The 46,112-nt window shown below is 61.5% G+C and carries 40 protein-coding genes, 2 tRNA genes, 1 other RNA gene and 3 pseudogenes; 17 read left to right on the top strand and 29 right to left on the bottom strand.

The window, feature by feature from the left end; translation table 11 throughout:
• Positions 1-25 precede the first annotated feature (25 nt).
• The 8 genes and pseudogenes from HMPREF2967_RS12725 to nth form a co-directional block, all read right to left on the bottom strand.
• Positions 26-553 (bottom strand): annotated as a pseudogene (locus HMPREF2967_RS12725) (transposase); the annotation flags it as partial.
• Between the two features lie 67 nt (positions 554-620).
• On the bottom strand, positions 621-923 hold the full coding sequence (locus HMPREF2967_RS13530; RefSeq protein WP_158014665.1) for an RHS repeat-associated core domain-containing protein: 303 nt from the start codon (positions 921-923) through the stop codon (positions 621-623).
• Complete coding sequence (locus HMPREF2967_RS13065) at positions 832-1,374, bottom strand: hypothetical protein (protein ID WP_070684816.1); 543 nt, start codon at positions 1,372-1,374, stop codon at positions 832-834. Before HMPREF2967_RS13065 ends, HMPREF2967_RS13530 begins: the two co-directional genes overlap by 92 nt.
• Positions 1,375-1,608: 234 nt before the next feature.
• Positions 1,609-1,941, bottom strand: a pseudogene (locus HMPREF2967_RS13380) (integrase core domain-containing protein); the annotation flags it as partial.
• Positions 1,942-2,235: 294 nt separating this feature from the next.
• A complete protein-coding gene (locus HMPREF2967_RS02265) occupies positions 2,236-3,423 on the bottom strand; it encodes a MarP family serine protease (protein ID WP_070684815.1) in 1,188 nt (395 codons plus the stop codon).
• 37 nt (positions 3,424-3,460) lie between these two features.
• On the bottom strand, positions 3,461-4,138 hold the full coding sequence (locus tag HMPREF2967_RS02260; protein WP_070684813.1) for an NUDIX hydrolase: 678 nt from the start codon (positions 4,136-4,138) through the stop codon (positions 3,461-3,463).
• Entirely contained in the window at positions 4,135-4,704 is a 570-nt protein-coding gene (locus tag HMPREF2967_RS02255; RefSeq protein WP_070684811.1) for a redoxin family protein, read from the bottom strand. The genes HMPREF2967_RS02260 and HMPREF2967_RS02255 overlap by 4 nt, the downstream gene beginning before the upstream one ends.
• A gap of 9 nt (positions 4,705-4,713) precedes the next feature.
• The gene (gene nth / locus HMPREF2967_RS02250) at positions 4,714-5,373 is read right to left on the bottom strand and encodes an endonuclease III (protein WP_230307831.1); all 660 of its coding nucleotides are present in this window, start codon (positions 5,371-5,373) and stop codon (positions 4,714-4,716) included.
• 300 nt (positions 5,374-5,673) lie between these two features.
• Here nth and glxR point away from each other — a divergent pair, with 300 nt between their 5' ends.
• Complete coding sequence (glxR, locus tag HMPREF2967_RS02245; RefSeq protein ID WP_010189962.1) at positions 5,674-6,357, top strand: CRP-like cAMP-activated global transcriptional regulator GlxR; 684 nt, start codon at positions 5,674-5,676, stop codon at positions 6,355-6,357.
• 87 nt (positions 6,358-6,444) lie between these two features.
• Here glxR and HMPREF2967_RS02240 read toward each other — a convergent pair whose 3' ends face one another.
• From HMPREF2967_RS02240 to HMPREF2967_RS02230, 4 genes are read right to left on the bottom strand one after another with little or no spacing between them, the layout of a single operon-like run.
• Complete coding sequence (locus HMPREF2967_RS02240; protein ID WP_070684810.1) at positions 6,445-7,257, bottom strand: MBL fold metallo-hydrolase; 813 nt, start codon at positions 7,255-7,257, stop codon at positions 6,445-6,447.
• Positions 7,258-7,275: 18 nt separating this feature from the next.
• A complete protein-coding gene (locus tag HMPREF2967_RS02235; protein WP_070684808.1) occupies positions 7,276-7,734 on the bottom strand; it encodes a RidA family protein in 459 nt (152 codons plus the stop codon).
• The gene (locus HMPREF2967_RS12980) at positions 7,734-7,895 is read right to left on the bottom strand and encodes a Sp36 family protein (protein ID WP_154737218.1); all 162 of its coding nucleotides are present in this window, start codon (positions 7,893-7,895) and stop codon (positions 7,734-7,736) included. The genes HMPREF2967_RS02235 and HMPREF2967_RS12980 overlap by 1 nt, the downstream gene beginning before the upstream one ends.
• A gap of 13 nt (positions 7,896-7,908) precedes the next feature.
• Positions 7,909-8,244 (bottom strand): WhiB family transcriptional regulator, encoded by a 336-nt coding sequence (locus tag HMPREF2967_RS02230; RefSeq protein ID WP_180952135.1) that lies wholly within the window; start codon positions 8,242-8,244, stop codon positions 7,909-7,911.
• A gap of 178 nt (positions 8,245-8,422) precedes the next feature.
• On the opposite strand from HMPREF2967_RS02230, the gene HMPREF2967_RS02225 reads away from it, so the two are divergent.
• Positions 8,423-10,855 (top strand): transglycosylase domain-containing protein, encoded by a 2,433-nt coding sequence (locus tag HMPREF2967_RS02225; RefSeq protein WP_232770587.1) that lies wholly within the window; start codon positions 8,423-8,425, stop codon positions 10,853-10,855.
• Between the two features lie 4 nt (positions 10,856-10,859).
• Here the strand turns inward: HMPREF2967_RS02225 and HMPREF2967_RS02220 are convergent, their stop codons facing one another.
• Positions 10,860-11,324, bottom strand: a complete 465-nt coding sequence (locus HMPREF2967_RS02220; protein WP_070564310.1) for a GatB/YqeY domain-containing protein — start codon at positions 11,322-11,324, stop codon at positions 10,860-10,862.
• A gap of 41 nt (positions 11,325-11,365) precedes the next feature.
• Between HMPREF2967_RS02220 and HMPREF2967_RS02215 the strand changes: the two genes are divergently transcribed.
• Positions 11,366-12,271, top strand: a complete 906-nt coding sequence (locus HMPREF2967_RS02215; protein ID WP_070684804.1) for a metallophosphoesterase — start codon at positions 11,366-11,368, stop codon at positions 12,269-12,271.
• Between the two features lie 81 nt (positions 12,272-12,352).
• A tRNA-Pro gene (locus HMPREF2967_RS02210) sits at positions 12,353-12,429 on the top strand.
• Between the two features lie 219 nt (positions 12,430-12,648).
• Here the strand turns inward: HMPREF2967_RS02210 and HMPREF2967_RS02205 are convergent.
• A complete protein-coding gene (locus HMPREF2967_RS02205) occupies positions 12,649-14,415 on the bottom strand; it encodes a hypothetical protein (protein WP_070684803.1) in 1,767 nt (588 codons plus the stop codon).
• Entirely contained in the window at positions 14,416-15,300 is an 885-nt protein-coding gene (locus tag HMPREF2967_RS12705) for a hypothetical protein (protein WP_083312568.1), read from the bottom strand.
• Between the two features lie 165 nt (positions 15,301-15,465).
• On the opposite strand from HMPREF2967_RS12705, the gene HMPREF2967_RS12700 reads away from it, so the two are divergent.
• A complete protein-coding gene (locus HMPREF2967_RS12700) occupies positions 15,466-15,777 on the top strand; it encodes a helix-turn-helix domain-containing protein (protein ID WP_083303750.1) in 312 nt (103 codons plus the stop codon).
• Positions 15,778-16,046: 269 nt separating this feature from the next.
• On the opposite strand, the gene HMPREF2967_RS02195 is transcribed toward HMPREF2967_RS12700, so the two are convergent.
• Complete coding sequence (locus tag HMPREF2967_RS02195; RefSeq protein WP_070684799.1) at positions 16,047-17,042, bottom strand: tyrosine-type recombinase/integrase; 996 nt, start codon at positions 17,040-17,042, stop codon at positions 16,047-16,049.
• A 604-nt stretch (positions 17,043-17,646) separates the two neighbouring features.
• On the opposite strand from HMPREF2967_RS02195, the gene HMPREF2967_RS02190 reads away from it, so the two are divergent.
• The 3 genes from HMPREF2967_RS02190 to HMPREF2967_RS02180 all read left to right on the top strand — a co-directional run bounded on the left by HMPREF2967_RS02190 (position 17,647) and on the right by HMPREF2967_RS02180 (position 19,054).
• A complete protein-coding gene (locus HMPREF2967_RS02190; protein ID WP_070684797.1) occupies positions 17,647-18,315 on the top strand; it encodes a hypothetical protein in 669 nt (222 codons plus the stop codon).
• A gap of 209 nt (positions 18,316-18,524) precedes the next feature.
• A complete protein-coding gene (locus HMPREF2967_RS02185) occupies positions 18,525-18,836 on the top strand; it encodes an ArsR/SmtB family transcription factor (protein WP_005323142.1) in 312 nt (103 codons plus the stop codon).
• On the top strand, positions 18,833-19,054 hold the full coding sequence (locus HMPREF2967_RS02180) for a hypothetical protein (RefSeq protein WP_005323143.1): 222 nt from the start codon (positions 18,833-18,835) through the stop codon (positions 19,052-19,054). The genes HMPREF2967_RS02185 and HMPREF2967_RS02180 overlap by 4 nt, the downstream gene beginning before the upstream one ends.
• A 365-nt stretch (positions 19,055-19,419) precedes the next feature.
• On the opposite strand, the gene HMPREF2967_RS02175 is transcribed toward HMPREF2967_RS02180, so the two are convergent.
• From HMPREF2967_RS02175 to HMPREF2967_RS02165, 3 genes are all read right to left on the bottom strand, one after another.
• Positions 19,420-20,922, bottom strand: a complete 1,503-nt coding sequence (locus HMPREF2967_RS02175; protein ID WP_070684795.1) for a hypothetical protein — start codon at positions 20,920-20,922, stop codon at positions 19,420-19,422.
• A gap of 262 nt (positions 20,923-21,184) precedes the next feature.
• Positions 21,185-22,636, bottom strand: a complete 1,452-nt coding sequence (locus HMPREF2967_RS02170) for a hypothetical protein (protein WP_070533787.1) — start codon at positions 22,634-22,636, stop codon at positions 21,185-21,187.
• A gap of 117 nt (positions 22,637-22,753) precedes the next feature.
• Complete coding sequence (locus HMPREF2967_RS02165; protein ID WP_070533789.1) at positions 22,754-24,310, bottom strand: catalase; 1,557 nt, start codon at positions 24,308-24,310, stop codon at positions 22,754-22,756.
• 176 nt (positions 24,311-24,486) lie between these two features.
• On the opposite strand from HMPREF2967_RS02165, the gene HMPREF2967_RS02160 reads away from it, so the two are divergent.
• Positions 24,487-25,035: an RNA polymerase sigma factor gene (locus HMPREF2967_RS02160; RefSeq protein ID WP_070524053.1), complete on the top strand. Its 549-nt coding sequence runs from the start codon at positions 24,487-24,489 to the stop codon at positions 25,033-25,035.
• A gap of 277 nt (positions 25,036-25,312) precedes the next feature.
• A complete protein-coding gene (locus HMPREF2967_RS02155) occupies positions 25,313-26,635 on the top strand; it encodes a YkvI family membrane protein (RefSeq protein WP_070684793.1) in 1,323 nt (440 codons plus the stop codon).
• Positions 26,636-26,771: 136 nt separating this feature from the next.
• Here HMPREF2967_RS02155 and HMPREF2967_RS02150 read toward each other — a convergent pair whose 3' ends face one another.
• Entirely contained in the window at positions 26,772-27,809 is a 1,038-nt protein-coding gene (locus HMPREF2967_RS02150) for an aspartate-semialdehyde dehydrogenase (protein ID WP_070684791.1), read from the bottom strand.
• Positions 27,810-27,828: 19 nt separating this feature from the next.
• A complete protein-coding gene (locus HMPREF2967_RS02145; RefSeq protein ID WP_070684789.1) occupies positions 27,829-29,094 on the bottom strand; it encodes an aspartate kinase in 1,266 nt (421 codons plus the stop codon).
• A 146-nt stretch (positions 29,095-29,240) separates the two neighbouring features.
• Between HMPREF2967_RS02145 and HMPREF2967_RS02140 the strand changes: the two genes are divergently transcribed.
• Positions 29,241-30,113 (top strand): DMT family transporter, encoded by an 873-nt coding sequence (locus tag HMPREF2967_RS02140; RefSeq protein ID WP_070524045.1) that lies wholly within the window; start codon positions 29,241-29,243, stop codon positions 30,111-30,113.
• Positions 30,114-30,127: 14 nt separating this feature from the next.
• Here the strand turns inward: HMPREF2967_RS02140 and HMPREF2967_RS02135 are convergent, their stop codons facing one another.
• Positions 30,128-31,321 carry a mannosyltransferase family protein gene (locus HMPREF2967_RS02135; protein WP_070684788.1) on the bottom strand — a complete coding sequence of 398 codons (1,194 nt, stop codon included), beginning with the start codon at positions 31,319-31,321 and terminating at the stop codon, positions 30,128-30,130.
• Between the two features lie 304 nt (positions 31,322-31,625).
• Here HMPREF2967_RS02135 and leuA point away from each other — a divergent pair, with 304 nt between their 5' ends.
• From leuA to HMPREF2967_RS02110, 5 genes and pseudogenes are all read left to right on the top strand, one after another.
• The gene (gene leuA, locus HMPREF2967_RS02130) at positions 31,626-33,440 is read left to right on the top strand and encodes a 2-isopropylmalate synthase (protein WP_070561338.1); all 1,815 of its coding nucleotides are present in this window, start codon (positions 31,626-31,628) and stop codon (positions 33,438-33,440) included.
• Positions 33,441-33,743: 303 nt separating this feature from the next.
• Positions 33,744-35,663, top strand: coding sequence for a hypothetical protein (locus tag HMPREF2967_RS02125; RefSeq protein ID WP_070684786.1), 1,920 nt, complete (start codon positions 33,744-33,746; stop codon positions 35,661-35,663).
• Positions 35,664-35,761: 98 nt separating this feature from the next.
• Positions 35,762-36,928: pseudogene (locus tag HMPREF2967_RS02120) on the top strand (DNA polymerase III subunit epsilon); the annotation flags it as partial.
• Positions 36,929-37,300: 372 nt separating this feature from the next.
• Entirely contained in the window at positions 37,301-38,590 is a 1,290-nt protein-coding gene (locus HMPREF2967_RS02115; protein WP_070684781.1) for a Mur ligase family protein, read from the top strand.
• Entirely contained in the window at positions 38,583-39,362 is a 780-nt protein-coding gene (locus HMPREF2967_RS02110; protein WP_070684779.1) for a type 1 glutamine amidotransferase, read from the top strand. The genes HMPREF2967_RS02115 and HMPREF2967_RS02110 overlap by 8 nt, the downstream gene beginning before the upstream one ends.
• 23 nt (positions 39,363-39,385) lie before the next feature.
• Here HMPREF2967_RS02110 and recR read toward each other — a convergent pair whose 3' ends face one another.
• The 6 genes from recR to ffs all read right to left on the bottom strand — a co-directional run bounded on the left by recR (position 39,386) and on the right by ffs (position 45,193).
• Positions 39,386-40,042 carry a recombination mediator RecR gene (gene recR, locus HMPREF2967_RS02105; RefSeq protein WP_070564269.1) on the bottom strand — a complete coding sequence of 219 codons (657 nt, stop codon included), beginning with the start codon at positions 40,040-40,042 and terminating at the stop codon, positions 39,386-39,388.
• A gap of 114 nt (positions 40,043-40,156) precedes the next feature.
• Positions 40,157-40,537, bottom strand: a complete 381-nt coding sequence (locus HMPREF2967_RS02100; protein WP_070524027.1) for a YbaB/EbfC family nucleoid-associated protein — start codon at positions 40,535-40,537, stop codon at positions 40,157-40,159.
• Positions 40,538-40,594: 57 nt separating this feature from the next.
• The gene (locus HMPREF2967_RS02095; protein ID WP_070684777.1) at positions 40,595-43,147 is read right to left on the bottom strand and encodes a DNA polymerase III subunit gamma and tau; all 2,553 of its coding nucleotides are present in this window, start codon (positions 43,145-43,147) and stop codon (positions 40,595-40,597) included.
• A gap of 32 nt (positions 43,148-43,179) precedes the next feature.
• Positions 43,180-43,656, bottom strand: a complete 477-nt coding sequence (locus HMPREF2967_RS02090) for a suppressor of fused domain protein (protein WP_083303786.1) — start codon at positions 43,654-43,656, stop codon at positions 43,180-43,182.
• Positions 43,657-43,741: 85 nt separating this feature from the next.
• Positions 43,742-45,013: an aspartate aminotransferase type Ic gene (locus tag HMPREF2967_RS02085; RefSeq protein ID WP_070684775.1), complete on the bottom strand. Its 1,272-nt coding sequence runs from the start codon at positions 45,011-45,013 to the stop codon at positions 43,742-43,744.
• Positions 45,014-45,094: 81 nt separating this feature from the next.
• Positions 45,095-45,193, bottom strand: an RNA gene (gene ffs / locus HMPREF2967_RS02080) — signal recognition particle sRNA small type.
• A gap of 167 nt (positions 45,194-45,360) precedes the next feature.
• Between ffs and HMPREF2967_RS02075 the strand changes: the two genes are divergently transcribed.
• Positions 45,361-45,449: transfer RNA gene (locus tag HMPREF2967_RS02075), tRNA-Ser, on the top strand.
• Between the two features lie 458 nt (positions 45,450-45,907).
• Here the strand turns inward: HMPREF2967_RS02075 and HMPREF2967_RS13375 are convergent.
• Positions 45,908-46,112, bottom strand: a 205-nt coding sequence (locus HMPREF2967_RS13375) for a hypothetical protein (RefSeq protein WP_232770585.1), incomplete at its 5' end; no start/stop codon positions are given.

Below are 46,112 nucleotides of genomic sequence, written 5' to 3'. Positions count from 1 at the left end.
ATATCAGGTGTCTACCAAACAGGGGTCAGGTCCCGCCGCTACGCATCATGGCGAAGAGAACGTTTAGGCGTCGGCGTGCGAGTGCGACAACTGCGGCGTTGTGTCTTTTGCCTTCTTTGCGTTTTCGTTCATAGAATTGTCGGGAACGCTCGTGGAATCTGATCGATGCAAAAGACGATTGCCATAGGGCGTTCTTTAATCTTTTGTTGCCAGCCCGGTTAGGCGAATTCGACATGATAGACGTTCCCGACTGATTCGTCCGCGGTGATAGCCCTGCATAGGATGCTAGGTGCGCTGCATCGGGGAAGTCGGACATATCGCCAACAGTCATGAGGATCTGCGCTGCGCTACGCGGGCCGATACCAGGCATGGATAAAAGAATCTCGGTCTGCGGAATGTCCTGAATCAGCTTGAGTACCTGCGCTTCGATTTCTTTACGATGCTCGAGTTTGGCCAATGCATCTGTGGCGGACATTGCTACGCCAAGTTCGGCGTATTCTGCGCCGGCAATGGACACGGTCTGTTCGTGGATGGCAGCAAGCATGGCATCGAGCTTTTGGAATTCTGGCATTGACTGAAGTTCCTTGACCGTGACCTGGTGGCATTGAAGTCCCAGGTAGTCATGCCAGTTCGCTGCGTGGTCGACGTAGCCTTGTGCGCTGGCTGTGCGTGGGACAACACCTAGGGGGGTCTTGGGCGTTGTAGATGCCAGCATCCGGGTGGTAGTAGCGGAAGCGGTTGTATGCCCACCCGGACTCGTCGTCCAGGTATTGGCCGGCAAACAACAGTGGCGAGGTCTCGTCGCCGGTCCAGGTGCGAGTGCCGTAGAGACTATGGCGGGCTGTACCTACGATGTTCCCGGTGGTGGGGTGGATGAGTTCTTGTGGGCTGCCGGTCAGATCGGTGACAAGAGAACTCGGCATCGACCAGTGCCTGGTCGACCGTATCAATGTCGCTGAGATTGTTTTCTGGGTGGCCACCACCATGCGCAATGGCTTCGCTGGTGTTGTTGGTGGTGGTGTTGATGGCTTCCTTGGCGACGCGGCGTCCATAGGGGTCGTAGATGTAGCGCCACCCGAGGTGTTTGTTGTCGGAGGAGATAAAACCGATGGGTTGTTCATTGGTGGCGTAGAAGAATTCGTGCACCAAGGGTTTGCGGGATAGGCGCTTGGTGACGGTGCGCACCACACGCCCAGCATCGTCATAGGTGTAGGCGGTTCGTCCTACACGCACCGGCTTGGTGCCGACAAAGTCAACAGCCGAGTCCGCTGCAGCACTCGTTGCGTTGTGGTTAGTGTGACCGTTGAGCCCTGGGCGACTGGTAGCCCCGGTGACTGGTGAAGCTGCAGCAGTCGAGCCGGTCGTGGTGGTCACGCTGGTTGTGCTTGGCGTATCAGCGTGGAGTGCAGTGAGTACGCCTGCCAGGCTGAGACCATAGAAAATCCGCACTCACACGCTTGCCGATGCCGCGGAAAATCTGCGTCTGTTTCTACCACGCGTTGTGCGTGTTGGAAGCGTTAGTTGTAGAGGATGGCGGTTGCGTGGTTTTTGGTGGCTGCGGTGGTGTAGAAGTCGATGAGGGTGTCGAGTGAAGTGCCCCGGGTTTTCCTAGGCATTTGCCTTAACTTCCATTGTTTCTCGGGCCGGGTGTCGGTTCCAAAATTCTGATTCAACCTCCGTCGGCGTGCGGTACCCCAAGGACTGGTGGAGTCTGGACTCATTCCACCAATTCACCCACTCAAACGTTGCGATCTCCACCTCAACCACGTCGGACTATTTCCGGCTATGAATGAGCTCATTCTTGTACGAACCGTTGACGTTCTCGGCCAAGGCATTGTCATACGAGTCACCGACGGTGCCGATAGAAGCGGTAATACCATGTTCGGCCAAACGTTCGTTGTAGATGATGCTTACGTACTGCGACCCATGATCCGAATGGTTTGCCGCTAAAGCGGGTGGGGCCGAAGTACACCTGGTTAAGGTGTGAAAGCTCGGTGGCATCGGCGCCGAGCGCGCGGAGCTTATCGGGTGTGCCAGGTATATGTTCCACCAGCGCAATCCCCGAGTTGCGTAGGCGGAGGTAGGTTTCGATATCCCCCATGAGCACAGAGACTAAAACAGCACCAGCCACCCCGCAACCGGAGGAAGAAAATCCCTGCTTAGAAAGGTGAGAGGAGAAAGTATCTCACAGGTGGGGTTAATGCCGACCAAGGGGAAGAAAAGCGCACGCGAGAACTAGCCGACGCAGGAGCCGGTTGGGATGGCGTCGACAAGCTGCGTGACGTCACCCACGTGGCCGCGCACCTCGTCCGCGGTGAGCGCATAGCCCGTGTCGGAATCCTCCACAGAGGCACCAAACACCACGCCGAGCACCTGGCCCTCCGGGTTGATCATCGGGCCGCCGGAATTGCCTTGCCGGATGCTGCCGCGCACCGTGTAGGCATCGCGCTCCACCCGGCCCGTGGAGTAGATATCCGGACCAGCGATGGTAAGGCGGTCGCGCACGCGCGCCGGCTCCGCCGTGAACGGCCCCGACTGTGGGAAGCCTAAGACGATGGCATCGTCCCCCGTCACAGCCGCTTGCTCCGCCCACGGCAGCGGCTCCAGGCCTAAGCCCGGGCTATGCAGCACGGCAATGTCCACGTCCGAGTTGTAGTAGACCACGTCCGCTTCCTTGAGCCCGAGCACGGTATCAAGACGCACCTTATCCGTTCCCGCCACAACATGAGCGTTCGTGATGACGTAGTCTGGTTCCGTAACGAAGCCCGAGCCCATCAGGCGGCGCGAGCACGCCTCGGCATCGCCCAGCACGTGGATAACGGATGGCCGCACGCGTTCCGCGAGCTCAGGATCCCCAATATGTACCGCGGGCGCATCCACCTCAACATCGGCGCCGGAACGCTCCCAGGGCGAGACCAACGGCGGCAGCCCGGATTCGTTGAGGAGCGCAGCCAAGCCATTCGGCAACGCCGCCAGGCGCGAAGGCGCCACGGCATTGAGCGAGCTCAGCACGCGCGATTCACGCAGCGCCTGCCCCGGCTGACCTCCCAAATTGGAGGCCAGGGGCAAAGACACCAACCAAATCACCACGATGGCCACCGCAGCTTGGAACACCGCGCCAATCGACGAATCCACGCGCTGCCCCGACCGCGTACGCATGCGGTCCCGCAGCGCCATGCCAAGCGACGTCCCCACCAGCTGCCCCAGCCCCACCAGCAAAATGAGCACGCCGACGGCCAGCAGGAAGCGCACGGCTGCCTGGTCAGTCAGGCCCATCGCCAGCGGGGCCAGCACGGTTCCCAGCACCAGTCCCGCGATGATTCCCACCGCTGCGAGGACCGCTGCCAAAGCCCCCTGCCGCCAGCCCACGCGCACGGCGAGGAGCACGGCAATCACGATCAGAACGTCAACGACTAAGGACACAGAGGGAATACTTTCTTAAGGGCTAAAAGGAGCAGAACTAGCCTATCTTCTCATTATTCACAGAGCGATCGAGTGAGTCACGCAGATCATGAACCGTTTTCTTATCCCATTTCACGCTCCACCCCGCGTGGTCCATGAGCCCGGATAGCACTCCCGCAGTAAATCCCCACACCAGGTATCCGCGTGTCCGAAACGCCGGCCCCTTCCACCGGCTAAAGCCCACCATCAGGCGGTTGGCAGGATCCGCCAGCTCCCGCAGCGGGACGGTAAAGACGTCGTCGGTTTCTTCCGGACTCGCCGGCCACACGGTGCCCGGTTTATGCCAGTACGCCAGGACGGGGCTCACGGTGTTGCCGGTCGCCGGGATATCTAGCTTGCCCCACTGTTCAAGAGGGGTAACGGTGGAGCGGTCGAGGCCGGTTTCTTCTTCGGCTTCGCGCAGGGCGGCGTCGACAAGCGAAGTGTCCTCTTCATCCTTGCGCCCACCAGGAAATGCAATCTGGCCGGAGTGCGAGCGCATCGAGGGCGAGCGGTGCGTGAGCAGCACCTCGCCGTCCTCAAAACTCGTGCCCTTCAGCAGCACCAACACTGCTGATTCGCGGCGGCGCCGAGCGGCCGGGAGGTGACGGATGAGGCGCTCTTGTACCTTGTCGGCATCAACCCCGAGCGCGGGGCGCAGCCACTCAGGAGCGTGCGCGGGAAACAGTCGGCTCACTTAAGAACCTCCTCGACGGCCTCCTCCAGTTCTTCGGCGGAGGTAAAGGGTTTAATGAATTTCTCTTCCACCTTGCCATCGCGCACCACGAGGGTGATGGGGATGACGCCCGGCAGCCCGAGCCCGCCTGCGAAGGTCCCATCCTCGTCCTGGTAGCTGGGAATATCGACCTGCAGATCGCTCAAAAGCGCCGCACCGTTAGCGGCGTTGGCGTCCGCATGCACGCCGACGACATTCCACGTGGAGTGCGAGCGCGCTATGTCTTCGAAGAAGGGCAGCTCCGTGCGGCACGGCTCGCACCACCATGCCCACACCGTGACGATCTGGACGTCTTTGGCGGCCGCGGTACCGGCCGCACCTAGGCAGGGAAGGTCCACACCAGCAATCGGTCCTTCGGGGCACTTGGGACGCTTGGCTACCTCTTGCTCCTGCGCCTCGGGGACAGGAACTTCCGGCTCATCATCCTCAAGGAGATTCACCACGCCGACGAACGCGAGTGCTGCCAGCGCAACAATGGCAACGATGCTCGCCTTCACGTATCCAGGCCACCGAGAATATTGGCTCATTGCTCCACCTTAACCCCGCGACGGGCACCATGGCGCAAGGACGCAGGCCGCGCACTGTGGCTTTCGCGCGGTGCACACGCGCCGTCCATGGAGGATGAGGCGGTGCGAAAACACCGTTTGCTCCTCTTCGGGCACGCGCTTGGCGACGTCCCTCTCAATCGCCCTCGGGGTCTTCGCCTCGGTCAACCCAAGACGCTGGCTCAGGCGCGTGACGTGGGTATCCACCGTGATCCCCGGCAGGCCGAAGGCATTGCCGCGCACCACCAGCGCGGTCTTGCGCCCGACGCCGGGCAGGGAGGTGAGCTCGTCGATGCCGCGGGGCACCTGCCCATCGAAGTCCGCGACGAGCTTTTCTCCGATGCCTAACAGGTGGCCGGCCTTCGTGCGCTGGAATCCGAGCGGGCGGAGGATGCGCTCGAGGTCAGCACGGTCCGCGGCCGCGTAATCCGGTGCGGAAGGATACCGAGCAAAAAGCTCCGGAGTGACCTGGTTGACGCGGGCATCCGTGCACTGCGCCGAGAGCACCGTAGCAATAAGTAGCTCGAGCGGCGTGGTGAAATCTAGCTCGCAATCGGCGTCGGGATATTCATCCGCCAAGGCGGTACGAATATGAACGATGCGAGCGGCCTCGTCAGCGTCATCGTGGTGCACGGGAAGGTCAGGGGACATAAAAGAGATCTTAGTGACGGCGGCTAGAATGAGAAGCATGATTTCGCTCGTCATCTTTGTGCCGCTGTGCCTCGCGCTGTTTGCCATCCTCATGGAGAAACTTGAGGCGACGGCCTTCGAAAACTAAATAGGCCATTCAAGGCGTGTGATTATTTTTCACGTTGGTGGAAATAGTGACTAATTACACTGTATGATATTGTGCAGTGCCTCGTGGCGCACTGGAGACTAGGTGCGTCAAATCAAACCAAACCAGCTTGTGTCCCAGTGTTTTCCGGGCTGCGCAGGCTTTAAGGAGTAACAGTGGAAGGCGTACAGGACATTCTCTCCCGCGCTGGCATTTTCCAGGGCGTCGATCCGGTAGCAGTACAGAACCTTATTGAGCAGATGGAAACCGTCCGTTTCCCGCGCGGCACCACCATTTTCGAGGAAGGTGAGCCGGGAGACCGCCTCTACATCATCACCTCGGGCAAGATTAAGCTCGCCCGCCACGCCCCGGATGGCCGCGAGAACCTCCTGACCGTGATGGGCCCGTCCGATATGTTCGGCGAGCTCTCCATCTTCGATCCGGGCCCGCGCACCTCTTCCGCTGTCTGCGTCACTGAGGTCACCGCAGCCACGATGAACTCTGAGATGCTCAAGCAGTGGGTGGCCGATCATCCGGCAATTGCTCAGCAGCTTCTGCGCGTGCTTGCCCGCCGTCTGCGCCGCACGAACGCCAACCTGGCGGACCTCATCTTCACCGACGTGCCAGGCCGCGTGGCCAAGACCCTGCTGCAGCTGGCTAACCGCTTCGGTGTGCAGGAGGGCGGCGCGCTGCGCGTGAACCACGACCTCACCCAGGAAGAGATCGCCCAGCTCGTTGGCGCTTCCCGTGAGACCGTGAACAAGGCTCTGGCCACCTTCGCTCACCGCGGCTGGATCCGCTTGGAGGGCAAGTCGGTGCTCATCGTCGATACCGAGCACTTGGCCCGCCGCGCACGCTAGGTCTTAAAGGCCGAGCTCTCCGGCCTTCGACTTGTCCTAACGCAAAATCCCCCGAGAATTTCTCGGGGGATTTTCCTATGTAGTGCTTTAGTTCTGAGCCGCGAGGTACTTCAGCGCGGTGCGCGTCGACTGCTCAGCTGCGTGACGCAGGACCGGATCGACATCGTCATACATCTCATCAACGAGAGTCTTGACGTCGACGTCCTCACCCAAGCGCCCACGGACCTCCTTGATCTGGTCCAGGCGGTGGTGGCGGCGGTCAATGTACTTGCGGGCAACCGCGGAGGTGTCCTCCAAGTCCGGGCCGTGGCCCGGGAAGAGCGCCACGTCCTTGCCGCGTTCTTCCAGAAGATCCAGGGTCTTCAGGTAATCAGCCAAGTCGCCATCCGTCTCAGACAGCAGCACGGTGTGGCGGCCTGCGATGGTGTCACCGGTCAGGATGCCCTCCAGGGTGGAGTTCTTCGCTTCCGCGGACCACACAAAGAAGCAGGTGGAATCTGCGGTGTGACCCGGGGTGTGAACGACCTCAAGCTGCGAGGTGATGCCGTCGACGGTGATCACTTCTCCGTCGACAAGCGCGTCGCCCCCATTGCAGTAATTCGGATCGAAAGAGCGAATGGGAGCGCCGGTGAGCTGACGCAGGCGCTGGGCGCCTGATGCGTGATCATCGTGGCGGTGGGTAAGAAGGATCAACGCAACCTCGCCCGCCTTCGCGGTCACGACGTTGAGATGACCTTCATCCTCCGGGCCCGGATCAACCACAATGGCGCGGGAATCTTCTCCAGCGCGGATGATCCAGGTATTGGTGCCCTCCAAAGCGGTGTAACTGGGATTATCGCACAGCACGACACCGACGGACTGGCTCACGGGACGCAGTTGGCTATATGCAGGATGCTCCATGGTTCTAACCCTATCCGATTACTCAGCGATTTCTACGATGACTTCGATCTCAACGGGGGAATCTTTCGGTAGGACCGCTACCCCCACCGCAGAACGCGCGTGGATTCCGGCATCTCCGAAGACCTCACCCAAGAAGTCGGAAGCACCATTGATGACCGCAGCTTGCTCAGTAAAGGAGGGGTCCGAAGCCACGAATCCAACCACCTTCACCACGCGGGTTACGTGATCAAGACCTACGAGACCATCGATTGCAGCCAAAGCGTTCAGCACGGCCACACGTGCCAATTCTTGCGCCTTTTCTAGGCTCACCTCTGCGCCGACCTTGCCGGAAGCCGACAATTCACCGCCCACGACGGGCAGCTGGCCAGAGGTCCACACCTGGTTTCCCACGCGGGTAGCTGGGATATAGGACGCGAGGGGGACAGCGACAGAAGGCAGCTCGACGCCGAGCTCTTCGAGGCGGGCAAGCGCACCCATTAGGACTCCTCCACAGGACGCTTGAAATAGGCGACAACATTCTCCGGGTTCATACCCGGGGTGATGGTGACGAGCTCCCAGCCGTCCTCACCCCAGGAATCGAGGATTTGTTTCGTCGCGTGCGTAAGAACCGGCGCAGTGGCATATTCCCATTTAGTCATGGGCTCAATGCTACTAAATACCGATGAGTTCGCCACCCTCAGCGAGGTAATGGGCCCAGCTCGTGATGTGCGGGTTCTTGCGCAGAAGGGCGCGGCGCTGACGCTCCGTGAGGCCGCCCCACACGCCGAACTCCACGCGATTATCAAGCGCATCCGCGCGGCACTCATTGAGCACCGGGCAATGGCGGCAGATTACTGCAGCTTTACGCTGCTCAGCTCCTCGTACAAAGAGTGCATCGGGATCACCGTTGCGGCACTTAGCTTGGGTAACCCACTCACCACGCTCTGTGGTTAACGAGGCATTCTTTACCATTGCGGACCGTCCTGCACCTTTGACACTGACTGCCATGGCTAGGTAACTCCTTCCAAGCTCACCCTCGTCGAGCTCAAAGATCATGAATAACCCTCTACCCGACGGAATATTATGTACCCTTGGTAAGTCTATTCACAGACCGGTATACCTGTCTAACAGGTCACACTTTAGGGGGGTCTCCCGGATATCCTCCTAAACCACTAGTGTGTGGAGGGTGACTGTGATCAAATCCCTGGGAAAGCTCGTCCTGTCCACAGCACTGGTCGGCATCCTCATCGCGCTGGCCATCGCCCCCGTCGCTGGCGTCAGCGGTGTCGCCGTGGCCAGGACCAATGAGACGATGCAATCAGACGTCCAGGATCTCACCAACGGTGATACCCCCGGCGTGAGCACCATCTTGGATGCCAAGGGCAACCCCCTTGCGTATATCTATGAGCAGCGCCGCCATCCAGTGAAACCGGATGAGATCTCGGACGCCATGAAGAAGGCAGTGGTGGCTATCGAGGACCGCCGTTTCTATGAGCACGAGGGCGTCGACTTGCAGGGCAATGTCCGTGCGTTGTGGACCAACCTGGTTGCGGGCGGTGTCTCCCAGGGCGCATCCACGCTTGACCAACAGTACGTAAAGAACTACCTCCTTTTGGTCAACGCGACTACCGACGAAGAACGTCAAGCCGCGACCGAACAATCCGTGGCCCGTAAGCTGCGCGAAATGCGCATGGCTACGGACATCGATGCCCGGCTCTCCAAGGATGAGATCCTCACCAACTATCTCAACCTCGTCCCCTTTGGAAACCACTCCTTCGGCGTTGAGGCCGCTAGCCGCACCTACTTCGGAACCGATGCCGCGCACCTCACCGTGCCGCAGGCTGCGATGCTCGCCGGCATGGTGCAATCCTCGGAATACCTCAACCCCTATACCAACGAAGAAGGCGTAACTGAGCGCCGCAACGTGGTACTCCAAGCCATGGTTGATAACGGCTCCCTTTCCCAGGAGGACGCCGACGCCTTTTCCCAGCAGCCACTCGGCGTGTTGGACAGCCCTGCAACCCTGGCTAACGGCTGCATCGGCGCGGGCGATCGCGGCTTCTTCTGCGACTATGTGCTGGTATACCTCAACGAAAAAGGCATCGACCGCGAGCACCTTGCGCGTGGCGGTCTGACCGTTAAGACCACGCTTGACCCCGACGTCCAAGACCAAGCGCTCAACGCAGTGCGAAGCAACACCGCCCCGGATGCGGCGGGCGTGGCGGAGGTCATGAACGTTATCAAGCCGGGCACCGATTCCCGCAAGGTCCTAGCCATGGTGTCGTCGCGCACCTATGGGCTCGACCTGAACAACAATGAAACCCTTCTGCCCCAGCCCAATTCTTTGGTGGGCAACGGCGCAGGCTCCGTGTTCAAACTCTTTACCGCCGCGGCCGCCCTGGAGGCGGGCTACGGCATCAAGGACAAGCTGGCCGTGCCCAATCGCTACGAAGCGGAAGGCCTGGGATACGGCGGCGCAGCTAACTGCCCGCCCAACAAGTACTGCGTGGAAAACTCCGGCAGCTACGCCTCCACGATGACCATGCAGGACACGCTGGCCTACTCCCCCAACACCCCCTTCATCCAACTCACCGAGCAACTTGGCGTCGAGCGCCTGGTCGACATCGCCGTCAAGCTCGGCCTGCGTTCTTATGAAGAACCCGGCAGCTACGACGGCGAGTCCTCCATCGCCGACCACATTAAAGACTCCAACCTCGGCTCCTTCACGCTCGGCCCGACAGCAGTGAATGCACTGGAGCTGTCTAACGTGGGCGCGACGGTGGCGTCGCAAGGCATGTGGTGCGAGCCCAACCCCATCGAGGAAGTCACGGACTCCCACGGCAACGAGGTCTACCTCAAACACACGCCGTGCGAACGCGCAGTGGACAAGGAAGTGGCAAAGGCGCTGGAAAACAACATGACCGCCGATACCGAAAAGGGAACCGCCTCCGACTCGGCACGCGCTGCCGGCTTCAGCGGCCAGGCCGCCGCCAAGACCGGTACCACCGAGTCCAACCAGTCCTCGGCTTTCCTTGGATTCAACTCGGCAGTCGCTGCCGCACCGTACATCTACAACGACGGGACCACCACGAGCCCGCTGTGCACCGGCCCGGTACGCCAGTGCCCCAGCGGCAACCTCTTCGGCGGCAAGGAGCCGGCGGCAACCTTCTACACCATGGCCGCGCGCGTCCCCGAAGCACAGAAAGGCACGGTGCCCGATTATGACCGGGCCTACGACTCCGGCAAGGTTTCGCCGCTTATCGACGGCGTGAAGGGCAAGTCCGAAAGCCAAGCCCGTTCCGCGCTGGAGAAAGCCGGATACAAGGTCAGGACCACCGAGGTCCCCGCGCCCGGCGTGGGCTACGGCAAGGTAGTTCGCGTCATCACCGGTCCATCCGGCGCGAAGAAGGGCGCGGAGGTCACGCTCCAGCTTTCCGACGGCTCCGCGAGCGACTCCTCCGATTCTGCGAGCACGAGCCCAGTAGCCTGGGACTCCAACTCGGGCTCCCCGTCCGCACCGAGCGGCGGCGAGCCGGGAGGCGGCCAGTCCGACCCACTATTCACTCAAGAAGACGTTGACCGCTTCACGAATGATGTGCGGAGCTTCTTCGGGCTCTAGCGCATTAGTTCAGGGCGGCCTTCACGGCCGTGGACAGGCGCTTGCCGTCCGCGCGTCCGGCAGCCTTGGCGGTGGCCACCTTCATGACGTTACCCATCTGCTTGATGGTCGCCGGCTCACCGGAGTCCTTCTCAACCTCGGCGATGGATTCTTTAACAAGGGCGTTCAGGGAGTCGTCGTCAAGCTGCTCCGGCTGGTAGGCCTCGAAGAAGGGGACGTCGACAAGCTCCGCCTCCGCCAACTCCGGGCGGCCATTCTCCGCGTAAACCTCTGCGGACTCGCGGCGCTTTTTAATCTCACGGGCGATGACCTTGAGGATGTCCTCATCGGTGATCTCGTGGCGAGAACCGGAAGTTTCCTCCGCCTGGATGGCAGACAGTAGAGAACGGATGGCGCTCGTACGGGCCTTGTCCTTGGCCTTCATCGAGGTCTTAAGGTCAGCGCGGATAGTTTCTTTCAACTCACTCATGCCCTTCAATCTACGCCAGCCGGCCAGGTAGTGTGGTGAGGGTGAAGATTTTCCCTGTCCTTGGCGGACTCGCCGCCGCCGGCCTGGGCACCGCCGCATGGGCGCACTCAGAGCTCACCAAGTTCGAGCTCAAGGAGTACACCCTGCCGCTGCTGGAGCCCGGCACGCTGCGCGAGGAGTCCGAGTTCCGTATCCTGCACGTGTCCGACCTCCACATGATTCCGGGCCAACGCGCCAAAATCGAGTGGGTCTCAGGCCTCGACACCCTCGACCCGCACCTGGTGATCAACACCGGTGACAATCTTTCCGACGAGCGCGGCGTCCCCGAGGTCCTCCGCGCGCTTGGCCCGCTGCTGAGCCGCCCGGGAATGTTCTGCTTTGGCACCAATGATTACTGGGCGCCGCGCATCCCGAATCCCTTCAACTACCTGATTGGGAAGAAGAACGAACCCTCTTATGTGAACCTGCCGTGGAAGGGCATGCGCGCGGCCTTCCTTGAGCACGGCTGGCACGATGCCAACCAGGATCGCGTGGAATTTAAGGTGGGCGATGTTCGCCTGGCTGCCGCCGGTGTGGACGACCCACACCATGATTTGGATGACTACTCGGAAATCGCCGGCGCCCCGAACGAGGATGCCGACCTGTCCTTGGCGCTGCTGCATTCCCCGGAACCCCGCGTCTTGGAGAAATTCGCAGCCGACGGCTACCAGCTGTCCCTGTCCGGGCACACGCACGGCGGCCAGCTCTGCCTGCCTTTCAAGGTGGCGGGTTCGCGCTCCATTGTGACCAACTGCGGCATCGACCGCGTCCGCGCCCAGGGCCTACACCGGTTCGGAGAGATGTACATGCATGTCTCCAACGGATTGGGCACCTCGAAGTTCGTTCCCTTCCGGGTGTTCTGCCGCCCGTCGGCCACGCTGCTGCGTATCACTGAGAAGGCCGCCTAGGGATACCCCCTACACGCTGCCGTTTTGTCCTTTCAGACCGGGGTGAGTTACAGTATTCCGGTACCGCTTAGAGCGAGACACCGGGATATGGCGCAGCTTGGTAGCGCGCTTCGTTCGGGACGAAGAGGTCGCAGGTTCAAATCCTGTTATCCCGACCATTAAACCCGACGGTTTTGCGAATCTAGCTTAAATCATTTGCGAAACTGCTCCGCATAGACAAACCCACCGCATAGAAGCGGTGGGTTTGGTCGTTTTCGCCCTGATCCGGATGTTGACCAATAACAAACACAGCATGGTTCGTCCCCTCTAAAACGACTTCTAGCCCGGAACCCCTTATCGGTTTTCCGAGCTAGATGGATAAAAGTATCTAGTTGGTCTTAAGCTGCCTCGCGCGCAGGAGGCGCGTTCGGGCTTGCCTTCTCGCGCGCCGGATCGCGCGGCGGATGTGGCTCACGGCATTCAGGGGGTGGGGTCTTTTCGTCTCGCTCCACCCGGCCGAGGAAACGCCGGATCATAGATACATTGGCCGCAACCACACCAAGGGCCGTATAGAAGAAGGCCGCGGCAAATCCACGTACAGGCCTCCTGGTGTGATCACCAATTGCTGCACCACCGCGGTTGTTCTTTACATAGTCGTTGCGAGTTTCAATCACATTGCGCCAGGTGCCATAAATCTTCTTCCATTCCGGTGTCTTGAAAGCAGGGCCAGTTTGCCGGTAGCGCATACCTTGACTATTTGGAATGGTTACCGAGGCCTTGTTAGTGCAGCACTTGCCTCTTCCCATACGCGCAGTAGTTAGATGTGGCCCGGAGATAGAGGGTAGTCCTTTGGCTCTCGCGTCCTGGCGCTGACTCTTTTCCACCAAGGGACATGCCAGTGTCTTTCCTTTACCTCGACCCGGACACATAAACATCTGGCTGTCACCGGAGAGATCCTTGCCTTTTCTTCGCATGGCAAACATGCGGCGTTCGTTGATCCGCTGGTTGTAGGTGGCTTCATCAATACGACCGGCGTAGAAATCCTCTGTGGCTTCCACCAGCGGTTTCGGCATGGCCGGACAATACCAGTGTCCTTCGACCAGCCCCATGGTTTCATACGATCCGCGCTTTCCCAGCTGGTTCGTCTTGTAGTCTCCCACCAGCGTGTAGCCGAGTTTTCGCAACGGCTCATGGAAGTGCTTGGTCTTGGCCACGGCAAAGTACGCGCGGTCGCCCACCACTGTGCCCTTAGGTGTCTCAGGGTCGTCGGTGAGGTGGCGCATTGCTTCCAGCCCACGGATCGCCGGGTTGTGGCTTGGCCGGTCGAAAGCCATGCCCATAATCAGGTGTGGCTGACGATATGGGCCTTGGTCGCGGATTACTCCGGCAACCAGTGTGGCCTCCCAGCCCCAGATGTGCTTGGCGTTCCTCCTGCGCTTGTTTTCGCCGTGGGTTTCCTGTCGCTCGTCACGGGAGTACCAGCCTGCCTCCGGCTCGGAGGACATGAGATCGTCCGGCCGGTTCGTCCATCGGTTGTTCCCTCGGCGCACGCCTGGAATCAGCGTGCCATCCAGAGTGAGGTCTCCCTGCCAGTTGGCTCGGTACTCTTCGGGCATGTCCTGGGTACTGGACATAACCAGTTCATTGAAGACGTAGGTGGCGCGCTGCCACTTTTCTTCGCGCCGCTCAGTGGATTGTTCGTCCATCAGCCGATTGAACTCGCTGCGGGTAAGCCGGGCGTGGTGAGTGATGTTGTCGAAAGGGTCTACGACGTGCAGGAAGCTGTGCAGCGCGCGCCACAGACGGTGGTACCAGATGGTGTGCTGGGTTGCGTAAGAGTCACCTACCCGTCGTACCCTATCGCGGCTGGGCAGGTTAAGGAGTTCTAAGGCCTTGTCTGTCGTGTCAGGCGAGGCCAGCAGCGTGGTCATGGTGGTCAAGTGCATGGGTTGACCAGAGCGGGCCAGAATCAGGTAGAGCGCGAGGATGGTGCGGTCGGTGACGGTTGTCGGTCTGCCTCCTTTGGAAGGGTCGTAGCCGTCTACGCGCCGCCACATTGCCAGGTGATGACAGATGTCGGTGCGGTCGATAATGCTCAGCGCCCAGGACACGCTAGCTCCGTCCAGGCGAAGCAGCGGGGTGGGCGTGGTGTTGAAGTTCGCCACCTACCCTTCGCCCCCTGTATTCGGTTCGACGAGTCGCAGCGGCGGGTAGTCCGGTTCGTCCCTACTACCACCGATCCACTCGCGGTATTCGGTCTCGGTGAGCGCGCCAGACTCGACAATCATGTGGTGAAACGTGTCGCGGAAGGGCTGGATGTTTCCGGTGGCATAGACCAGCTGGTCAAAGTCCACGCGCTCGGCGGCGTGGTCGGCAATCCAGGTATAGCGCAGCCTGGGCAGTGTCGGGGCAAGGCCGGTACTCGATGGGTTCTGGCTGGTCTTGTGAATGAAATCAGCAATCAGGTGCGGGCCGGTGGCATCGTTGCGGCGGCGCGCCGAGTTGGGTTTCACCAGTGGTTCGTCCCTGCGATCCGCGCCCACGTCATGCAGCACCGGGCGCATGAGGTCGTCGAACGGGGCAGTCAGCGGAACTACACGCGGCTTTATCCCACGACCACCGCGGGCATGAACCGCCAGCACTGTGCCAAAGTCGGTGAAGTCACCGTATCGGCAGTGATAGATTTCCTCGGTGGACATGCCAGCGCCCAGGGCCAGTGACACGATAATGCAGGCCACGCGCCGCGATTCGCGGCGGGGGCGGGAGTGAACCCAGTCGTCGATTCGGATAAGTTCGCTGGCGTTGTAGGCGAGACGCTGAGCCTTAGCTGCTGGATAAAAGACCTCCGGCAATTCTTCTGCCCACTCCAGTGCACCTTTAAGCCCAATGACATGGCTCGCGCAGCGGTTGAGGATGCGGCGGGTGGCATTAAGGCTGGGCTTGGATAAATCTGCTGTTCTAGCTTGCAGGTAGGTGCGGATCTTTCCGCCATCACGCAGCAGGTAGATGCAGCCGTCCACGTCAATGTCGTCGTACCAGCGGTCGCGCATGTAGCAAAAGTACGCTGCGAGTACGCGCTTGCGGTTGCGCTGAACGGTGGGAGTTGTAGGTGGCAGTAATCCGCGTGTTGTCAGTGTGTCGATCACAGCGTAGACCTCACTGTATTTAGACTTAGGTGGTTCGTCTTTTTCTTCTTGTTCAAAGGAAGTGGTCTCGTGGCTTCCGACCTTCCCGCCGAGGCTCCGGTTCGGCGCTACGACAGCTGGCCCCACGCCAACATCGGGGTGCAAGATCCGGTCATGCGGAAATTGCAGGACTTTTCCCGCAACGTCCAGCAGCTCACCCTGGACGGGAGCTACCCCAGCGCCAAGGACTTGGCCGAGGCCTGCGGTATCCCCACCTCCACCATCACCCGGATCATCCGCGGCGAGATGATCCCGACGGGACGTGTCATCGCCAATATTGAGATCACCACAGGCCAATCCCTGTGGCCGCGCCATAGCAGCTACCGATACGGCAGTCAGTGACCCGAGGGTTGGAAACTGCATGTTTCCGACACTGGTGAGATGGGCGTGAGTTACAGACGTGTCGTTCATGGCTCACGAGGTGAGCACACTCGCGCCATGAAATAGGTGGCGGTGCCTTCTTATCGCAGTCCGTTAAGAAACCCGCAGGTCACAGGGTGGTTCGTCCCTGGTGTGCACTGCGCGCCATGAGACCAGTTTTGCGTATCCGCAAACGATTTTTGCACATCCGCAATCGCTAGGGATAGCCCAGGGAGTCTCCGCGAGCTGCGCTACAGCACGTACAGCCCGCCACCCGTGGTGCCGTGGGTAGAGCCACCGGCGAGAAGAAGCCGGTAGGCGTGGCGGCGGTTAGCTCCGGCTTCAACCACATAATCCTCGAATTGATGCAAGGACTTTAGTCCTGCCGCAGCACACAGCACATCAGCGGGAACTCCGGCTGCAATGCGGTCGATGATCCAGGTGTTGCGCAGCCTGCGGGTATCCGGCACCATCTCTGGCGACGTGCTCGGTGTTACCCGGCGAAGATAGGCCGAGAGCTGGCTGACATTCTCGTTGTCGCGGCCTGGCCTAAACAGGTAGTCCTCCGGGCTGGTCGCCATAATGACCGGCTGAAGTACCTCGGTATGAGTTTTCAGCAGTGGTACCTCGCGCGGGCCAGCACCGCGGTATCCGTGCGGAAATAGCAGCACTCCGTCGCCGTCAACGCGTACGTCTTTGCCGCGCAGCGTACAAATTTCTCCCGCGCGTAGCCCCGCGCCCAGGGTGAGCGCTAGCACCGTGGTGAAGTTGCGGCGGCGGGCGGCGGTAGGTTGCGACTCAGCCCAGTCCCACAGCCGGTCGGTGGCGTAGCTGTCGTAGGGCTGGAGTGCTGGTTCGTAGGTGATCGGGTGCTGGTAGTCGGGATTCCAGTCGTCGTTGAGCACTTCTGCCGCCCGGCACAGTAGCGAGCGCTGGGTTCCTGCGGTAGATGGGCTGAGGTTCTTGCCGTCACCGGCAAGGAAGTAGTTTCCGATGATGTCGGGATGGAATACGGTCTCGACGGTGACCACGCCGTAGCTCACCCAGACCCAGGCGGCGAGCTTGGACACGCAGTTGAGCGTGTTGCGCAGTGCGTCGCGGCTGGTGTTGTCCGGGGTGAGGTCAAGTGCGCGCACGCACTCGCGGGTGAAGTCGGCAACGTGGCTCCACGGTTCTGAGCGAACCGCGTGTGGTGTGTAGTTGGCGATGATCGCCTCGTAGTCGGCGGCGGTGTAGTTGCTGGGCATTCGGTCTTTCCTCCCTGACCTTTGAGAGTGGAGTGCAGCGGGTGTAGCTGATGCTACGTCTTGAGAGTCAAGTAGTGCATCCCGCTACGCATAGTCTTGTTTGCCGATCTGCAATCTGGCAAGGCGGTGGGTTTATCTCGCCAACGTCACACAAACTCCTTATATGACCTGCATGTTTGCGGTTCCACAATCGGTGCCGAGACGAACCACTACACCATGTTGGGGCAATCGACAAAGGGACATGCCATATTTAGTACCCCCGAGGCGGCGACATTCGCGGCCTTAACCCTACCCACCACGCCCACCACAGTCCCGTCTTGTGGCCTGAAGGACAGGCCACCCCAACATGTAGATTCACTGCCCCCGGTTGTGGTTAGCCGCCCAGCCCGCGACCTGCGTGGAGCTTGACGCACGACCCGAGTCGTCTAGCGTGACCACCGTTGGGACAGTTTGCGGATACGCAATTACGACCGATACACGACCGACTCCAGTACCTGCGCGATGTAGCCCGATCCACCGCGCGGACAGTTTGCGGATACGCAATTTAATCGCCTGCACGCTGCGCCCAGCACCTGTCCACACCACACAAGAAAGGGGACGAACCATGTCCACACTTGACCTCACAGCACCGCTGTACCGCCAGTACTTCACCGCCGAAACCACCGTGGATGAACTCGAACTCATCACCGCCACGCTGCGAGAGCGAAAGCAGGTGGAAGGCACCATGGTGTCAATGGCCACCGCCGCGCTCTACAACCACACTCTGACGTTTACCGGAGAGGCTGGTCAGTTCACCGACCAGGACGACCGAGTGCTCACCGGCTTCTCGGCGCTCGCGGTAGCCACAGCCCCCGTGCGCGTCACGTTTGTCACCCTGGCCGACACTTACGGAAACCGTGCGGGACTCACCCGCATCCAAGGCGGTGAGTCCGCCCGTGGCCTAATCCCGCTTACCCGGTCTGTAAACGAGGCCACGGTTGCAGACATGTCTGCCACCACACCAGGACTCACCATCAATCTGCCCAATAGTGTCCACGACGACCTGATCATTCGCTGCACGACTTTTAACCCGGACGGGTGCGTTCCCGAAGCAAAGGACGAGTTTCCCGGCGTGGACTACTGCCCTAGCCTGTACCACCTTTTGCGGGACGAACCATCTCCAGGCATCGACATCACCCACGACATTATCCGCGCACTACTTCCCTACCGCGGGATCCACATGGAGGTAGAGCCGAGGATTCTCGATGGCGATGTAGACATCGAGCGGCTGTAGCTGCTGGCTACGCTGTAAGCCATGAAGGAACCCAGCTGTGGTGTGTGCTGCGGCTGGGTTTCTTCTTGGGGAGGGTGAAGAGGGGACGTGATGGGACACCGGCCACGTCTTAAGTCGGGCAGCGTCTCCGCCAGACCCGGCAGAACTTGCACACCGCCGACTGTAAGCATATACTTACACCTGACATCGTTCGATTACAATACGGAGGGATGATGGACGCAGCACGGCTCGCTCAGATGCTCAGTGCTCTCGGAAGTGAGCCTCGGTTGCGAATTATCGCCTCCCTAGAGACGGATTCGACCCATGTCAGTGAGCTGGCCCGCCGACTCGGGATGTCTCGGCCACTGCTCTACCAGCACCTCAACCGCTTGGAAGCTGCTGGACTCATCGAGAGTGGCCTGGAACAGCTCGGAGAGAGCCGAGTGAGGAAGCACTACTGGGTCGCTCCGTTTCAGCTTGAAGTAACTCCAGACCACATTAGGCACCTGATTAATCAAGAACAGAAAAGGGAATCTTCGTGACACTTACCGCTACCGTATTTCTTGTCATCCTCGCCGCCGCACTACCACTCGCGATCTTCGTTGCTCTTACCGTCTGGGTGGTACGCACCGTCACCAGCGCACGACGCGAAACGGCGACGGCGATCGATGGTTCCAACCAACTCATCGTGGAGCACCTACGCAACATCACCGAGCGGTTGGATCGGATTGAGGCCCAACTCAGCGAGATCCCCGAGTAATCAGGCTCTTCCTTAAACAAGGGGCGCGGTGGTTTTGGCTCCGCGCTATGGGCTGTCACAGCGTATGCGCTAAGCGCGTCGCGTAGACCTCCAGCAACATAAACTTGCTTGTGACTTTGGCGGCGGGGTGTGTCTCCGGTCGGGGTGCTGGCCTGCCTCCCTCGCGGATACAGGCTAGGGCTGGGGACGAACCTCCTGATGTGACACCACCCGCTACCTCTTCAGCCCCACTAGCCGACGGAACCGGGAACGGAAACCGACGGAAACCACCACTGTGGTTAGTGCCGTTGCAGGTGGATGGGTAGTTTCGCAAAAGACTCAACCCGCAGGAAACTGCGGGTTCTCTTTTTCGTTTTCCGCCTGCCCTAGAAGCTGGAGGAACCACCCGAGCCGGAAAAGCCCGAGCTAAACCCGCTGTTGACTCCGCCGCTGCTGGAGGAGCTATCGCGGGCGGTGGTGGCATCGCTGTCCCAGGTGCTCACAACGTAGAAGGGCACGTAGCCGTGGTAGCCGGAACCGGCGAAGAAGTTGGAGGCATAGATGCGCGTGCGCTCTGGGCGCTCGTCGGCCTCGTTGCGCTTCTGCAGCTGCGCCTGCAGGTGCTCAGAGAGTAGCGCGGTGCGGTCCAAGAGCTCCAAGTAGCGTTCCATGAACTGCGGGTGATTGGGCTCGTTGGAGAGTGCAACCGCAGCGTTTTCCAGCTCCTTGGCGTGACGCTCAAGCGCCGAGTCGATATCCGCCGCCAAGTAGCCTGCCTGAGCTAGGTCTTTACCCAACTCGTAGAGCTCGAAGCGGCGGGCATCGGCATCAGCGTCTTCGATGCGGCGCAGCTTTTCAATGTTGACTTCGGCGGTTTCCACGCGCTCACACAGCTCGCGCGCGTGGGCGATGGGCTCGGCATACGAGCGGAACTGTTCATCCGGCGCATCGGCTGGAATCGACATAAGGGATCCCACCTGGGCATCGATGGCAAGGAAATCATCACGCAGGCCCTCCCAGTCCTCACGCAAACGCTCATCCACCAGACCCGATTGCAGCGAGTGCGCCCGGATATCGATCTCCCCCAGACGCTGCGCCACACCGGCATAGGTCTGCGATACGTAGTCCCAGTCCTCGCGCGCCTGCTGCACCTTCTTCTGCCGGCTGCGACGAGTACCGCCGACAATGCCCGCGCCCGCGCCACCGACGCCCAGGCCCGCCGCCCCGAGACCAATGGCCGCCCCAATGCGCCCATCTTTCGCGCTCTCATACTGAGCATCCGCAGCACGGTCCACATCGATCGCTGCTGCCGCGCCAGCAAAAAGCCCAGCAGGAATGTTGCCATCCCGCACGCCCGGCTTAATGGCTTCAATGGACTGCTCCAAATGGCTGTCACCTTTGCGCAGCTTCATCGGCCCGGACACGTCCTCACCCGCAAAGACGAAGGCCTGGCGCGGGTCGAGTCCCACGCCGACGAAGACCTGACCATCGGCGAACTTATCCTTTCCGATGAGCTCTGGGTGATTATCGCGCAGGTACTCCTCCACGGAGTCGTTAACGTTTTCTTTGTTCTTGGCAAAGACCATGTAATGCAGCCCCTGGACCACGTCTGGGGCGGCGATCCGGGAGACATCGCTAAGCATGCGCTCTTCCTCCTCCGGAGTGAGCACATCGTCCGGGTCCATGATGTCAGCCTGCACCTCACGCTGTGCGGGCTGGATGACATAGTCGGAACGCTCGGGCTCATCGAAGGCCGCCAAGCTCGCACCCGCGCCGATTCCCCCGAGCAACAGACCACCCACCATCGCCGCACCGATGATGGCGCCAACGGAGGTTATTTTGGGTCCGCGGCTGGCAGCAAAAGGTTTGATATCGCGGGAGTCGGTCACGGTGATTCTCCAATTCCTGAGCAGTCGGTGCCTGCAACTTTACCCCCACAATTGGAAACGACGCGGTGCCCCTACAGCAGCCGCGTCGCCCCTATTCCCTATCACTCACAACGGATTGGAGAAACCGTTTGCCTACCCCCTAAGTAGGCTTTGTGAGCGACTTTCACTCTAGCACTCTTTCCATTCACAGCGGTAGCAAAATCTGGAAAACCGAGTAACATATCGTGGCACTTCTGCGATGTGTCGGACGCAGGGCCGTGAGCTAGGCTTTTTCCTTTTCGGCCCGCCCTGCAGGTGCCCCCACGAGCACGAAGGCCGCAATGGTGATTACCCCCAAAATGGCCAGAGCAGTCCACAACTGTGGGGACTGCCCGCCATTACCTGCCACGGTGATGGCGGAGGTGGCCCACTGCATGGGGAAGAGATGCACGAGCGCGCTCATCGCGGCGTTGAGATCGGTGCCGGTCGACGCCGCCTTCCACGCCCAGCCCACGATGCCAACCTGCACCACGGCGAGCACGCTGCCCAGGACCCAGCCGCCCGCGCCAAGGCCGCGCGCAAGCGCGAACACAATGCTTGCCGACGCCACCCCGGCCCCCGCCGCCGCGAGCCCCGCCCAGGCCACCGCGGCTGCGGTCACGCCAGTAGCCAGGAGGGCCACGAGCAAGCCCACGACGACACCAATCAGCACCGCCCCGCCGAGGAGCGTGAGGATGCGGCGCTCCACGCGCGTCAACAGCGCGCCGATAACACCGCCGCCAAGAGCAGCGATGGCTGCTAGCAACATAGCGACGATGGGGCTGAGCAGCTGAGCGGGTTCACTTTCGCCCTCGGCGGGCCCGGCGACGGTCGGCATCGCACGCTGCGCACCCTGCACCTTGGTCCGGTTCTGCTTGGCCATGCCATCGACCTTCTCCGCACCGGCAACAAGCTTGTCCACGCCCTTCAAGGCCTCATCGACCTTCGCGTTGAGCTCACCAATACCGGCGTTAAGCTGCTTCGCCCCCTCGGTGGCTTGGTAGACACCATCGTGATAGGCATAACCAGTGACGGCCAGCTGATTGGAAAGGTCGCGCGAACCATCTTTGAGTTGCGTCAATTGATCCTGAACGGATTGGTCGAATTGGAAGTTCTCCACCTGGCCTCGCAGATCACCAAGCTGCGAGCGGATGTTCTTCGCCTCCGCCGAGTTGTTTCCTTCTAGGTCCTTTAAGGTGCCGTCGATTGCCTGCAGGAGCTGTCCGCGAACCACGCCGAGGCCCACGACTTGGTCAACGGCCCCGCCGACGCCGTCGGCCAGCTCGGTGGCACCGTTGCCCAGCTGGGCGGTGCCGGACTGCAGCTGCACGAGCCCGTCATAAAGCTCCTGCGAGCCGCCGGCCAGCTGGTCTACTCCACCGCCGAGCTCATCAGCGCCATCCTGGAGCTCCCCTGTGCCGTCAGCGAGTTGCTTCGTGCCGTTGGCCAAAAAGCCGGCTTGGGCATTGGCTTCCGAGAGGGCACGGGAGACGTCGTAAAGCTCAGCCGGATCGATGGTGCCATCGCTGGGAGCCCCGGCCTGTTCCTGCGACCAGGTTTCGGCCGGCTGCCACTCGGACACGGCGGCGACGACCGCACCGACAATGAGCGGCACGATGAGCACGAGGGTGAGAATAAGAGCGCGGGTGCCAACCTTCCGGTTGGCGTCAGCAGGACTGGCTAGGCGTGAGGTCATGTAAAAGAAACTATCGTTCACGCTGGGAAAAAGCGGTCAGGCGCGCGGAAAAGCCCCGCCAGTACCGTGTTCTTCGGTCACTAGCGGGGCCTGTGTTAGCGCACTCGCGCTAAAGGATTACTTCTTCTCCGCGAAGAGCTCGCGCACGCGCTTGCCCAGCTGCGGGGAGACAGCATCCCAGTAGGCGTAGACGCGCTCCTCGGTCTCCGGGGACACGCCAGCCATAGCGTTGGTGATGTTGTCTGCGAGGCGCTCCTTGGCACCGTCGTCGTAGACGTTCTCGTACAGGTCAGTGGCCTGAACGGTGTCATTATCCTCGGCGTGGCGGACGTAGGGCGCACGAACCAAGTCGATGCCGGCCGGATCCGGGTTCACGTAGAGGTCCGGAGCGGTGGTGGTCTCCTGCTCCTTGAAGCGCAGGTTCTCATCGCCGTCCATGTAGCCGCCGCCCTTGGCGTGGCGGTTCGGCGAGTAGACCGGATCCTCCGGGGCATTGAACAGGTACTGCATCGAGCCCTCGTGCTCGTAGGTGTTGACCTGGTTAAGCGGCTGGTTCACCGGCAGCTGCTTGTAGTTCGGTCCGATGCGGTAGCGCTGCTGGTCGGCGTACGCGAAGACGCGTGCCTGCAGCATCTTATCCGGGGACAGGCCAATGCCCGGGACGATGTTGGACGGATCCAGGGCAACCTGCTCAATCTGCGCGAAGAAGTTACGCGGGTTGCGGTTGAGCACGAAGTATCCGACATCCACCAGCGGGTAGTCCTTCTTGGACCAGGTCTTGGTGAGGTCGAACGGGTTGAAGCGGTATTCCTCGGCCTCTGCCACCGGCATGATCTGAACCTTGACGTCCCAGACCGGGAAGTTGCCTTCCTCGATGGCGTTGTAGAGGTCTTCGCGGTGGTAGTCCGCGTTCTTGCCGGCCATCTCAGTCGCCTCGGCGTCGGTGAAGTTCTCCACGCCCTGGCGGGTCTTGAAGTGGTACTTCACCCAGAAGGCGTCACCGGACTCGTTGACCCACTGGAAGGTGTGGGAGCCGTAGCCGTTCTGGTGGCGGGTGGTCTTCGGGGTACCGCGGTCACCCATGAGGTAGGTGACCTGGTGGGTGGTCTCCGGGTTACGGGTCCAGAAATCCCACTGCATGTCAGCATCGCGCAAACCATTAGCGCCCAGACGCTTCTGGGAGTGAATAAAGTCCGGGAACTTGATACCGTCACGCAGGAAGAACACCGGGGTGTTGTTGCCCACGATGTCGTAGTTGCCGTCCTCGGTGTAGAAACGCAGCGCGAAGCCGTGGACATCACGCCAGGTATCCGGGGAGCCCTGCTCGCCGGCGACGGTGGAGAAGCGGCCCATCATCGGGGTCACGGTGCCCTTCTGGAAGAGCTTGGCCTTGGTGTAAGCGGATACGTCCTCGGTAACGTGCAGCTCGCCGAAGGCACCGTGGCCCTTAGCGTGCGGGGTGCGCTCCGGTACGCGCTCGCGGTTGAAGTGTGCGAGCTTCTCAATAAGGTGGATGTCATTGAGCACGACCGGGCCGTTTTCGCCAGCAGTGATGCTGGTGTTTTCCGTTGCAATCGGCTGACCGGAAGGGCGGGTGGTGTTCTCGCCGCCCGGGGCGCGCTGGCCCTTATCCAGAACCTTGTCTGCAACGAACTCGTTTGAAGCGTTAGTCATGGGGTTAATGCCTCCTACAGTTGTTGATAATTTGTGATTCGTTATCAATCTCGGACCTTTCATAGCCTACCCATTAAAAATGACCTACGCAACAGATTATTTCCCAAATGTAGACGCCCACAGAGGAGCCCCAGCGGTTCCCGAGGCCCACGCCCCCGACTGGTAAATTATGGGAGGTGAAACGACACTCCGAGCGCGACGATGCGCGCGTCACCGATCTCGCCCTCAAGGCGGGCCGCGGCGACCGCGCAGCCCTCACGGAGTTCATCAAGTCCACCCAAGATGATGTCTGGCGCCTGCTCGCCCACCTCGGCGGCCCAGATATCGCGGACGACCTCACCCAAGAAACCTACTTGCGCGTCATCGGCGCGCTCCCCCGCTTTGCCGCCCGTTCTTCAGCACGCACGTGGCTGCTCTCCCTCGCTCGCCGCGTGTGGGTGGACAACATCCGCCACGACATGGCCCGCCCGCGCAAGTCCGCCACCGAGTATGAGGACGCCGCCGCCCTTGCCGCGACCCCGGAAAGCTCGGGCACGTGGAGCGAGTGGATCGACGCCCGCGCGCTGATCGACGCCCTCCCAGAAGACCGCCGCGAAGCCCTCATCCTGACCCAAGTCTTGGGCTACACCTATGAGGAGGCCGCGAAAATCGCCGGGGTTCGTGTGGGCACAATTCGCTCCCGCGTCGCCCGCGCCCGCAAGGACCTCATCGACCAGCGCGGATAATCGTTATCGAGCCGTTATAAATGGGCGTCGGGAGTCACAGCACCTGCGCAGACGTGCGGCAACTGACAGGTCCTGGCGGCCCGTCCGGCGCCAGCTCAGTGAGAAATCGTAGTGTCAGCTGGAAAATACCTATCGACCACACCTAATCTTTTTCGAGGCACACGTGATAAATCGATAGTCGAACCGGGCCCGCGAGGCTTTCCCGATTGCCCGCACCACACCTTGGGTTGTGATGACATTCCCCGGCGCGTGTGAGATTGAGAGACCTCTTTACCTTATGTGGAAACGCGCAGTGGCCATTTCCATGGCCTTCATTGGTGTCGTCGTCGGCGCCGGCTTTGCCTCCGGACAGGAAGCAATCCAGTACTTCGTGGCTTTCGGAAACATGGGACTGTGGGGTGTACTCCTCGCCTCCGCCCTCATGATCATTACTGGTGTAGCCATTTTGCAGCTCGGCTCCTACTTCCAAGCGGACGAGCACACGGCCGTCTACGACAAGATTAGTGGCCCCATCGTCTCCCGAGTGCTGGACTGGGGCACCCTAGCCACGTTGTTCTCCATCGGCTTCGTCATGTTCGCCGGTGGCGGTTCCACCCTCAACCAGCAGTTTGACGGCGTGCCCATCTGGGTGGGTGGGGCCGTGATGCTCGTGCTCGTTCTGCTGGTAGGCCTCCTCGACGTGGATAAGGTCAGCAACGTCATCGGCGCGATTACGCCCTTCATCATCATCTTCGTGGTTCTGGCCACCGGCTACACCATCATCGTGACCGATGTTGACTGGTCCAGCGCCAATGACTTCGCGGTCAACAACGTCGAAAGCCCTCTGAGCAACTGGTGGCTGGCCGCGTTGAACTACACCGGTCTGAATGTCATGTGCGCGGTGTCGATGTCCATCGTCATCGGCGGCAACATCCTGGATAACCGCGCCGTCGGTGTCGGCGGCCTCATCGGTGGCTTCTTCTACCTGCTTCTACTTACCCTCCTCGTGGTTTCCCTCTACATGGTGGCGCCGGATGTGCACAAGCAGGACCTGCCGGTGCTCACGTTGATCAACAACGTGAACCCGATCCTGGGTTACTTCATGACCTTCATTATTTACGGCATGGTCTTCAACACCGCCATCGGCATGTTCTATGCCATGGGCAAGCGCCTAACCCGCAAGAAGCCGAAGCTCTTCTACCCCGTCTACGCGGGCGCCTGTGTCGTGGGCTTCATCCTCTCCTTCATTGGCTTCAAGCAGCTGGTCTCCAGCGTTTACCCGATCCTGGGGTGGATCGGCCTGCTCATGATTGCAGTCATGGTCATCAGCTGGATTACCCAGCGTGACAAGATCACCTCCGAGTCTGACCGCCGCGTGCGCGCCCGCACCTTGGTCAAGCGCCGCCTCGACCCGCGCGAGCACTTCACCAAGAAGAACGAGCGCGAGCTGCGTAAGCTTGCCGCTGCCTCCAACATGGAAACGGAGGAGTTCGTCGAAGTCGTCGCCGAGGAAATCCACGAGGAACTCGAGGCCGACGATGAGATTGAATACGACCGCGAGGATCCAGACCCCTCCGTGACCTTCGTGGAGCACACCAAGCCCGAGGTCCCGAAGGACTAGCGCTTCCCGCATGTGTAGCGGGCCGCGCGTCCCGCTACACATAGCCACAATTAGAAAGAAGTCCGCCCCAGAATTCACTCTGGCGGCGGACTTCTTTTATTGAGGAGAACAGTGCGGCACTGTCGTGCGCCACACGCTAGACCAGCAACTCCGCAATCTGAATAGCGTTGAGCGCTGCGCCCTTGCGCAGATTATCGCCGGACACGACGAAGACGAGGCCCTTATTGTCCTCGACCGTCTGGTCCTGGCGGATGCGCCCGACCAAGGAAAGGTCGATGCCGGCTGCCGCCAGGGGCGTCGGCACATCGACGACCTTGACACCCGGCGCGGCCGAGAGCACCTCGCGGGCCTGCTCCGGGGTAATCGGCTTCTCAAACTCCGCGTGTACGACCATGGTGTGGCCGGTAAACACCGGGATGCGCACGCACGTGCCGGACACCTTCAGCTCTGGGATGCCCAGAATCTTGCGGGACTCGTTGCGCAGCTTTTGTTCCTCGTCGGTCTCTTCGGTTCCGTCATCCACGAGGTTGCCTGCCAACGGCAGCGCGTTATACGCAATCGGAGCGACATAGGGGCCCAGATCCTCCTCGGAGACCTCAAGCGCAGAGCCGTCGTGGACGAGCTCAACGTTGCGGTCACCGATTGAGGCCACCTGCTTGACAAGGGTCTCCACGCCGGCCAATCCGGAACCGGACACGGCCTGGTAGGAGGCGACGCGCATGGTGGTGAGACCGGCGGCGTCGTGAAGCGCCTTCGTCACCGGCATGATTGCCATAGTTGTGCAGTTCGGGTTGGCGATGATGCCCTTGGTGACGTTGTCCTTATCCTGTGGGTTCACCTCTGACACGATGAGCGGCACGTCCGGATCCCGGCGCCACGCAGAAGAGTTATCCACCACGGTGGCGCCGGCCTCGGCGAAGAGCGGTGCGTACTGCTTGGACGTCGAACCACCGGCGGAGAACACGGCGATGTCGATTCCTGCAAGGCTCTCCACAGTCTGCTCTGCCAAATCTTCGACGACGACCTTGTCCTCGCGGAAGGTGAGCTCCTGGCCGGCGGAGCGTGCGGAGGCAAAGAAGCGGACCGTATCGGCCGGGAAGTTGCGCTCCTCCAAGAGGGTGCGCATCACGCGGCCAACCTGCCCGGTAGCGCCTACAACTGCAACAGTGGTCATGACCTTTACTCCTTAATTTTTAGCGTCCGGTACCAGCATAAACTGTGGCCTCTTCCTCGCCACCCAGCTGGAACTTATCGTGCAGGGCCACGGCAGCCTTCTCCAGATCGGCCTCGCGGGTAAGCACGGAAATTCGGATTTCGGAGGTTGAAATGAGCTCCATGTTGACCCCGGCGTCACGCAATGCCTCCGTGAAATCTGCGGTAACGCCCGGGTGGGACTTCATGCCGGCACCGACGAGGGAGACCTTGCCCACCTGGTCGTCGTAAAGCACGTTGGTCCAGTGGCCCTCTTCCTTAAGCTTGGCCAGGATCTCCATGGCCTTGGGGCCGTCCGAGCGCGGGCAGGTGAAGGTGATGTCGGTGGTACCGGAGTCCAGCGAGGAGACGTTTTGCAGGACCATGTCGATGTTGATCTCGGCGTCCGCGATGGCGCGGAACAACTTGGCCGCCTCACCTGGGCGGTCCGGTATGCCCAGGACGGTGACCTTAGCCTCGGAACGGTCGGTTGCGATACCAGTAAGTACTGCTTCTTCCACGGGGATATCCTCCATTGAACCGGCGATGAGCGTGCCGGGGTCGTTTGAATAAGATGAGCGGACTCGAAGGGGAACGTTGAACGCGCGGGCGTACTCGACGCTGCGCAGAACCAGAATCTTGGAGCCCACAGCTGCCATCTCCAGCATCTCCTCGAAGGACAGCTGGTCGAGTTTCTGGGCGTTGTGGACGATGCGCGGGTCGGCGGTATAAACGCCGTCGACATCGGAATAAATCTCACACACATCGGCCTTGAGTGCTGCCGCCAGCGCCACCGCGGTGGTGTCCGAGCCGCCGCGGCCGAGGGTGGTCACATCACGCGATTCCTTGTTCACGCCCTGGAAACCCGCAACGATGCAGATCCGGCCTTCCTCCAAGGCTTCGGTCAGACGGCCCGGGGTGACGTCGACGATGCGGGCGTTTCCGTGGCGCTCGGTGGTGAGCACGCCGGCCTGGGAACCGGTGAAGGACTGAGCCTTGGCTCCAAGGGACTCCACTGCCATGGCAACGAGTGCGTTGGAGATGCGCTCGCCGGCGGTCAACAGCATGTCCATCTCACGCTGCGGCGGGACGGGGTTGACCTGCGCTGCAAGATCAAGCAGGTTATCGGTGGTATCTCCCATGGCGGAGCACACAACAACGACGTCGTTGCCCTGCTTCTTCGTCGCCACAATGCGCTCCGCCACCGCGCGAATGCGCTCTGCGCTTTCGAGGGAGGATCCCCCGTATTTCTGTACGACTAGGGCCACTGACGGTCCCACCTTTCCTGTTTGTGAGGGCCATTACCTGTTCACCGCCCAATACCTATAGACCGGCAGTCAACTCCTTTAGACTACCGCCCTTTGGTTCCCATCGAAACACGTGCTGGATATTAATTCCAGGTAGGGTAGAAACGATGCTTTCAAACCTGGTTGCCATTACTTTTGCACTAGCCTCCGCGCTAGTCGTGGCCTGGGGCACAGTCATACGCCACCGCATCGTGTTGGACGCCAGCTCCAGGAGTGTCATGCGCACCGCTATTCGGACTCCCTTGTGGTGGGTGGGGACCGGCGCCGCCGTTATCGCCTACGCGCTACAGCTCGTCGCGCTCCACTTCGGCACGCTGCTCATCGTGCAGCCAATCCTCATCCTGTCCCTCATGTTCACGCTGCCGCTCGCCGCCTGGTATTCCCGGCGGCCGATGCCGGCGCGGGAGGTATTCTGGTGCCTCACGCTGACCATCGCGGTGAGCATCATGGTGGTCTATGGGCGCCCCACCGCAGGCTTGACGACGCCCACCTGGTCCCAATGGTGGCCCGCCTTCGCTCTCGGCGCGCTTGCCCTCACCGCTCTGTTCGTGGCGGCCTATAACCGGCCGGAGGAATCCGCTCTAGCGCTCGGGAGCGCGTGCGGCATCCTGTACGGCTACGTGGCGCTCGTAGCCAAGGCAGTGGTGGACGTCCTCTCCCACGAGGGCATCGCAGCCTTGCTGGCCAGCTGGGAGCTATACGTGCTCATTGGGCTGGCGGCTGCCGGAACGGTGATCCAGCAATATTCCTTCCACGCTGGCGCGCTTGCGCACTCTTTGCCCGCGATGACCATCATGGAGCCCATCGTGGCCTTTGGCCTGGGCTACTGGGTCTTGGGCGAAAAATTCCAGGTCAATAGCGTTGCGGGTTGGTGCGTGATGGGGGTTTCGCTCATCATCATGATCGTTGCCACAATCGTCCTATCCCGAGTGCCGGTCAACCCGGGAAGCGCTCAGCGCGCGGAGCAAAGCCCGCGCTAGGACTAGCTTCCGCGCTAGATGGCCCACTCAAAGACCACCAGCATATAAGCGGAGAACCACGCCGACCACAGGACCCAGGCGCTACACGCGAGCCAGAGCTCGCGGGGTCGCAGCGCCTCAGACGCGCGCACGGCCCAGGGAAGCGCCAAGATAATCGCGGGCAGGAGGAGGCGGGGACGCGAGTGCATGATGCCGTCGGAAAGCAGCACATTCGCACACAGCGCGGCACTAAACCACCACGCCACCGGATTCAGCCTTCCCCACGCCGCCACCAGCAGCACGGGGACGCCCAGGATCACCAGAACGCTAAGCAGGTAGCCCACATCGTTCTTCTCCGTCAGAACTTCCCACACGAACCGTACGGTGGCAGCACCCCAGTCGAAGGTGGAATGCCAGTGCTCGGTCTGGATGCCAAAGTAGCCGCCGGCCTCTGCGAGGTAGCGCTGCGTCCACAATAAATACGCTGGCAGCGGAAGCGCTGCCACGATGAGGCTGAGCCAGGCCTGCCACGAGCGCCGCCCATAGATGAGCACCCACAAGGCAAAGACAGCAAGGAAGTCCACGGAGGTCAGCCGCACAAACGATAAGGCAAAGCTGAACGCCGCCGCGCGCCACCAGGCGCGATCATCCAGCGCGACGAGTCCCCACACCAGGAGGGCCCCGAAGAGGGCTTCGGTATAAGGCATCGAGAACACGATGGACATCGGAGCGCTGCTCACCACGATGGCAGCGGCGCATTGCCCACGGCGCCCCGCCCCCAAGCGCTGCGCCAAGACCATAATGCCGGCGGCCATGGCCACGGTGAGGAGGGTGTTAACGATGAGCGCGGCTACTTCGAGGCTGATCCCGGTCCATCCCAGGACCCGCAACAGCATGGGAAAGCCCGGGAAGAAGGCCATTGTCGTCTCATAGACAGGGCCATCAGTGTGGATATCCGCGTCAAAATATCCCACCCGAGCAATTTCCAGGTAGTACTTGGAATCCCACGACGTGAGCCGATCCCACAGCTCCTGGTCATTGACGGCGGCGATGACGTTCAGAACGGCAATGCGCACCGCGGTTCCAACAACCGCGACCAACGTGGCAAGCGGCACCAGTGACAGCGCTCCTTGCGTGCCAGCAGGGGAGGCGTCTGCCGCGCGCCCGCTATCCGCCGTGGGCTCTTCCCCCGGATCCTGAGTAGTCTTCGTGGAGTTTTCTTCATGCACGCCACAACATCCTAGCCACCCACATCACGCATCCCAATATGTGAAATTAGTTGCCATAGAATGAGAAGCGTTGTATTGTGGCTCACATGACTTTGCGGCACACTCTCCTCCTTAGTAGCCGCGGCGGGTTTTAGGTTTCTAGCTTCACGGCCAGCGCCCCGCCGCGGAGCGTGGTGATGCCAACACACCGCAGCTGGCCGTCCCCCACGATTCACGCCGAAGCTGCGCATCGAAACAACGCAGCACAGTAAAACGCCTTTGACCCCAGACCCATAGGCCCCAGACAAGGAATAGAACAACCACCATGTCCCCCAACGATTCTTTCATCTCCGCTCCCCGCGAAATCACCACCCCGGCTGGCCCGCGCAACGAAAACCAGCCCGCATGGAACAAGCAGCGCGGCTCTTCGATGCCAGTAAACCGCTACCAGAGCTTCGCCGAAGAGGTAGAACCGGTCTCGCTGTCTGACCGCACGTGGCCGGACAAGAAAATCACCGTGGCGCCACAGTGGTGCGCCGTGGACCTGCGTGACGGCAACCAGGCCCTCATCGACCCGATGAGCCCTGAGCGCAAGCACCGCATGTTCGACCTGCTGGTCAAGATGGGCTACAAGGAGATTGAGGTAGGCTTCCCCTCCGCCTCCCAGACGGATTTCGACTTTGTTCGCGAAATCATCGAGGGCAATAAAATCCCGGACGACGTCACCATCCAAGTCCTGGTCCAGGCGCGCGAGCACCTGATCCGCCGTACTTTTGAGGCTTGCCAGGGCGCGAAGAACGTCATCGTGCACTTCTACAATTCCACCTCGAAGCTGCAGCGCCGCGTAGTCTTCCGCAAGGACCGCCCGGCCATTAAGAAGCTGGCCACGGACGCTGCGGAGCTCATCAAGGGCATTGCCAAGGATTACCCCGATACCAACTGGCGCTGGGAATACTCGCCGGAATCCTTTACGGGCACCGAACTGGACTTCGCCGTCGAGGTCTGCGATGCCGTTGTTGACATCATGGAGGCCACCCCGGAGAACCCCATGATCATCAACCTGCCCTCCACGGTGGAGATGATCAGCCCCAACGTCTACGCCGACCAGATCGAGTGGATGCACCGCAATTTTGCGAAGCGGGATTCCATCATCATGTCGCTGCACCCGCACAATGACCGCGGCGAGGGAATCGCCGCCGCCGAGCTGGGTTACATGGCCGGCGCAGACCGCATCGAAGGCTGCCTGTTTGGCAACGGTGAGCGCACCGGCAACGTGGACATCATTACCCTGGGCCTGAACATGCTGACCCAGGGCGTGGACCCGCAGATCGACTTCTCCGATCTGCCTAAGATCCGCGAGACGGTGGAGTATTGCAACCAGCTGCGCGTGCCGGAGCGCCACCCTTACGGCGGCGAGCTGGTATTTACCGCCTTCTCCGGTTCACACCAGGATGCCATCAACAAGGGCCTGGACGCCCTGGCGCAAGAGGTGCGCCCAGGCGCGAACAACACCGAGGTGTCGTGGGAAGAACTGCAGGAAACCACCTGGGAAGTTCCCTACCTGCCCATCGATCCGAAGGACGTCGGCCGCGATTACCAGGCGGTCATCCGCGTCAACTCGCAGTCCGGCAAGGGCGGCGTGGCCTACATCATGAAGACCGATCATGGCATCAATATGCCGCGCGCCATGCAAGCGGAGTTCTCCTCCGTCGTGCAGGCGGTGACTGACGCCGAAGGTGGCGAAGTCAACTCCAAGAACATGTGGGATATCTTTGCCAACGAGTTCTTAGAGCGCACCTCCCCGCTGGAACTCGTCACCTTCCAGGTTGATAACTCAACCACGGAGGACGAAGACGCCAAGGTAACCGCAACCATCGTCTTTAACGGCGAGAAGCGCATTATCTCCGGCATGGGCAACGGCCCCATCGCCGCATACGCCAACGCGCTGGAAGACGTCGGAATCGACTTCGAGGTCATCGATTACTCCCAGCAGTCCCGTACGGCCGGCGACGATGCCGAAGCCGCCTGTTATATCGCCGCCGAAGTCAATGGCGCACAAGTGTGGGGTGCCGGCATCGCCGGATCCACCACCCGTGCGTCCATCAACGCCATTACTTCAGCGGTCAATCGCGCGGACTAATCCTCCGCCGCGACACAGGGCGACACAAGGAGGAGGCGAGCTGTTTCGCGCGCCTCCTCCTTGCGCAGTCTCTCGCACGCGCACTCCCCTCGCTAAAGCTACTGACCGTAACATCGCGCTGGCTACACATTGTTGTAGGCCAGCACGGAGAGCTATAGAATAAATACGCGACACAATTGCACAAAGGCATTGAACACCTTGTGCACCCAATAAGAATTTCAGTCCGAACTTCGGCATTCCCTACTGCGCTCAGTTTTGCAACTGCGCGCATTTGTTGCAGTTCGGCAGGCGAAGGCGAACACTATGACGGTCACTAACTACGTGGTCCCCCACTCTGGGTTTGGTGAACCTCGCCGCCTCACGGTTGATGCCGTTAACCCGGAGATGTTCCTGCAACTGCTCTCCCTGGCGGATAACAACCACCTCAACGTCACCCTGTGTGGGCACTCAAGCTCCGGCTTCCGCGTCCGGTATGAAGATGACATCGTTGGCGTCATCCCCGCTTCCCAATCCGCCGATTACACGGAATTGGATTGGATCATTAGCGCGGGTTTGACCCCACAGGCCACTGCAGAAATTTCGCTCCGCGAGGACGCGGTGGAAGAAACCGTTCCGGCATTCGAAGTTCTCCTCCCGGAGCCAGGCCTGTGCGTCCCGATCAATGTTCCCCCGGCTCAGCGATGGGGCATGCTCGACGGCGACCGCGCCCTTCGCATCACTGACTTTTCGGCCCACACCCGTTCCCTGCCGAAGCACCCTGCGCATCTACTCGTGCGCTTGACTAACAGCCGGCGCTTCTTCCACCGCGCCATCGAGGTTCATCTCGATGACAAGCTCATCGCCACCGTTCCGCGCGATCAGGCCACGTGGCTGAGCGATACCATCGCGGGTTTCAAGCACGAGGGTCTCATTGCCATTGCGCGCGCCTACTTCACACCGGATGATAAATCCCCAGCCCTGACCGTCTACTCCGAAGAAGGAACACCAGACGCTCACGTCGCCGTGGGGACCGCCGGCGTCATCGCTGCCGCCGCTGGCGCGGTTGCCGCGACGGCCACAAACACCGATAGGGCTCATGCAGCAACCGCTCCGGTAGGCGGGTTCCAGGCAACGGGCACGGCACACACCGCAAGTTCCGCTGCCACACAGGGCGCACAAGTCCTCTCCTTGAAATCCTTCGGGACCGCCGCAACAGTTGGCTCAAAGATCGCCGCTGCTAGTACTGGTGTCAAGCTGGTGTGCGCGGCAAGCGTTGCCGTCATCATCGGCGGAACCGCTAGCTTTGTATCCTCTGTGCACGCACTTCACTCCGCCCCCAATCAGGTTGCTGACTCGGCTTTAGAGGAGCACACCACTTCGCTCCTTGCCCCCAGCCCGGCCAATAATGCAGAAGCTGACGCCGCGCTTTCCAGCGAAGCTGACGCAACCGAGGACACGGCTGCAGGCGCCCACCGCCCCGATAACCAGGGGCACTCGGTAGCACCACGCGCCCTCGACCGAACCACTTCCTCGACTCCGGCGGAGCCAACGGAACTGTCTGAGCCGACGGAGCCGATTAAGCTGGCCGAGCCCACGCAACGTGCAGAGCTCGTCACGCCCGGAGAGGCAATCCCTTCCCCGCGCAACACGCACCACGCTGAAGTCACACCGCCAGCACCGCGGGAAACCGAAGCCACAGAAGAGTCCACGTCGCGCACGTCACGGCCCTGCCAGGAGGATTCCACCTCCACCACCACAACTACGAGCGCACCTAGCTCCACGCGGAGCGTGCCGACGTCCTCGCCTTCGGCGACCCCAACTTCTTCGACGACACCGACCTCATCAACTTCGGCGCCGAAGACGACTGCTACGACGCCAACGTCCCGCACCACCACACCTGTCAGCACTCCGCCCACGACTACGCCAGCGGAGTCGACTACTCCTGCACCGACGACCTCCAAGCCCGCTGCATCCACGACTGCTACGCCAACCACGACAAAGACTCAGCAGCCCAAGCCCAGCACCTCGTCTCAACCAAGCACCACGACTAAGCCCAGCACCTCGTCTAAGCCGAGCACTTCGCCCAAGCCGAGCACCACACCTAAGCCCAGCACCACGCCGAAGCCGGAACAGACTTCTGAGCCCACACCAGACCGCACTCCTGAGCCGAGCCGTGAGCCCGAACCGACCCCCGAGCCCACGCCAGACCACGACGGCTGGGTCATCATCATCGAGGCCGACTAGTCCGCAACACGCCCTGCCTCGCTGCCAATTCGGGGGATACGGCAGCTTCACGTGTGCCCTTTCCAGCTTCCTCGCGGTTGGGTACTAAACTGTGAACAATGACTACGACACCCGGCCCCACCGAACCTGCAGCGCAGCTCAGCGCAGCAGAGACGCCGGCCGCGGCGTCGCCACAATCCAGCGCCCCGAAACCAGGACCGCGCCCTCACTCAGCTGAGAACAAGCAGAACAGCAAAGAAGATAGGGCGTCGGCCCGCGAAGCAGCCCTCGCTGCCTTCCCCTTTGTTGCGCTGACCATCCAGACCACTGGCATTCACCCCTCCACAGGTCGGTTGCTTACCGTGGATGCGCTAACACTCAACACCGCGGGTGAAACCGGCCAAGAGTTCCACGCCGTCCTCAACCCCGGCGAAGACCCTGGCCCCCGGCATCTTCACGGCTTGAGCGCTGAGGAAATCCAGACGGGTCAGTCCTTTTCCATGTTGCTCAAGCCGCTGGATCGGCTCATCGATGGCCGCACGCTCATCGTCCACGACGCCCCGTACACCTGGGGTTTCATCGTCGCCGAAGCGCGCCGCGCGATGACTGCCGCCGCTCGTCAAAACCGCGCGCGCAACCGCAACCGCGGCAAAGGCCGGCGCCGTCGCTTCAAGGTGGGACACGTTCCCACCCCAGTAACCATCGTGGATACGCTTGCCACCGCTCGCCGCCAAAGCGTGTGGGGCACCGATATCCGCCTAGCGGCCGTCGCACGGGATACCGGTCTTCCTGCGCCCGACCCCACCGCCAGCGTCGCCCGTGCGCAACGACCGGAAAAGGACACCTCCCGCGAGGCAACCCGTCTGCTCGTGGACCTCTACCGTGCGCAAGCCGCGGGCCCGCTCAGCAGCGCGGCACCGGATGAGCTGCGAGCTGATCGCTTTGGGCTACAGCGCTCCCACGTCCGCGTCGACGCTGCCGAAGCTCCCCGTCAGCACCACAACCCCGGCCCCTATGTGCCCGGCAAGGAACTCATCCGTGGCATGGAGATCGTCGTTGCCCCGGAGATCACCGAGGACCCCGACACCATCATCGCGGCGTTGGCCCGTGAGGAGCTGAACTACTCGGAGAAGCTCTCCCGCGAGACGTCCCTCGTGGTCTGCAACATCACCACCAACCTCGTGGGCAAGCCCATGCACGCTCACCGCAAGGACATCCCGCTGATGTCCGATGTTGCCTTCCTCGCGGCCCTTGAGCGCATCGAGGAACCGACCGAACCCGAAGAGCAATCCACCTCCGGCGCAACGAGCAATTCGGGTAAGCGCCACAGCAGTGGGCAGCCCAACCGCAATCGTTCCACGAACAAGAACCGCCGCCGCTCGCGTCGCAAGTCCTCCAACGCCCAGCACTCCCCTAAACAAGGACAAGGGCAGAAGAAGCACCAGGGCTCCCCGGCCGACGGATCCGCAAGCGACAAGCCTGCTCAGTCGGACTCCAACTCGAACAACCGGAATAAGGGCGGCAACAAAGGGCGCCGGCGTCGCCGCCGCGGCGGACGCGGCCGTCGCAGCAACGGCAACCAGCAGAACCAGCAAAACTCGGGACACAACCGCTCCCACAACACCGATAGCTAGCGTCCCCCGACTACTCTGGGGAGCATGAATTTTAACTTCCGAAGCGCGTTTTCTTCCGCGCGCACCGCGGTTGCGACCTCCGCCGCGGCGTTGGCCACCACTGCCTCGCGCGCCACGGGCCGCGGTGCGGGCGGCATGATCGGCGGGCTCATCGCTAACGCCATTGACCCCACTATCATGCAAAACCTGGCCAAGCAGCGCCCAGCCGTCTTGGTCACCGGAACCAACGGCAAGTCCACGACCACGCGGATGCTCGCCGCAGCCGTGCGCACTACGCACACCGTGGCCACCAATGATGGCGGCGACAACATGGATGCGGGAATCATCTCCGCGCTCTTAGCTGGCAAGGATGCAAGCCATCTTGTCTTAGAAGTAGACGAGCTCCATGTCCCCCACGTTGCGGATAACCTCAACCCCACAGCGCTCGTGCTGCTGAACCTCTCCCGCGACCAGCTGGATCGCGTCGGTGAGATCAACAAGATTGAGCGCGCCCTGCGCGGCGCCGTCGAGGCCCACCCGGACATGCTCGTCATCGCCAACTGTGATGACGTCCTCATGACCTCCGTGGCCTATGACGCAAAGAATGTCATTTGGGTGTCCGCGGGTGCCGGCTGGATGGGTGAATCCGTCACTTGTCCACGCACCGGCGGCCACATCGTGCGTGACGGTGAGGACTGGCGCGCGGTCAAGCCGCTTGCCGACGGCCGCGAGTTCCGCCGCCCCACCCCCACCTGGGCGGTGACGGAGGAGGGCATTGTGAGCCCGGGGGGCGTCGACAAGCTCAAGCTTGCTCTACCGGGACGGGCCAACCGCGGTAACGCCGCCCAGGCCGTCGCCGCTGCCGTGGAGGCCTTCGGCGTGGACCGCCACAAGGCTATCGCCGCTGCCGAAAGCGTCAACGACGTAGCCGGACGCTACTCCACCATCACGCTGGGCAAACGCGAAATCCGCCTGCTCTTGGCTAAGAATCCGGCCGGCTGGCAGGAGGCGCTGTCCATGGTGGACCGTGACGCCGATGGCTTGGTCATCGCCACTAACGGCCACGTGGCCGACGGTATTGATATGTCCTGGCTCTGGGACGTGCGCTTCGAGGATTTCGAAGGCATCCCCGTCAAGGCAGCCGGCGAGCGCGGCACGGATCTAGCAGTGCGTTTGGTCTACGCGGATATCTCGCACGAGCTCATTGCAGACCCGCTCACCGCTATTCAATCCTGCCCGGAAGGCCGCATCGAGGTTTTGGCCAACTACACCGCCTTCCGCGATCTGAAGAAGGCACTCACCGCCGCAGCAGCAAAGGAGCACTCGAATGACTAGCCTGCAGATTGGCCTCATCCTCCCTGACATCCTGGGCACCTACGGCGATGACGGCAACGCCCTAGTCCTGCGCCAGCGCACCCGCATGCGCGGCCACGAGGCGGAGATTGTCCCCATCAAGCTGGGTGAGCCGGTGCCGGAATCCTTTGATGTCTACACCCTCGGCGGCGGCGAGGACACCGCGCAGATTCTCGCCGCGGAGCACCTCATCGCTGACGGTGGCCTCACCCGCGCTGCCTCCGCAGGTCGCCCGATTCTGGCAATTTGCGCGGGCCTGCAGGTACTCGGCGAGTCCTTCCGTGCATCTGGCCGCGTGGTGGATGGCGTGGGGCTTATCGACGCCACCACCGCCTCCATGGCCGAGCGCGCCATCGGCGAGGTAGCCACCGAACCCACCAAGGCCGGCATCACCGCTGAGCTCACCGAGCCTCTCACCGGTTTTGAAAACCACATGGGTGCCACCATCCTGGGGCCTGCCGCCCAGCCGCTGGGAACGCTCACACGCGGAACCGGCAATGCGGATACCGCTGCCATCCTGGATCTCTCCGACAGGGCCGTCCAGCGCGGCGCCGAGGGCGCGGTGCAGGGCAGCGTCATCGCCACCTACATGCACGGTCCGGTCTTGGCGCGCAACCCGCAGCTGGCGGACCTGTTGCTGGCTAAGGCCATGGGAGTCGCACTCAGCGAACTCGAGCCCTTGAACATCCCCGCCATTGATCAGCTGCGCACCGAGCGTTTTAATGCCTCGGAGCCGCCGCGCTCGCAGCGCTAGGGGCGCTCGGAGGCACCGCGCCGCTAGACCGTCAGGCGGCCGCTCAACGCACGCGAGAGCGTCAGCTCATCGACGAACTCAAGGTCGCCTCCCAGCGGCATGCCGGAGGCCAGGCGCGTGATCTTCAGTCCCGGGAAGTCTCGTAGCAGGCGCACGAGGTAGGCCGCGGTAGCCTCGCCTTCGGTGTTGGGATCGGTGGCGAGGATGACTTCGGTGATGTCCGGGGAGTCGTCGTAAAGCGGCACCTCCGGGGTGGAATCCGCAAGCTCTCGGTCCGGTAGTACGCCGCCGAGGCGCTGCAGCAGTTGCGAGATGTTGAGGTCTTTCGGGCCCACGTTGGCCAGCGGGTCGAGCGCGCCGCCCAGTACGTGGTAGCGGCCGTTATACTCGCCGGTGCGCTCGATGACCTGGATGTCCTTGGGCTCTTCCACCACGCAGATAGTGGAAGCATCGCGCTGCGAGTTCACGCAAATGCGGCAGACTTCCTCGCGGGAAATATTGCAGCAGATACGGCAGAAAGTCACACCATCACGCACCGCTCCCAGTGCCTTCTGGAGGCGGTCGATCTCCTCCGGGTCTTGATGCAGAACGTGGAAGGCGATGCGTTGCGCTGACTTCGGGCCAATACCCGGCAGGCGCGAGAACTCATCGATGAGATCCTGCAGTGGTCCTTCAAACACGCAATGCTCCCCTCACTTAACAATCCCCACGACCTTGACGGCCGGAGACACAACAAAAGGCCGCGCCGCCCTCCGTGAAGAGAGCAACAACGGCCTTTAAGTCTAACGCGCGGCTTACTGGTTACCGCCGAAGACATCCTGGATGGACGGACCATCATAGTTTTGCTGGGACTGGCCCATCCCCTGGGACAGCGGGCCAATCTTCTCCTGTGCCAGGCGGCCAGCTGCGGCGTGGGCCTCCTTGAAGGCACCGACGATGAGGTCCTGGAGGGTATCGATGTCCTCTGGGTCCACCACGGACTTATCAATGGAGATGCTCTGCAGCTCAGCGCCACCGGTCATGGTGACCTTCACCAGGCCATTGCCTGCGCTGCCCTCGACGGTGGCGGCCAGGATTTCCTTCTGTGCCTTTTCTAGTTCAGCCTGGACGCGAGCGGCCTGCGCCAGGATCTCGTTCATGTCATTTGCCTGCTGCATCGGGTCGTTCTCAGTCATGCTAAAAGTCCTTTCGTGCGGTTATTTTCACTACGCGACAAGTGTACAGATGCCGCGCTACAGTCGCCGCGCTCCCAACTCCTGTGCGAGGAGCTCCATGGCGACCTCCGTGGCGTTGCGGTGGTCCATCTCTCCGGCGCTCTGCGCGGCCTCTATCATCTCGCGTTCCTCGTCCGCGCGGGTGTATTCCGGCTGCGGTGCGGGCGCTTGCTGGGGCGCTGACTGCTGCGGCATTCCAGGCTCCTGGCCTGCGCTTTCCGACGCCCCATTCGCCCCCGCCGGCGGACCGTACTCCTCCGGCGGTGCCTCGAACTCGCCTTCGTCTGGGCCCGGCTCCGGCGGCAGCGGAACGCCGTTGCCGAACTTGGGAACCTTGGAAAACTCTTCATCGCGTTGGGCCGCGACCTGGGTCGCCTGCGCGATGCGTGATCGCCATTGGCTGCCACGAGCCTCCCTCTTTGGGGGCACCGCCGCCCCACGCGGGGCGGCCTCCGACCGCTGTGGTTCTGCCGGCGGGCGCGAGTCTACCTTCTCGCGCGCACCGTGCTGGGGCTGGGGTTGCTCCTTCGTCGTTTCAGACGACGGAGCCTGCTGCCCGATTTGGCGCGGCGCGCCCCATGGATCATCGCTGGCGTTATTGGGTTCCTTCGCTGCCGGACTCTCTGCCTCCTCGTCGGGCTCGGCGGCCTCACGTTGCGGTTGGTTGGGATTCCACTGGGTGCGCTGGGTGGGCTCTGGCACCGTGAAACCGTGTGCCTTCGGGTCGGTACCGATAACACACGTGACCTTCACTTCTCGGCTGAGCTCTTCCTTGAGGACGGTCACGATGACCTCATTGGTGCCTGGCGAATTAATGCGTTCAGCCAACGCGCCCGTGGTGTGTCCAAGGACGAGAGTCTCATCCCGCACGCCGAGGACACGGGCTTCGGCGAGCATGATTTCAGCGACCTTATTACGCCGCCCAATCGTGGCGCGCAGATCAGACCACCGCCCGCGAATCTCCGCGGCAAGGTCTTGCGGTTGCTCAGGCTCAGACTGCTGTTCTTGCGTCTTTTCTTGAGCCTGTTCTTGCCGTTCGTGTTGTACCGGCTGTTCTGCTTGCTCCGCGTGCTGCGGTTGTTCGCGCTGCTCCTGTTGCTGGTGATCCGGCTGCTGTTGGCCCTGTTCCGGCTGCGGATCAGGCTGCGCTTCCGGCTGTGCAGGGCGCTCCGGTGCCGGAGGTTGTGAAACCTCGGGAGCTGGAGTCTGCTGCGCCTGCTGGGCTGCTTCTTGAGCCCTGTCGGCCTGCTGTGGTTGCTGCTGTGCTTGTTGCTGCTGGGCCTCCTGCTTCGCTGCCTGACGGCTGCGACGCTGCGCGATGATGGCCGCGGCAGCGGCCGCCGGATCCTGTGCGCTGGCGACCGCAGATGGCTGGCGCTGCGCAGGCGCGGAGCCCTGCCCCGCGGGTGCGGAAGGCTGTGCCCCCGCACCTTGTGGCAAGGCACTGGGTACCTGACCGGCAGCTGCCGCCGCGGGGGCGGAGCCAACGATCAAGTGAGCACAGAGGATTTCTAGAAGTAGGCGCGGGGACGTTGCACCCCGCAGGGAGGACACGCGCTCATTGACAGTTTCCGCCAAGTAGGCCAGCTGCGGACCGGAGAAACGCTGCGCCTGGGCGGTAAGGACTTCCCCGCGATCAGTCGGCGCCGAGACCAAACCTTCCTCCAATGCGGAGGGCACGGCCTGCAGGATCATCAGATCCCGCAAGCGATCCAACAGGTCGATGGCAAAGCGGCGAGGTTCGTGGCCGGCTTCAATGACATCGTCGACAAGCCGGAAAAGCCCCGCCTTGTCCTGACTAGCCAGGGCATCCACCGTATTATCCAGCAACCCCACGTCCGTGACACCCAGAAGCGGGCGGGCTACCTCGTAGGTCAAGCCATCGGGGCCCGCACCCGCCAACAGCTGGTCAAGGATGGACAAGGTATCACGCGGCGAACCCCCGCCAGCCTGGATGACCATGGGGTACACGGTGTCATCCACGTGGACGTTCTCCGAGGCCACGGTGCGCTCCAGCAGCCCCTTCATCGCCGGCGGGGTCAGCAGACGGAAGGGATAGTGGTGGGTACGCGAGCGGATGGTGCCGATGATCTTCTCCGGCTCCGTCGTGGCGAAGATGAAGATGACGTGCTCCGGCGGCTCCTCGACAACCTTGAGCAAGGCATTCGCACCGGAGGCAGAAATCATGTGGGCCTCATCGATGATGAAGATGCGGTAGCGCGACTCCGCCGGCGCGTAGTAGGCGCGGTCACGCAACTCGCGCATATCCTCCACACCGTTGTGGGAGGCGGCGTCGAGCTCCGTGACGTCGAGGTTGCCCGGACCACCCGGGGCCAGCGAGACACACGAATCGCACACACCGCACGGCGTTGAGGTTGGCCCCTGCTCACAATTCAGCGAGCGGGCCATGATGCGCGCCGACGACGTCTTTCCGCAGCCACGCGGGCCGGAAAAGAGGTACGCATGGTTAATGCGCCCCGCATCGAGGGCGGCGGATAAAGGCGTGGTGACCTGCTCTTGGCCTACCACTTCCGCGAAGGTTGCTGGACGATATTTCCGGTAAAGAGCCACGGTTAGTCAGTGTAGCGTCTCAACCCGACACGTCACTCTGAGCGCTTCCAATCCAGCAGATCGATGCCTTGTTCAGCCACCGCTTGTTGCAGCGCCGGCACGCCTTCCTCAACGGCGTAGGCATACTCGGCGTCGCTTAGCATGAGCAATTGGCACACCAGCGTCAGGCGCTCCTTTTCCGCCAGCTGCGGGGTCTGTCCGCCCCACAAGTATGGGGCGATGAGCATGCCATGGCGCACGCTGAAATGAGCGAAGCGCTCGTCATCCTCCGCAAAAAGCTTGGGCAAGAGCAAGCCCGGCTGCGCGGGCAGCAGCCCTGCGGCTTGTTTAAGCAATGCCGCTGCCGCGCTCACCGCAGCGGCAACCTCCGATTGGCCGGTGCGTGCAACGGTGAGCAGTTCGCAGCGCACATCGATCCCCTGCTCGGCATGCGCCAGCCCGGTATCGACGTCAGCAAAGCCACACGTGACCGCGAGGGATTGCTCACCCTCCAGCGAGGCTAAGCCCAAGCGCTGCCCCTCGACATTTTTGAACTCGAGGTCAGCCGGGATGATCTGGTCGAGCCAGTAGGCCGTCTCGTCGGAGTTGATTGCCTTATGCCCCCAGCTTCTCTAGTGCGGCGAGCAGCACGCAGGTGGCCACGCCATCCATTGCTGCCTCGACTTCTTCCTGCGGCGGCAGGGACGGTGCCAAGCGAATGTTGTGGTCCTTGGCGTCCTCGCCGTACGGGAAGGCAGAGCCAGCCTGGGTCAGGAGAATGCCCGCGTCACGGGCCAGCTCCCACACGCGGGTGGCGGTACCCTCCATCACGTTGAGGGAGATGAAGTAGCCGCCCTTGGGGTGGGTCCAGTCCGCGATCTCATGGTGGGTGAGGTTCTTATCCAGGATGCGAAGAACCGCCTCGAACTTCGGCGCCAGCAGCGCAGCATGGCGGCGCATGATTGCGCGCACGCCCTCAGCGGAACCGAAGAACTCGTAGTGCGCGAGCTGGTTGATCTTGTTCGGGCCAATGCCGCGGATACCGGCGTGCTCCAGGTACCACTCGAGGTTGTCTTCGGAGGAACCGAAGAAGCTCACACCGGAACCGGCGAAGGTGATCTTCGATGACGAGGACATAGCCCAGAAGCGGTCCGGGTTTCCTTCCTGTTCCGCGATCTCCAGAATCGGCAGAACCTCCGGGAAGTCCTCGGTCAGCGTGTGCACGGCATAAGCGTTGTCCCACACGATGCGGAAGTCCGGTGCGCCGGTCTCCATCGCAGCGAGGCGGCGGGTCTTCTCTTCCGAGATGACGGCACCCGTGGGGTTGGAGAACATCGGCACAACCCACATGCCCTTAACCTGCGGGTCCTTGGCAAGCTCCTCGACTGCTTCGATGTCCGGGCCATCTTCTTCCATCGGCACCGAAATCAGCTCGAAGCCGAAGGATTCCGTGATGGCGAAGTGGCGGTCATAACCCGGGGTGGGGCAAATCCACTTGATGGTCTCTTCCTTGGACCACGGCTTCTCAGAGCTGTTAGTGCCAAAGGTGTAGGCCCACAGGATGAGGTCATACATGATGTTCAGGGAGGAAGAATCCGCCGCGACGAGGAGCTCTGGGTCCATGTTGGTGAGCTTGCCCCAGAGATCGCGCAGCTCCTTGATGCCCTTCTGGTTGCCGTAGTTGCGCAGGTCATTGCCGGCAGCGTCGGTGTAGTGACCACGGCCCGGCAGGACGAGCAGGTCATTAGACAGATCCAGCTGGGCCTTGGACGGCTTACCGCGGGTCAAGTCAAGATCCAACCCCTCAGCCTTGAGGGCCTCGTAGTCCTTGCGCACCTGCGCGGCAAGCTCATCAAGCTCGGACTTTTCAAGATTAAGAAGAGACATCCGTCTTCCTTCCGGGACGTAGTGCGGGCATATGGCAACCATACTAACGCCCCGTCACATCCCCCGTGTGAAGGCATACATACAAAAAGGGGACCCCGCGCACCCGCCAGAGCCTCCTGACCCTTGCTGCATTCCTGCCCTGGGGGAGTTCAGAGGATGGACGCCACGCGGAATCCTGCGGTCTAGCCTAGCGCGCCTTGCTTGTCGACGCCAAACCGCTCCCCCGCCACCCAACTCCCCACTCCGCTTCCAAGCGCACTCCCCGCCTCAAGCCACTAGATTCTTAAGTTTTCGCCCCTGACCTGGCGATTTTGCTTCATTAGGGGGCTCATGTAATGTTTTCCAGCGGAGGATTCGACTAGCGGCCTATGTCACACGCCTGGAACGCGTGCGGGAGTCACATCCCTCAGGGGTTCAAATCCCCTATCCTCCGCCATTGGGAAGTCCCCTGGATGTCATCATCCAGGGGACTTCTCCTCATGCGCAGGTGGCAGATTCTAGTGGTCGCGGATACACGGTTTTAGATTTCGTTGGCATAGCCTAGGAGTTCGGCCATTTCTTCGGCTGGTATTGCAAATCCTAGGGTTGCGCGTGGTCTTCTTCTTAACCACGTAGGCCGAGTTTCCCGCAGTCGTAGGCGACTATTGTCGATACGACTGCGGACAGCGAGATATCCCATGAGCTGTTTGGCTAAGAGGTAGCCAGGAATGGGTGGAACATTTGTGATCATGTCGACCGTGCTGTCGCATGGTATCTCTTCCGAAATCGCCTACGCCTTGCCGCTAGGGGCTTCTACTTGCTTGAGCTGACAGACAACAACCGGCAAGGCGCTACCTCAGTCTTCAATGAGTCGGCGTCTTTCTATATGACAAACCTAGACTGAGCATATCCCTATTACTCTTTACTCCTCCTTTTAGCTGATGCAGCAACTGAAAGAGCTATTCCTAGAAGGGCCATAGGAAGCCCAAGATTAGTAAGCCGAGTTTCCCAAAATAAGCCCGCTATACACAACAAAGCGCCTGCAATGAGAATGACAAGGGTAAAGACTTTAAATAGTTTCATTTCTGTCAGATGCGAGTTTTTGGTACCGGTGTTCTGG

Origin of the sequence: Corynebacterium sp. HMSC059E07 (genome assembly GCF_001814395.1) — a bacterium.
In the GTDB taxonomy this organism is placed as follows: domain Bacteria; phylum Actinomycetota; class Actinomycetes; order Mycobacteriales; family Mycobacteriaceae; genus Corynebacterium; species Corynebacterium hesseae.
The sequence above is the reverse complement of the archived record's forward strand: the minus strand, read 5'-3'. Positions and strand labels throughout refer to the sequence as shown.

What these genes read in the sequence shown, in the direction of transcription:
- HMPREF2967_RS12705 (WP_083312568.1), bottom strand. Translation starts at nt 15,300, where the DNA reads ATGCGCGACCGCTGGTACGACGACATTGACGTGGACGGCTGCATCTAC.
- HMPREF2967_RS02125 (WP_070684786.1), top strand. Translation starts at nt 33,744, where the DNA reads ATGACGGTCACTAACTACGTGGTCCCCCACTCTGGGTTTGGTGAACCT.
- HMPREF2967_RS02235 (WP_070684808.1), bottom strand. Translation starts at nt 7,734, where the DNA reads ATGGGTGCGCTTGCCCGCCTCGAAGAGCTCGGCGTCGAGCTGCCTTCT.
- HMPREF2967_RS02170 (WP_070533787.1), bottom strand. Translation starts at nt 22,636, where the DNA reads ATGACCTCACGCCTAGCCAGTCCTGCTGACGCCAACCGGAAGGTTGGC.
- HMPREF2967_RS02220 (WP_070564310.1), bottom strand. Translation starts at nt 11,324, where the DNA reads ATGAGTGAGTTGAAAGAAACTATCCGCGCTGACCTTAAGACCTCGATG.
- HMPREF2967_RS02155 (WP_070684793.1), top strand. Translation starts at nt 25,313, where the DNA reads ATGTGGAAACGCGCAGTGGCCATTTCCATGGCCTTCATTGGTGTCGTC.
- HMPREF2967_RS02230 (WP_180952135.1), bottom strand. Translation starts at nt 8,244, where the DNA reads ATGGCAGTCAGTGTCAAAGGTGCAGGACGGTCCGCAATGGTAAAGAAT.
- HMPREF2967_RS02255 (WP_070684811.1), bottom strand. Translation starts at nt 4,704, where the DNA reads ATGAGCCAATATTCTCGGTGGCCTGGATACGTGAAGGCGAGCATCGTT.
- HMPREF2967_RS02100 (WP_070524027.1), bottom strand. Translation starts at nt 40,537, where the DNA reads ATGACTGAGAACGACCCGATGCAGCAGGCAAATGACATGAACGAGATC.
- leuA (WP_070561338.1), top strand. Translation starts at nt 31,626, where the DNA reads ATGTCCCCCAACGATTCTTTCATCTCCGCTCCCCGCGAAATCACCACC.
- HMPREF2967_RS12980 (WP_154737218.1), bottom strand. Translation starts at nt 7,895, where the DNA reads ATGACTAAATGGGAATATGCCACTGCGCCGGTTCTTACGCACGCGACG.
- HMPREF2967_RS02195 (WP_070684799.1), bottom strand. Translation starts at nt 17,042, where the DNA reads ATGCCCAGCAACTACACCGCCGCCGACTACGAGGCGATCATCGCCAAC.
- HMPREF2967_RS02190 (WP_070684797.1), top strand. Translation starts at nt 17,647, where the DNA reads ATGTCCACACTTGACCTCACAGCACCGCTGTACCGCCAGTACTTCACC.
- HMPREF2967_RS02165 (WP_070533789.1), bottom strand. Translation starts at nt 24,310, where the DNA reads ATGACTAACGCTTCAAACGAGTTCGTTGCAGACAAGGTTCTGGATAAG.
- HMPREF2967_RS02185 (WP_005323142.1), top strand. Translation starts at nt 18,525, where the DNA reads ATGATGGACGCAGCACGGCTCGCTCAGATGCTCAGTGCTCTCGGAAGT.
- HMPREF2967_RS02240 (WP_070684810.1), bottom strand. Translation starts at nt 7,257, where the DNA reads ATGGAGCATCCTGCATATAGCCAACTGCGTCCCGTGAGCCAGTCCGTC.
- HMPREF2967_RS02115 (WP_070684781.1), top strand. Translation starts at nt 37,301, where the DNA reads ATGAATTTTAACTTCCGAAGCGCGTTTTCTTCCGCGCGCACCGCGGTT.
- nth (WP_230307831.1), bottom strand. Translation starts at nt 5,373, where the DNA reads ATGTCCCCTGACCTTCCCGTGCACCACGATGACGCTGACGAGGCCGCT.
- HMPREF2967_RS02085 (WP_070684775.1), bottom strand. Translation starts at nt 45,013, where the DNA reads ATGTCTCTTCTTAATCTTGAAAAGTCCGAGCTTGATGAGCTTGCCGCG.
- HMPREF2967_RS02150 (WP_070684791.1), bottom strand. Translation starts at nt 27,809, where the DNA reads ATGACCACTGTTGCAGTTGTAGGCGCTACCGGGCAGGTTGGCCGCGTG.
- HMPREF2967_RS13530 (WP_158014665.1), bottom strand. Translation starts at nt 923, where the DNA reads ATGCCGAGTTCTCTTGTCACCGATCTGACCGGCAGCCCACAAGAACTC.
- HMPREF2967_RS02110 (WP_070684779.1), top strand. Translation starts at nt 38,583, where the DNA reads ATGACTAGCCTGCAGATTGGCCTCATCCTCCCTGACATCCTGGGCACC.
- HMPREF2967_RS02140 (WP_070524045.1), top strand. Translation starts at nt 29,241, where the DNA reads ATGCTTTCAAACCTGGTTGCCATTACTTTTGCACTAGCCTCCGCGCTA.